This is a genomic window from Hymenobacter jeongseonensis (assembly GCF_015694725.1).
GTDB classification, from domain to species: Bacteria; Bacteroidota; Bacteroidia; order Cytophagales; family Hymenobacteraceae; genus Hymenobacter; species Hymenobacter jeongseonensis.
Genome location: NZ_JADQDQ010000014.1, coordinates 1 through 57,671, shown reverse-complemented (window position 1 = coordinate 57,671; position 57,671 = coordinate 1). Strand labels below are relative to the sequence as shown.

The following is a 57,671-nucleotide window of genomic DNA, read 5'->3' as shown; positions in this document are numbered from 1 at the left end:
TGGCAATGTTGCTGAGGCCGCGACGCTCGGCTTCTTGCTTCCACTCCTCGGAGTAGCCGTTGCCTTCGAACCGGATGGCTTTGGAGCTGATAACGTATTCGCGCAGCACTTCAACAATGGCTACTTCTTTCTTTTTGCCATTGTCAATCAGCGCGTCAACCGATTTTTTGAAATCAATCAGCTGGTCGGCCACAATGGTGTTGAGCACCGTCATCGACGAGGAGCAGTTGGCCGAAGAGCCCACGGCGCGGAATTCAAACTTGTTGCCGGTGAAGGCAAAAGGCGAAGTCCGGTTGCGGTCGGTATTGTCGAGCAAAATGGCGGGAATCTTGTCGATGCCCAGCTTCAGGTAAATGTTGTCGCCCTTGTCAAGCGGCAGCTTGGCCGTGCGCTCCAATTCGTCCAGGACCGAGTCCAGCATCGAGCCCACGAATACCGAAACGATGGCCGGCGGCGCTTCGTTGGCGCCCAAGCGGTGGTCGTTTGAGGCCGAAGCAATGCTGGAACGCAGCAAGTCGGCGTAGCGGTGCACGGCCTGAATCGTGGTGATAAAGAAGGCCAGGAATTGCAGGTTCTCTTTGGGGCGACGGCCCGGAGCGAGCAGGTTCACGCCCGTATCGGTGCTCATTGCCCAGTTGTTGTGCTTGCCGCTGCCGTTCACACCGGCGTAGGGCTTCTCGTGCAGCAGGACTTTGAAGTTGTGGCGCTCGGCTACGCGGTCCATCACATCCATCAACAGCTGGTTGTGGTCGATGGCCAGGTTGGCATCTTCAAACGTGGGCGCGCACTCAAACTGGTTGGGCGCAACCTCGTTGTGGCGGGTCCGCAGCGGAATGCCGAGCAAATTGGATTCTTCCTCAAACTCCAGCATGAAGCCGTGCACGCGGGCCGGAATCGAGCCGAAGTAGTGGTCATCGAGCTGCTGGCCTTTGGCCGGCGCGTGGCCGAACAAGGTACGGCCGGTCATCACCAGGTCAGGGCGGGCATCGTACAGCGCTTTGTCAACCAGGAAATATTCCTGCTCGATACCCAGCGTCGTGTTTACGCGGCTCACGTCCTTGTCGAAATACTGACAAACCTCCAAGGCTGCCTTTTCGAGTACGGCTAATGACTTCAGCAACGGGGCTTTGTAGTCGAGGGCTTCGCCGGTGTAGGCAACAAAAATCGTCGGAATGCACAGCGTCTTGGCGCCTACCGTTTCGATGATGAAAGCGGGCGAAGTGGGGTCCCAGGCGGTGTAGCCACGGGCTTCGAAGGTATTGCGAATGCCGCCGTTCGGGAACGACGACGCATCGGGCTCCTGCTGTACTAGGGCCGAACCTTTAAAATTCTCAATCGGCCGACCGTCGGAATTCAGGTCGAAGAAGGAGTCGTGCTTTTCGGCCGTGGAGCCGGTGAGGGGCTGAAACCAGTGGGTGTAGTGCGTAGCGCCCTTGGCCATGGCCCAGGTTTTCATGGCCGAGGCCACGGCATCGGCCACGTTGTGCTCAACGTTGGCACCCTGCTTGATGGCAGACTGCAGCTTCTTAAAGTAATCGCCGGGCATGGTAGCCCGCATGGCTTCCAAATTGAACACGTTTTGTCCAAAGCTGTCGGAGCGACGCGCGGCGGCAGGAACCACCGTAATGGGACGACGCTGATTGACGAGTTCTAAGGCTTTGAAGCGGAGAATTGCCATGTGGGAGTAACCGGTCGGGAAGTAAGTTGAACTAGTAGGTAGCTTTTGTACAAGCAAAGATAAAACACGAATCACTTTCTACTGTGTCCCACCCCAAAATATTAGGTAGTTTTTCGAAAAAACTTAACCTTTTGCCAACATACCCCTCCCAAAACACCCTGTTCCAAGCTTTAGCCAACTATATCAGTATTTTTAACTGTTTTGCTTACATCTGAGCCGATTTCGGCAGCAACGTATCTTTACGGGGTGAAAAACCGCTTCGCGTTCCAGCCGCGCTACTTTCTATTTTGGCTGCTGTTTTTTGAACTGTGCCGGGCCATCTTTTTGGCGTACCATCACGCTGCCACGGCAAATATATCGGGGAGCACCCTTTGGGGCACGTTCGGTTACGGGTTGCGCTTGGATGCCTCGGCAGCGGCTTACGTGTGCCTGGTTCCGTTCTTGCTTTTTATAATAGGGAGCATATTGCCCAGGTTTCCGCTTCAGCGGCTGACAAGCGCGTACTCTGTTTTCATTGGGATAGTACTGACCGGGTTGATAACCGCCGATTTGGAGCTTTACCGAACGTGGGGCTTTCGGCTCGATGATACTCCCTTTCAATACCTCAACTCGCCAAAAGAGATGGCGGCTTCGGCCGGCAGCGCGCCGCTGCTATTGCTAGCGGGAATATTTGTGGCGCTGCTGGCGAGTGGCTGGGGATTGTATAAGCTGGTAGTGGGGCCGCTGAAACCGCTGCCCTCGTGGTTTGGACGTCGGCGCGCGGCTTTGGCCAGTTTATTATACGTGGCCTTGCTGGTGGTGCCCCTGCGCGGCGGCATCCAACAGATTCCCGTGAATCAGAGCGATGTTTATTTTTCCCGGATGGCCTTTGCCAACCACGCGGCTGTGAACGCGCCCTGGAACCTGATGAGTGCTCTCATTCTGCGAAAAAGCGAGCAGCCCACGAAGCCATTTATGGCCGACCGCACGGCCCAGCAGTTGGTGGCCGCCATCTATCCTCTCGCAGTGGGTGCGCCCAACCGGCCCGATTCCACGGTTTCCTACCTTGCCGAAACCCGGCCCAACGTTCTATTCATCATCCTCGAAAGCTTCACGTCGAAGCTAGTGGGCAGCATGGGCGGCCAACGGGGCGTAACTCCTACGCTGGATAGCCTTGCGCGCACGGGAATCGCATTTACTAATATATACGCGGCGGGCGACCGCAGCCAGAAAGGACTCGTGTCGTTGCTGTCGGGCTATCCCAACCAGCCCACCACCAGCATTATTAAATTTCCCCGGAAAACCGAGAAATTGCCCCATTTGTCCCGGCAATTGGCCACCGCAGGCTATCGTTCGCGCTACTACTACGGGGGCGAACTGGCCTTTGCCAACATGGGCAGTTACCTGCAAACGGCCGGCTTCGAGCACATCATCGAGCGGTCTGATTTCTCCCTGGCCGAACAGAATTCCAAATGGGGCGCGCACGATGGTGCCCTTTTCGCCCGCGTCTTAACCGACCTGAAGCAGCAGCCGCAGCCTTTTTTCGTCACCGCTTTCACCCTGAGCAGCCACGAGCCATTTGAGGTTCCCATGACGCCCAAGTTCCCCGGCACCACCGAAAGCGACCTGTTTCGCAGCTCGGTTTACTATACCGACTATACCCTTGGCCGGTTTCTCAAAGAGGCGAAAAAGCAACCCTGGTACGCGCACACGCTGCTGGTGGTGGTGGCCGACCATGGCCATCACCTCCCCGGCAACTCCTCTAATCAGAGCCCAAACAAATTCAAGATTCCGTTTATTTTAGCTGGGGGCGCGCTGCGGCCGGAAGCCCGGGGCAAGGTGGTAAAGACCATTGGGTCCCAAACCGACGTGGCAGCTACCTTGCTGCGCCAGCTAAACTTACCGGCCAGCGATTTTCAGTGGAGCCGCGATTTGCTGGCCCGCAACCCGGTGCCGTTTGCTTTTTACTGCTTCAACAATGGCTTTGGGGCCGTGTCACCGGCCGGCGTGGTCACCTTTGATAATGTGAGCCGGCAAATAGATTCCGTGGGTGTGAAAGTTTCCGATGCCCAAATCCAACTGGGCAAAGCCATGCAGCAGGTATCGTTGGACGATTTTGCGCGGAAATAACCCCCCGGGTGCGCCGCCTCAATGCCTCGGAGAAATCGTGATTTGGCAAATTCATCGCGCCTATCGAGGCTTTCTTCCACATCAGCGCGCCCCATCGGCTGCATTCGTACCTTTGCGGTGCTATGCCTACCCCCCAATCCGTTGCCTTTTATACCCTCGGCTGCAAGCTGAATTTTTCCGAAACGTCGGCCATTGGCCGTCAGTTTGAGGAAAAAGGATTTGAGAAAATTCCTTTTGAAGCTGGCGCCGACCTGTACGTTATTAATACCTGCTCCGTAACGGACCATGCCGACCGCAAGTGCCGGAAGGTGGTTCAGCAGGCCCTGAAGCACAATCCCGAGGCGTTTGTGGCCATTGTGGGCTGCTATGCCCAGCTCAAGCCTCAGGAAATTGCAACAATACCGGGGGTAAGCGCCGTGCTGGGGGCGGCCGAGAAGTTTCAGCTGGTGGATATTCTGGCTGATTTTAAAAAGCCCGCCCCGGGCCAGCCGGGCCAGGTACACGCCTCGCCTATCTCCGACGCGACCGAATTTCACGCGGCGCATTCCTTTGGTGACCGCACGCGCACGTTTATGAAAGTGCAGGACGGCTGCGACTACTCCTGTTCTTTTTGCACCATTCCTTTGGCCCGGGGGGGCAGCCGCTCCGGCAGCATCGCCAGCGTAGTGGAGCGGGTAGAAAAGCTGGCGGAAACTGGCGTGAAGGAAATTGTGCTCACTGGCGTTAACCTGGGCGATTTTGGCCTGCAAGGCCCCGAACGGGAGCGGCGGGAGGATTTCACTCAGCTGGTAAAAGCGCTGGACGAAGTGAGCGGCATTCGCCGCTTCCGCATTAGCAGTTGCGAGCCCAACCTGCTCACCGACGAAATTCTGGAAACCGTGGCGGCGTCGGAACACTTTATGCCGCACTTCCACATCCCCCTCCAAAGCGGTTCAGATAAGATTCTGGGGTTGATGCGCCGCCGCTACCGTCGGAGCCTGTATGCCAGTCGCGTGGCCCGCATTAAGGAACTGATGCCGCACGCCTGCATTGGCGTCGACGTCATCGTGGGCTTTCCCGGGGAGACGGAGGCCGACTTTCTGGACACGTATAACTTCTTGAACGAGTTGCCCATCAGCTACCTGCACGTTTTCCCCTACTCGGAGCGGCCCGATACGCTGGCACCTACCCTGCCGGGCCGGGTGCAGGACCGGGTGCGGCACGAACGCACCACGCAGTTGCGCAGCTTATCGGAGAAGAAAAAACGGTATTTCTATGAACAGCACCTGGGCCTTGAAACCGACGTACTGTTTGAAGATGACGTGACCGACGGGCGCATGGAAGGTTTCACGCCCAACTACATTCGGGTAGCGGCCAAGTACGACCCGTTGCTGGTCGGCGAGATGAAACCCTTGCGCCTGACCGGCATCAATGCCTTTGGCCTCATGGATGCCGAAGAAATGGGCGTATTCGCGTAGGTTTAAACCATTGCCTGGCGGGCCATCGCGAGCATCTCGCGCAGCATCTGCTGTTGGTCGAGTAAGTGCTGGTTGCGCATTTCGGCCATCGCCAGTTGGTGCTGTAGGTGCTGGGCGTGGAGCGCGGCCGTCAGGTAGCTTTCGGGCGATGGGCCGGCGGCCGGGCTTGGCGCCGTGAGCAGAGGGCTGGCAACCGGCGTTTCGCGCGCAGCTGTTGGCACTGCTTCGGTGGTGGCAGGAGCTTGGGCAGGAGTTGGCGTTTGCGGCGCTGGTATTTCAGCAATCTGCGCCGGGACTGCAGCCGCAGGTGGAACGAATGCGTGCACAGTAGCCGGCTCGTTGGAACCCGACGGCATTGCAGCCCCGTCAACTGTCACTGGAACGGCAGTCTGAACGGGCTGATTGGCGGCAGCGGCTAATGCCAAGGTGGCTGCAATATCAGCGGGCTGGAGCCGGGTGCCCGCCACTCCCGGGCCGGTACGCCGTTGAATTGGTGGCACTTCTATCTCCTCAAAATCGAGGGGAGCCAACGGCAATACTGGGGCTGTGGGCAACGATGCAGGAGTCGATTTAGCGGCGATTTCGCCGCCTATCAGCATCGGCCCGCGACCAAGTAGCAGCCAGTCTCTTGAGACATTTGGGTATACCTCAAATACGCGGCACAATAAGTCGTACCCGGGTTTGTTGCGCCCGTCGATGAGGTGTTGAACCACACTCGCCGTCTTGCCCAATGATATCGCAAAGCTGTTTTTGGTGAGCCCAAACTGCTGAATGAGTTGAGCAAAGCGTTGGTCTATGGGTACGGAAACCGGGGCTGCCATGAGATTTGCACAAATGAGTAATGGGCAAATGTATAACGCAGCCGCGTATCTCCCGCACAAACGCCGGTTGAAGATTTGGACAGAAGCTCCTGCCTCCTAACAGAAGCTCCTGCCTCCTACTCGTAGCGCAGCGAATCGATGGGGTCCAGGGCGGCGGCTTTGCTGGCCGGGTAGTACCCGGAAGCCAGCCCAACGCCCACGCAGATGACTAAGCCGGCAATCATCCAAACCCACGGCACCAGAAACGAGCCAGCGCCCACAAGCTTGGCCACGCCATTGCCGCCCAACACCCCGAGCACAATGCCAAGCGTGCCCCCCAGAAGGCAGATGACAATGGCTTCAATGAGGAATTGCTGGCGAATTTGAACGGCCGTGGCGCCCAGGGCTTTTCGGATGCCGATTTCGCGGGTTCGCTCGGTCACCGATACCAGCATGATGTTCATGAGGGCAATGCTGGCGCCCAGCAGCGTGATGAAGGCCATGATGCTGCCGCCGACCCTCACTTTCCCCGAAATAGATTCAAGGTCAGAAGCCAGCGACTCACTGCTTTCCACCACGAAACTGTCTTCCTGGCCCAGCCTGTCGTGGCGCACGGCGCGCATCACGCCCGTGGCTTGCCCAATCAGGAAATTCAGGGTACCCTGCTTATCGGTGGCCGTTTTGATGTCGTAGGTGAGCGCACCCTGGCGGGGCAATTGGTTGCCGGTGACCAGCGGAATAAGGGCCAGTCGGTCGGCCCCGCCCCCACCCATGCTGCTGCCGCTTTTTTCGAGCAGGCCCACTATCAGAAAGCGCCGGCCCAAGGCGGACACATTTTTTCCTACCGGGCTTTGCTTGGGGAAAAGCTTGAGACGGATTTCTTCGCCCACAATCATCACGTTGGCGCCGCTGTTCAGCTCAGCCTGGGAAAAGGTGCGGCCATTGGCCAGGTTGTAGCCTTGAATTTTGAGGTAGTTCTCGTCACCGGCCACCACTTGCATGTTCGGGTTGGTTTTGATTCCGTTCGCCTTCATTTCGGCGGAGCCCGCAATCGAGGCCGACACTCCGACCTGCGCGTCTTCGCCCATTGCTTCCTTGTACTGCTTGGCTTGCAGGTAATTCACCGGGGTGTATTGCTTGGCTTGCCGGCCGCCGCGGCGCCCCCGGTTGTTGTAGCCCTTGGCATGAATGTCGAAGGAATTAGCCCCCAAGCTGGCGAAGGTTTCAGACAGGGAATTCTTCATCGCATCGATGCCCGTGAGGATGCCCACCAGTGCAAACAAGCCAATGCTGAGAATCAAAGCAGTTAGAATGGTGCGCAGCAAATTGGCGCGGATGGAGCGGAAAGCTTCGCGAACGTTTTCGAATGGACTCATGGTCAGTAGCGCCAACCGGGGGTTGGAAAATCGTTGAACGACAATTGCTGGAAACGCGCCAATGACACGCCAGCGCAAAGATGGTGTTGCATCCTAATGCGACCAAAGTTCGGCGGCCAAAGCTTAACTTGAACCACGGACGCCGCAACCCCGTTGCTTCGATGCGCTTCTTTCGATAAAAATTATGCTGCTAACGCGTTTTCTATACTTCGTGCTCTTGGTGGTGGCCTCGGTGGCCGCACCCCTGACCGCCCGTGCCAACAAGGTGTTCATTCCCATGGATGACACCCAAAAGGAATCCCTAAAGGCGTACGGCGTGGCCTTTTGGCTGCTCCAGCGCGACGTTCCGGTTGATTGGCTGTTGAACTACCGCGGCGGGTCCTTCGCCTTCGAAACCAGCGCCGGCGCCGAAAACGAATTGGCCGTGCGCGGCGTCACGTTTCAGGTTATCAGCGAGGCGCAGTACACCGGCATTTTGCAGGAAATATCCGACCCCAATGCTAACATGGACGTTATGAAGCTGGAAAAAGTGCCCAAAATTGCGGTGTATACCCCCAAAGGCAAGCAGCCCTGGGACGATGCCGTGACCATGGTGCTGGCCTACGCCGAAATCCCCTACACCCAGCTCTATGACGACGAAGTGCTGGCCGGCACGTTGCCCAAATACGACTGGCTGCACCTGCACCACGAGGATTTCACGGGCCAGTACGGCAAGTTTTACGCCACCTACCGCAACTACCCGTGGTACCAGCAGCAGGTGCGCGATGCCGAAGCGGCCGCCAAGCGCAACGGCTTTGGCAAAGTGAGCCAGATGAAAAGCACGGTGGCCGTTAAGATGCAGGAATTCATTGCCGGCGGTGGCTTTTTGTTTGCCATGTGCTCGGCTACCGACAGCTACGACATCGCGCTGGCAGGCTTGGGCATCGACATGGTGGAAAGCATGTACGACGGCGACCCCGCCGACCCGGCCGCGCAATCGAAGCTCAATTTCAACCGCTGCCTGGCTTTCCAAAACTTCCAGTTGGAGCGCAACGCGTTCCAATACGAATACTCCAACATCGACATGCAGCCCAACGAGCGGGGCCTAGGCGAGCAGAACGACTACTTTTCGCTCTTCACGTTCTCGGCCAAGTACGACCCGGTGCCCACGATGCTGTGCCAGAACCACGAAAAGACCATTCACGGCTTCATGGGCCAAACCACGGCCTTCCGCAAGCGCCTCATCAAGTCCGACGTGGTGGTGATGGGCGACACCAAGCAAACCGGCGAGGCGCGCTATGTGCACGGTACCCTTGGCAAAGGCACTTGGACCTTTTATGGCGGCCACGACCCGGAAGATTACCAGCACTTGGTGGGCGAAGAGCCAACGGATTTGGCCCTGCACCCCAATTCGCCGGGCTATCGGCTGATATTGAACAATATTCTCTTCCCCGCGGCCAAGAAGAAGAAACAGAAGACCTAAGCCGTCCATTCGCTTCCATTTATTTTAAAATCCCGGTTCAGGTGAACCGGGAATTTTTTTATGCCTGAAGCAGCCGGACATTTTGCCGGAAGCCCACAGCTGGTGGCTATGGTTTGGGAGTAAATGCGTATCTTCCACAACTCCACAATAGCCTGATGCTGTTTATGCTTGCGAAAAAGATTTCACTGGTTTTGGCTTGTTGGACTGGCAGCCTCGCGGTAGCCCAAGCGCAAGTGTACGTGCCGTTGTCACGCGCCGACTCGCTCACCATCGTGCAGCGCAAGCAGCAGTTCCGGAAGGCGGCCCTCCGTATTGCAATTCCGTCGGCGGTGTTTGGCTTGGCGGCAATGGCCAACAGCCCCCGTTTCAGCACTATTTTGTTTGAGGCCAGGGAAGAAATCCAGGAAGAGACGCAAGAAGCTTTTTCGTCGTTCGACGCGCGGGGCCTTGATGATTATTCCCGCCACGCGCCCCTGGCCGTGGCTTACGCCCTGATGGCCACCGGGCACCGCGGCGAACGCACCGCCGTTGGGTTTACGCTCACCTACCTGCTGGCGCGCGAGCTGGACGCTACCGTTGTGAGCAACCTGAAACGAGTGACGGCCCAAGCCCGCCCCAACGGCGACCCAAATTCTTTCCCCTCTTCGCACACATCACAGGCTTTTTTGACCGCCACGCTCCTCCACGAACAGTACGGCCGGCGCTACCCTTGGCTGAGCGTGAGCGGCTATGCCGTGGCCACGGCCACGGGCACTATGCGCGTGCTGGGCAATAAGCACTGGGCCAGTGACGTGCTGGCGGGCGCGGCCATTGGCTTTTTATCGGCCGAAACCATGTGGCACCTGTATCCGGCCCTGACCAAAGCCTTGCCCAGCCAAATGGCGCAGAGGCTGCTGTTGGTACCCACCTATGTCGCAGGTGGTGGGGCGGGGCTAGCAGTAGCGGTGCAGTTATAAGCTGGTAGATGAGTAGCAGATTACTTGGTGTCGGCACCGGTGCATCGTGGGTAGTTGAACAACATTTGGCAAGGTGGATTTAGCTTCTATTGCATCATTCTGGTGCTTCAGGCCGTTAGCAATGTTTTAGATTCGGCTTGCTCTGAAAGGCCGTAGCTCAACTTCTTCCGACTCCGCATGGACGACCTGAATTCTTCGAACTATTCGCTCTCTTTCAGCCACCCCGAGCAGGCGCTCACGACAGAAGTGGCCAATCCCCTGCCCCGGGCTGTGCTGCGCATGAACAACCACGAGCTACTCGATGGCCAATGGCACTTTGCCCACGACGATGCCGATGTGGGCTTAGCCGAAAACTGGGCGCAGGGCCATGCTTATGAGCACACGGCCCAGTGGCCCGGCTCGGTAGAAGAGCACCTGGCCCACGCGCGGGGGCACCAAGGGGTGAGCAAGTGGCACGACCAGGTAGTGGTGTGGTACGAGCGCGAATTCAACCTGCCCGAAGTGGCGGAGCCCCAGTCACAGTCCATGCTCCAGCTCACCTTTGGGGCCTGCGGCTACGAAACCCGCGTGTGGCTCAACGGCAAGCCACTGAAAACCATTGAGGGAGAAGAAATTCACTACGGCGAGTACACGTCCTTTACCTATGAGCTGAGCGAGGACAACCTGCAAGCCGTGAACCGCCTCACGGTGCGCATTGCCGACAACATGGACGCCGAGACGCCGCGCGGCAAGCAGGAATCTCACGTGTACAAGCGCGGGGGCATCTGGTACCAAACTTATACCGGGGCCGTGCGCAGCGTGTGGCTGGAAGTAGTGGAACGCAACCGGCTGCGGTCGCGGGTGGGCGTAGTCAGCATCGTCGAAGACCAGCTGGTGCGTTTCAATATGACGCTGCGTATTCACGATGCCGGGGATTACACCATTCGCCTCCAGATTTTTGACCCGCACACCACCAATCGGACCTCTCCGCTGGCGTCCTCGGACTTCCCGCTGCACCTCGAGCCGGGGCAGTGGCAGCAGCGGCTGGTGTTGGAAGTGCCCGGGGCGGAGTTATGGTCGCCGGAAGCCCCGCACCGCTACCGGCTGGTGGCCCAGCTCATCGACAGCCAAGGATACGCCGCCCAAATCGAAACCCTGTTTGGCTTGCGTAAAATTGAGGCCCGCGGCCGCTACGTGTACCTCAATAACGAAGCCACCTACCTCGACGGCATTCTGTACCAGCCCGGGCAGGCCACCTTCGAAGAGATGCAGCGCCACATGCACGCCATGAAAGAGTTGGGCTGCAACCTCGTGCGGGTGCACATTGCCGGCATCGACCCGCGCATCTATAACCTGGCCGACGAGTTGGGACTGTTGCTGTGGGTGGAAGTGCCGAGTCCACACAGTTCGACGCCCCGCAGCCGTGAAAACCACCGCGCCGAACTGCTGCGCCTGGTAACGCTCAGCGAAACCCATCCCTCCATCATCATCTGGAGCCTCTACAACGAGGATTGGGGCGCCCAAGACATTGCCACCAATCCCGAAACCCGCCAATACATCATGGACACCTACCACTTCATGCAAATTGCCTACCCGCAATTTCTGGTAGTGGACAACGACGGCTGGCACCACATTTCCTACACCGGCCGCTTGAAGTCCGACTTGCTCACCGCCCACCTCTACACCCCCGACCTCACACGGTGGAAAGAGCTGCTTGACCGCTTGGTAGGAGGCGAAATGACGGGCACCGCAGCCTTTCCCCTAGTGGTAGGCGACCCGTTTTTTTATCGGCGCCAAGTTCCGCTCATCGTGAGCGAATGGGGTGGCTTTGGCTTCCCGGACTACGGTGGGCCGCAGGACGCCGAATCCCGCACCAACAGCATCCTGGCCTTCAAACAAGAGCTACGCCGCCGGCCCATTGCGGGCGACGTGTACACGCAGGCCACGAACATTGAGGACGAACGCAACGGCCTGATTGACCCGCAAACCGGCGAGCTGAGCGTACCCAAAGGGCTACTTGCCTCCCGCCAAATGCAGCATTTGGCGTAGCCCAACGGCTGATGACGGACTTAAAAACCGGATAGCTGGCGAGGTGGCTGCGGCACGGCCAAGGTGGCCGTGATGCACCAGGCAGCCCCCAGGGCCGTATTGTTGGCGCGGAGCTGGGTCAGGATTTTGCCCGGCACAGTGCTGGTGACGGAGCCCTGACGCAGCACCATTTTGGCTACTTCCAGGGGCTGGCGGGGCGCCGGCACTTTGGCCGCCACCGGCACTACCAACTCAAAAATAACCAGTTGCTCCACTTCTTCTTCGGTGCAGTGAGGTAGACAGCTCACTTCGACAGTGCTAGCATGCGTTGTTGGGTCGCTGTTTGGCATAGAGAAGGTATGAAAGCGTTAAATAATCAGGGCTAAAAATGGGCTGGTAAATATGGTTAGCATTTGCCGAATTATTGCTACTGAACACCTTACTTAATTAAAAAGCAATAGACCACGTGCCGAACCTGCCCGCCGCTTCTGGGGTTATCTTTGCACCGCGCCATCTCCCGGCGCTTTCCCTGCCCTATGACCATTACCAAAGAAGCTGTTCTTAAAGCACTGAGCTACGTGGAGGAGCCCGACCTGGGCCAGGACCTCGTGACGCTCAACATGATTGAGAACGTTGAGATTGACGGCCTTACCGTGGCCTTTACAGTGGTGCTTACCACCCCCGCGTGCCCGCTCAAGCAGCTCATTCACGATGCCTGTGAGCGCGCCATTCACACGATGGTGGACAAGGATGCCAACGTGGTGATTACCATGACCTCGCGCGTGACCACCCTGCGCAACAACCGCGGCGACCTGCTCCCTGGAGTGAAAAACATCATTGCCATTGCCTCGGGCAAAGGCGGGGTGGGCAAAAGCACCGTCACGGCCAACTTGGCGGTGGCCCTGGCCGCCACGGGTGCCAAAGTAGGCTTGGTCGATGCCGACATTTCGGGCCCAAGCATGCCCACCATGTTTGGGGTAGAAAACGAGGCGCCGCACGTGTTTCAGGGCCCGAATGGCAAAAACCTCATCCAGCCGATTGAGAAATACGGCGTCAAGCTGATGAGCATTGGTTTCCTGGCGCCGGCCGAATCGGCCATTGTGTGGCGCGGCCCCATGGCTTCGTCGGCGCTGAAGCAGTTTATCACCGAAGTGGATTGGGGCGAGCTGGATTACCTGTTGCTCGACCTCCCGCCCGGCACTTCCGACATTCACCTGACGCTGGTGCAAACCGTGCCCGTGACCGGTGCCGTTATTGTGACCACGCCGCAAAAAGTGGCGCTGGCCGACGCTCAGAAAGGCTTGCAGATGTTCCGACAGCCCCAAATCAACGTGCCCGTGCTGGGCGTAGTGGAGAACATGGCGTGGTTCACCCCGGCCGAGCTGCCTAACAACAAATACTTCATTTTCGGCGAAAACGGCGGCCAGCGGTTGGCGGCGCAGCACGATGTTCCGTTGCTGGGCCAACTGCCGCTGGTGCAAAGCATTCGCGAAAATGGCGACCAGGGCCAGCCCGCCGTTCTCGACCCCGAATCGGTGGTGGGCCGGCTGTTTGCCGACCTGGCCGAAGCCGTAGCCCGGCAAGTCAGTATTCGCAACAACGTGGCCCCCAAAACGGCCGTCGTGCAAATGAATCCTTAACGCTCGTGGAAAGCCCAACTACTGCCCCTGTTTTCGACCATCCGCTCATGCCTCGCATTGAGGCCGCGCTGGATACGCTGCGCCCCTACCTGGCCACCGACGGTGGCAACGTGCGGGTGGCCAACATCACCCCCGAAGGCATCCTTCAACTGGAATGGGAAGGCGCGTGCGGGGCCTGCCCCATGTCGACCATGACGCGGGCGGGCCTGGAGGACACGGTAAAAAAAGCCGTGCCCGAAATCACCGCTGTGGAGGCAAGATAAGCCCTCCACCATCCGTGCAAGCAGTTGCTGCTGCATAGCTGATGCCGTTTGAAGGCAGGCCCAATGATATTGGGTCTGCCTTCAAACGGCATCAGGATTTACTGGTATCGCAGTAGCAGTTTAGGATGGAATCCATTGCAGCTTTTCCGGCTGCTACGGCCAGAATTTTGGCGCGGTGCGCAGGCGCCAGCAGGTGCAGCAACGGCTGTTTCAGCTTGTTAAAATCCGCGAAGGCCTCAAGCAGTTGAGCGTCCCACTCGCGGTGGAAATTCAGGAGGTCATCGGGCAATACCTGGGTTCGGTTACTGCCGGGCTCGGGTACGCAGTCAAACGGTTCCGTCGGGTTTAAATAGCCGTAGTCGTCGGTTAGCTCTTCGTCGGGATGGATGTCGCGCACAGCCAACTCGCAGTCATAGGCGGTGCTCATGCAGCTGGACCGGAAGCTGTGGTTAACAAACCGCGCATGGTCGCCGCACAGCACGTAGTTGCCCTGTGGGTCGCGGTAGCAGTATTTATCTAAAAACGTCTTTTGCAGCGGGTCCAACTTTTCAAAACCCTCGGGCCTGATAATCTGGTCGAGCGAATCGAACACCCAGGTGATGGTGCCTTTGGGAATAAGTTTGGTAGCCACCACCCCAAAGCCGATTTCGGGGCTGATGAAACGTAATTCCGTATCGGGGTGAATCATGGAAGGGGCATGAAAAGGAGACCGTAATGTTAGAAAAAACAGGCTTCTAATCAAGCTCAACAACGCAATAGGAAGCCCCGGCCCTACTTTTGCCGGCGTACCCCTCCCCATTGTTCATGGCTACCTCGCCCAATTCGCCCACCCTGCGCTCCTGGATTGATATTCCGCCAACCAGCGACTTTCCCATCCAAAACCTGCCCTTTGGGGTATTCGAAACCGATGAGCGGGGGCCGCACCTGGCGGTGGCCATCGGGGGCTACGTGCTCGACCTGTATGCTGCCAGCCAGCACGGCTACTTCGAGGATTTGGTTGAGTTAGGCGATGCCCAGCCCAAGGTCTTTCGCCGCCGCTCCCTCAATGCCTTTCTACGGTTGGGCCGGCCGGCGTGGCGGGCTGTGCGGCAGCGCGTAAGTGAGATGTTGCGCCACGACGCGCCGGAGCTGCGCGACAACGAAGAAGCCGTGCGCCAGTGCCTGCTGCGCCAAACCGAAGTGCGCCTGCTACGCCCCATTAAACCGGCCAACTACACCGATTTCTACAGCAGCATCGAACACGCCACCAACGTCGGCACCATGTTCCGGGACCCGGCCAATGCGCTGCTGCCCAACTGGCGCCACTTGCCCATCGGCTACCACGGCCGCACCAGCAGCATCGTGGTGTCAGGCACCGATATCAAGCGGCCCAACGGCCAGCGCAAAGCGCCCGATGAAGACTTGCCAACTTTTGGACCCAGCCGCCAGCTCGATTTCGAGCTGGAAATGGGCTTCGTGGTCGGCACCGGCACCGCTTTGGGCACCACCGTTCCCATCGCCGAAGCCGAAGACCACATCTTCGGCCTCTGCCTGTTCAACGACTGGAGCGCCCGCGACCTGCAAAGCTGGGAATACGTGCCGCTGGGGCCGTTTCTGGGCAAAAATTTTGGCAGTAGCATGGCGCCGTGGGTGGTTACGCTCGATGCGCTGGAGCCTTTCCGCATTGCGGGGCCGGTGCAGGAGCCCGCACCCCTGCCCTACCTTGCCCAAAGTGGCGAGCACAACTTCAACATCAACCTGGAAGTGGCCCTCACTCCTGCCGGAGGACCCGAAACGACCCTCAGCCGGACCAATTTCGGTCTGATGTACTGGAGCATGGCCCAGCAACTGACCCACCACGCATCCAACGGTTGCAACCTCGAAGCCGGCGACCTGTATGCTTCGGGCACAATCAGCGGCCCAACCCCCGACTCCCTCGGCTCCATGTTGGAACTGGCGTGGCGCGGCACCCGGCCCGTACCGCTGGCCGATGGCACCGAGCGCAAATTCCTGCTTGATGGCGACACGGTGACGATGCGCGGCTACGCCGAGAAAGAAGGAATCCGAATTGGCTTTGGCGAAGTTACGGGCACCGTCCTACCCTCCGAATAACGCAAAGTATCCGCAACACAAGAAGAGGGTGCACAAGGTCTGATTGAACATCGACCTTGCGCACCCTCTTCTTGCTTTGCGATACCCCAAGCTTAGTGAATTCGGTCGTCGCGAACGGGTAAATTAGTCACGATTTCCCCCTCGATTTTCAATAGTTCCTGCAACCGCTCTTCAACTAATTTCGGGTCGCAATATTCCTTCGCTAATTCGACGTAGCTAACAAAATGCGCGGCTTCGGAAACCATTAATTCGTAATAGAATTTGCTGAGTTCTTGGTCGGCTATATTTTGCCAGAGCAACTTAAACCGCTCGCAGCTGCGCGCTTCTATTAGGGCGGAAACCAGGAGCTGGTCCATGAGTTGACGCTCGCGGGCACCGCCTTTGCGCACGTGCGCCAGCAGCTGCACCACGTACTCGTCGCGGCGCGGCCGGCCCAGCTGAAAACCCCGTTTGCGCAGCTCCAGCAGCACTCTTTCGAAGTGGCTCCACTCCTCGGCCACCAAATCGGTGAGCTCGTCGACGAGGCGCGTTTTCTCGGGATAATGGATAATCATGCTGATGCCGGTGCTGGCGGCTTTTTGCTCGCACCAAGCGTGGTCAACCAAAATATCTTCGATGTTTTTACCAGCAATATCTACCCAGCGCGGGTCCGTATTCAGCTTTAGCTTAAGAATGGTTTTTTCTTTCATCTGCCACTTATTAATTAAAGAAATCCCACCTCAATCCTAATTGAAAACGCCGCGGATACCCCGTGTAATACGGGGTGGTGAAATAGCCATCGCCCATAATTCCCTGGTTGACGTACGCGGCTTTCAGGAATACGGTCACTGATTTGATATCAGCCGAAAAGAAAACATTTACCACCGGGTAGTTGCGGATGGTGAAGGTATTCTGCTGGTAAAATTGCTGCGTGCTCGGGCTGTAATCGAAGGCGCGAAAGCGCGATTGGTAGTACAGCTCCGCGCCTACCTGGCTGAGCAGCGCTTTTCGGAAAATGTAACTTTCGTAGTAAACCCGCGAGTTAGTCACCAGCGCCGGAATTCTCAGGCCGTCCACGTCGCCGCCTTTGGTGTAGGTGGCTTGGTTGTCGAAATTTACCCGGCCCACGCCCACCTTGTGCCGGGCCGTGACGATGAGCAGGTTGCGCGCCACGTCGATTTGCTCGGGCACTCCGGCGGTGTTGTAGTACACCAAATCCACGATGTTGACGCCGCTGACGCTGGCTTCAAAACGCTGCCCGGTCAGCCGGCCCAGGTCAGGAATTTTCAGGCGAATGCGGCCAGTCAGCTGAGTGGTGCCGGTGTTGCGAAACTCGCTGCTGCTGCCGGGCAGATGGTGCCATTCGTAGTGATTGCCAACGAATTCCTGCTGCGTCAGCGTAGGCGAAGCGGAGCTACGCATGGCCTCGGCCGACAGTGGGCCGGTGCGCACCACGGCCTTCAGCCAGTATTCCGGGTAGTTGGTGTAAGGGCTGCCCAAGGAAAAAGCATGCAGTTCCCCGGCCGCTTCCACAGCGTAAATAGTGCGGTAGTTGAAGGCCGCCGTCCCCCCAAAGAAAACCTCGTTGAAATTGCGCGTGGGCGCTCCGGTGATGAGCGGCAATCCGCTGACCTGCGACGTAGAATCGAGCCGCCGGCTGCTGAGCGAAGCCAGCCGGTCGCGGGCGTAGAGGCGGTATTCCACGGCATTGGTACGGCCCAGCAGGCCCACGGTATTTTCGACTTGGCGGTACTCGGCTCGGTCGATGGTAGCCCGGGTATTGCGCACAAGATTGGCGGGGTAAAACCGGAAATTGCCGGTGCCGTCGGCGTTTAGCTCCAGGTCCGAATAGCTGTTGTACTGGCGCTTGGCATCGAAGGTGTGGTAGACAGTGAGGCCGCGACCGAGCAAACGGTACGTCTGCGTGAAGTACAGCTCGTCGCGGTCTTCTTTGTTGGCCGCCTGGGTGAGGTACACTCGCTCCCGGCCGTAGTTGAACAGGTCGTCGGGCCGGGTTTGGCCACCGAGGCTATCGAGGTTGCTGGGCAGGCGCGTGGTGGTAATCACGGGCCAAATGCCGCCCTGCTCGATGGCCCGATGCCGCACGTTGCTGAAATTGAAAAGCAAATGGTACCGCTCGTCCTCGGTTTGGTAGCGGCTAAAGAACAACAGGTTGGAATGCTCCACCAAGCCGTCGCGGGGAGACCTGGAAGCCAGAATTTTATTCGACGCAATTCGTTCGTAGGCCACGCCCACGCTGAAGTTTTTCTTCAGGCTGCGGCTGTAGCTGATTTCGAAAACCTGCTCACCAGAACCGGATTGAACCAGCCGAAAAAAGGAGTACGGCGACCGGGAATCGTAATACGGGACCTTGGTGGCGTCGCGGGCGTACCGGTCGAAAACGTTGCGGCCAAACCGCGCCCCCAGTTGCAGGCTGGGCTGGTAGAGCAACGGCCGCGACGCGGTGCCCACGGCGCCCAAGTCCTGCTGAAAAGTGGTGTCGTAGAGCCAGAACCGGGCCTGTGGCCAGCGCGTGAGCGTGGTATCGAGCGGGGTGCCCGATGTGGAATCGCGCAGGACATCGGCCTCGTAAATAATCCGCGTGGTTTTGGGGCCGTAAATTACCCGGGTCGAATCGTCGAGCACCTGCGCCTGGGCATAGCGCCCCCCGCCAGCCAGCAGCAGGAATAGTCCCACTAAGCACCACCGCAGCGGCCATGCTTCCAAAAATTCTCGTTGCTTCGCCTTCAAACAGGTACCGAATACGCCGGAATTCACAAATGAAATCCAACTAAGTCAAAAGTTAAAATCAGTTTCTTCTGGCCGCCAGCACCCCGGACAGCAGCTGGCGCAGCACCGCGTCATCGCCGCCCCGAAACGCCACCCGCACCGGAATGGTATAGAACGGCAACCCGGCCAGCGCCGCCGCGAGCACGGGGGCAAGCAGGCGAGTTGCATCCTTCTCGGTGGTAAAAATAGGCCACCCCGGCTGCCAATGCGCCCGCAAGGCTGTTAAATCAGCGGGCTGGAATACATGATGGTCCGGCAAAACGGCATGATACTGAATGAAATAGCCCTGGCTTTCGAGGTAATCGCGCAGCGGGCCCGGCTGCGCAATCCCCGTGAGCAGCACGGCCGGACGGGCCGGTGGCTTGGCCAGCGTATCGCTTGGGAGTAGCGGCGAAACGCCTTCGGCAACGTGAGGCAACGGCTGGGGCGCCCCGTATTCATAGGACGAAAAAAGTACTGGCACGGCAGGCCGGCAGTAGGCCCTAATGCGCTGCTCAACAGCGGCTTTGGCTTCCACCGACAGGTCGAGCGGGCACTTGGTCACGATGATGACATCGGCACGGCGGGCGCCGCTCCGGCGCTCGCGCAGACGCCCCGCGGGCAGCACATGGTCTTGATAGAACGGGCGCGCCAGCTCCGTGAGCAGCACATTGAGCGTGGGCCGAACGGCGCGGTGCTGGTACGCATCGTCGAGCACGATGACGGATACTTCCGGATGGGTTTGCTGCAACAACCGCACGCCAAGCCCGCGCTTCTCGGCCACGGCCACGGGCACGCGGTGCGCCGAAAAGTGCTGGTAGTATTGCCACGGCTCGTCGCCCACCGTGGCGGCCGAGTCGGCGGCGGTGGCCAGGCGCGGGCCGGTGGTGCGGCGGCCGTAGCCCCGGCTCAAGACGGCTGGCCGATGCCCCTGGCGCAGCAGCTCTTCGAGGAGCCACGTTACGTGGGGCGTCTTGCCGGTGCCGCCCACGCGCAGGTTGCCCACGTTTATCAGCGGCACGGCAAAGGTTTCCGATTTCCGCCAGCCCGCGTCGTACAGCCAGTTGCGAACGGCCATGACGGCCGCGTAAAGCCAGGAAAAAGGCAACAACAGAAAAGCCAAAACGGACTGCATACGCGAGCTAGGCACCAAACCAGAGCCGTAAAAGTACGGCCCCCGGCGGGCCAGCTACACAAAGCGGCCACGAAGCGGTTGCTTGCCACCGTCATCACCGTTACCCCGCTGCTCCCATGCGCTTGCTGTTCTTGCTTATTTGCCTGCTCGGTATGTTCAACCACCCGCGCGCATTGGCCCAAACCGTCGTCGATTCGTTGTCACAAGCCGTTCCGCTGGTTGCCACGCCCTTGGCAACGTTTAATGCGGAGCGCACTCGCCTCGACCAACGCGGCATGGCCGTTTTGGGTAGTTGGGCCGTGACCAATTTGCTGGTCAGCGGCATCGCCACCGGGCAAACGGATGGGTCAGCCCGTTATTTCCATCAAATGAATAGTGGCTGGGGGGCCATCAACCTTGCTCTGGCGGGGGCGAGCTACCTCGCGGCCCGGCGAGCCAAGCGCTTGCCCGTCACCGACCGGACCGGCACCGTGCGCCACCAGCTCCGCACCGAGAATTTGTACCTCTTCAACGCGGGACTGGATGTGGCTTACCTCACCACCGGGCTTTATCTGCTGGAAAAAAGCCGCAACCCAACCGCCTCCGGTTCTACGGACCGCTGGCGTGGGTACGGCCAGTCGCTGCTGCTGCAAGGCAGTGTACTCTTGCTTTTCGATGCCTTTCAGTTCGCCGCACACCACCGGCACGGCCGCGGGTTGTTTCCCTTATTAGGCCGAATCAACCTGGGACCAGGCAGCTTTGCCGTCTCGATTCCGTTGAATGAACGGACACGTTCGGACCATTCCACACGTGTTAGTAGCGAATAAATATCGTTTTATCGAAGGCGTTTTCAACGTCTGTTCGCGGTTTACCTATGTCTGATTTCGCTGCCCGCCTGTTTCGGTTCCTCACTGAATTTCCCCTGCCCAAGCACTTGCCAAAGGAGGTGGTGGCGCACAGCCCGTTTCGTGAGGTGGAAGTGCAGGAATTATTCCGGCAATTTGGCCATCGATTCTACGCCGATAACCGGCCGCGGGTGGCCGTGTTGGGCATCAACCCCGGCCGCCTGGGAATGGGCCGCACCGGAGTCGCTTTTACCGACCCCGCGGCTTTGCGCGCCTGGTGCGGCATCAACCATGAATTGCCCCCGCAGCGGCCAGAGCTTTCGACCCAATTTGTTTACCAAGTAATTGCGGCCCTTGGGGGAGCCGAGGAATTTTACCAGCATTTTTACCTGGGTTCGATATATCCGTTGGTCTTGCTGCGTGCCGGCTTGAACTACAATTATTACGACTCTCCGGCCCTCACCGAGGCCCTTTGGCCAGACATGCGCCTTTCGTTGCGCCAACAGGTGCAGGAATTGGGACTGCGAACGGATGTAGCCGTGAGCCTGGGCAAGCGCAACGGCACCTTCCTGCACCGCCTTAATGAGGAACTGGGCTTATTCGACTACGTTGTCGTTCTCGACCATCCCCGCTACCTCATGCAGTACCGCCGTCGCGAATTAGAAGCCAATGTGGCCCACTATGTAGCCGAGCTTGGCTCGCTTATTATCCAGTAATAATAGGCGGCCCAACCATTCCACAGGCATGTTCGTGCCGGAAGCCGGTTATTTGCCCCTTGATATTCATTAGTGCCTATGCCCACCGTTCAAGACCTTTCGCGCCTGCTGGAGGCCGCCGCCCCCCTCGCCTACCAGGAAAGCTACGACAATGCAGGCCTGCAATGCGGCGACCCCACAGCTGAAATAACAGGCGTTCTTATTGCGCTCGATTGCACCCCGGCCGTGGTGGCCGAGGCGCTGAAGCGCGGTTGCAACGTGGTGGTGTGCCATCATCCGGTCATTTTTCGGCCCCTCAAGCGCCTCACCGGAGCCAATGAAGTGGAGCAAACCATCATTGCGGCGCTGAAAAATGACGTGGCCATTTACGCGGCCCACACCAACCTCGACAATGTTCGCGGCGGCGTGAACGACAAGCTCGCCCAGAAGCTCGGCCTCACGAAAACCCGGATTTTAGCGCCCCAAAGCGGAACGTTGGCCCGCCTTATCACCTACGTGCCGCACCGGCCCGAAGACCAGCAGACTGACCTGGCGGGCCACGTGTTGCGCGCCCTGTATGCCGCCGGAGCCGGCCAGGTGGGCCAGTATGCAGACTGCAGCTTTCAGGTGGCCGGCACTGGTACATTTACGCCCGGCACTGGCACGGCGCCCCACATTGGCACCCCGCAGCAGCCCACGTCCCTGCCCGAATTGCGCTTGGAAGTACTGCTGCCTCTGCATCGCCAAGCGGCCGTGCTGCGGGCCCTGCGGGAAGCGCACCCTTATGAGGAAGTGGCCTATGAGCTGATTAAGCTCGAAAATACGCAAACGGATATAGGTGCCGGCATGGTGGGCGAGCTGCCGACGGCAATGGCCCCGGCCGCTTTCCGCGCCATGCTCAAAGCGCAGCTGCTGGTGCCGGTGGTGCGCCACACGCCTTTCGACAAGCCAATCCGCACGGTGGCCATTTGCGGCGGGGCGGGTGCCTTTCTCATTGGCGCGGCGCGAGCGGCCGGAGCCGATGCCTACGTCACGGGCGACGTGAAATACCACGAGTTTTTTGGCGCCGAAGGCCGCTTGATGCTGTGCGACGTGGGTCATTTCGAGAGCGAACAGTTCACCGGCGAGGTATTCAGAGATTTGCTAACGGCCGGATTTGGACGTACTTTTGCGGTCTTAATCGCTGAAACCCCTACGAACCCCGTTCAATATGACTGCTAAAAGTGCCGCCGTCGCTCCTGCCGACGTTCCCGTAGCCGCCAAGCTCGAAGCCCTGCTCACCCTGCAGCAGCTTGACTCGCAGCTCGATGAAATCCGGCGCGTGCGCGGCGATTTGCCCGAAGAAGTCCGGGATTTGGAAGACGAAATTGCTGGCTACGAAGTGCGGGTAAAGAAATTTGACGAAGAAATTCAGGGCCTGAACGACTTCATCAAGAGCCGCAAGCAGGCCAGCAAAGACGCCGAGTCGCTCATCAAAAAGTACGACGAGCAGCAGCAGAACGTCCGCAACAACCGCGAGTTCGAAGCCATTGCCAAGGAAATTGAATTGCAGCGTTTGGAAATCCAGATTGCCGACAAGAAAATCAAAGAGTCGCAGTACCAGATTGACGTAAAAAACGCTGAAATCAGCGGTACGAAGTCGAAATTGGAGGAGCGTCGCAAAGACCTCGACAACAAGAAAGGCGAGTTGGAAACCATCGTTTCCGAAAATGAAGAAGAAGAGCGCGCCATCATGATACAGCGCGAGGAAGCCACCAAGCCGGTGGAAGACCGCCTGCTGACGGCCTACACCCGCATCCGCGGCAACGTGCGCAACGGCTTGGCCGTGGTGCTGGTGCGGCGCGATGCCTGCGGCGGCTGCTTCAACACGGTACCCCCGCAGCGCCAGGCCGACATCATTTCCCACAAGAAAATCATCGTGTGCGAGCACTGCGGCCGGATTCTGGCCGACGTGGAAGCCCGCGCCGTGTAAGCAGAGCTTGTAGCCAATCTCAAAAGCTGGCTTGCTGATTAAAATCGTAAAAAAGGAACGGCCGGGTGTCGTTCCTTTTTTTGTTAAGTGCCTAATGACGTCGCTGGCGACCCTTTTTCTCGATTTATACAATAAAGTGCGCACCCAGCCGGCTAGGCTAGGGCACCCTGCCCTGCTGTGGGTGGCTATGGCACTGCTAGTCTCCGCGTTTTCAGCACCACTTTCGGCACCGCCAGCCAGTGCTGCGCAACAGCCGCCGCTAACCGGTGTCGCACCTCCCGCGCCGCAGCTGACACCAAATAGTCGCCGCGCTTACGCCGAGGTGTTTAAGCTTCGGTTGGAGCCGGCGCGGGAACTGTTGCGCCAGGAGTTGCTTGCTACGCCCTCGGCTCCGGCGCCCCTGCTGGTGGCCAACTGCGCCGATTTTGTGGAACTCATCGTAACCCAGGATGCCAGTCGGTACGAGTCCCTCGTGAGTTCCCAGGAGACGCATCTGGAGGTCTTGGAGCGGGCCCCGGCAAGTGCAATGCGCGACTACGCCCGGGCCGAAATCACCCTTCACCTGGGCCTGAGTCAACTCCTGTTCAAGCATCTGGTGGCAGGCGGGTACCACTTGCGGAGCGGCTATCATCAGATGCAGGAGGTAGTGAAACGTTACCCTGCGTTTGCACCGGCTCGCAAAACCTTGGGCGTTTGCGAGTTTGCCGTGGGTTCTTTGCCGGCGGGTTACCACTGGCTTTTGCGCCTGCTGGGCTTGTCGGCCAACGTGGATGCGGGGTTGAGAAACCTGGCCTGGGCCGCGGCCCGGCCGAGCGAATTTCAAACCGAAAGCCAGATTTACCTGACGCTGATTCGGGAAGGCTATTACAAAAAACCCGAAGAAGGGTTGCGCCTGATGGAGCGGCTAGCCGCTGAGCAGCCCAGTAATTTGCTCTTTGCCTATCTGCTCATGAGCGTGAACAAGCGCCAGCACTTGGGCGAAGAGGCGCTGGCGGCCTATCGCGGCCGCCCCACGGGCACGGGCTACCTGGCGGTGCCGTATTTGCACCATATGGCCGCGGACTTGCTGCTCTACCGGGGCGACTATGCTGCGTCGGAGCGCGAGAACCTGACTTTTCTGCGGGAATACAAAGGCCTGCACTATCGCAAAGACGCTGCCTTTAAGCTTTACCTGGCGGCGTGGCTGGGCGGGCAGCCCGCCGCAACGGTAGCGCGCTACCGGGAGCACATCAATCGACCCGGCCCGACCGATGTGGAGGAAGACAACTACGCCCAGCACTACTACCACGAGGCCCAGGCGCTGCATCCGGTGCTCACCAAGGCCCGGCTGCAAATCGACGGCGGCTACAACCGGCAGGCCCTAACCACGCTCCGCCGCTTCCACCCCACGCCCGGCACGCTGTGGCGCGACCTGATTGAGGAACCGTACCGCCGCGCCCGGGCCTTCCAAGGGCTGGGGCAGCTCGATTCGGCGTGGTTTTATTTTGAGCGGACGCTCACCGTGGCGGGCCCTAGAGCTCCTTATTACTATGCGCCGCAGGCTGCCTTGCAGCAAGGCTACTTGGCCCAGCAGGCTGGAAATAAAGCGCAGGCGCGCATCTATTTTCAGAAAGCCCTGAACTACCCGTGGCACGAGTACAAAAATAGCACCGACGCCAAGGCCGCGCTGGCGCTGCGGGAGCTGAAATAAGAACCTCGCGGCGCTATTTTGTTAGTAGTGCGCGTTTTCGAGCCAAGTTCTTTCAATGGTATCTACCTCCTCCCATTCCCTTCCCAGCTCATCGGTTCTGTTGGCGGACCTGCCCGCCGATTTTCGGGCGCGGGCGCTAAGCTGGGCGGCCAATTTCCCGCACTGCGCCTACTTCGAACCCAACGGGCTGGAGTATCCCAACGGCCCCTTCACCCGCATTTTGGCGGTGGCAGCGGCAGGGGCTTTGGCCAGCAATTCGCTGGCTGAGCTGCGCGAATCGGACAATGTAGATTTGACGGCTCCGCGCTGCGGGTTCGTTACGTATGACCTCAAAAATGAGATAGAGGCGCTTTCGAGCGAAAATTTCGATGGCTTTCGCTGGCCTCAGCTGCATTTTTTCACTCCCCAAACCTGGCTTTGCTGGCGCGCGGACGTGGTAGAAATTCACGGGCAAACCGACGATGTGCTCGCTCAGATTCTGCAACAGCCGCTACCTGCCCTGCCCGCCCCACAGCTGCCCGCCCTGCGCCCGCGCCTGCCCAAAGTCGAGTATCTGGCCGCCGTGACGGCTATTCGCGAAGACATTCTCAACGGGGAAGTGTACGAGTTGAATCTGTGCCAGGAATTCTACGCCGAAAACGTTGCGCTGGCCCCGGTTGATGTGTTTTGGCGGCTAATGGAAGCCTCGCCCGCTCCCTTCGCGGGCTTCATTCGCTGGCACGACCATTTCTTGCTGTGCGCTTCCCCGGAGCGGTTCCTGTCGCACCAGGGCAGCGAGCTACTTTCGCAGCCCATCAAAGGCACCATTCGTCGGGGCACGGACCCGGCCGACGACGAGCGCCAGCGCCACACCTTGCTCCACGACGAAAAAGAACGCGCCGAGAACCTGATGATTGTGGACCTGGTGCGCAACGACCTCGCCCGCGTAGCCCAAACAGGCACCGTGCGCGTCCCCGAACTCTTTGGCCTCTACCCGTTTCGCCACCTCTGGCAAATGATTTCGACCGTTTCCGCCAAGCTGCGCCCCGGTGCGGATTTGACGGATATCCTGCACGCTACCTTTCCGATGGGCTCGATGACCGGGGCGCCAAAAATCCGGGCCATGCAGCTCATCGAGCACTACGAGGCTACCCGGCGTGGGCTCTACAGCGGCAGCATTGGTTATATCTGGCCTAATGGCGAGTTTGATTTTAACGTCGTCATTCGCTCACTTCAGTACCGGCAGGACACCGGCTACCTCAGCTTCGAGGTGGGCTCCGCAATCACCTTCGATTCAGACCCTGAGCGAGAATACGACGAATGCTTGCTGAAAGCCAAAGCCTTGCTGGAAGTGCTTGGTACTCTTGTCGGTGAGTAGAAGACCAAGCGCGTCATGCTGAACGCAGTCGAAGCATAACATTGCTTTTGCTCGTTAAATCAACTCTGCCATTCTGTCATTTTACCCTTGACCGCTGTATCTTTGCATTCCGCCGAAACGCGCTATAATTATGTCCCAAGCTCTGTTAACCCTAGATTTTTTAGATAAAGAAGCGCCGGCTGCCGAGGCTACGCCCAGCGGCGAAGTGCGCGTAACGGCCGCTACCCGCACGGGCCGGCAGCGCAAGCTCTACATCGAGAGCTACGGCTGCCAGATGAATTTCTCGGACTCGGAAATCGTGTCGAGCATCCTGTTCGACGAAGGGTTTGATACCACCGACGACCTCGCCAGCGCCGACTTGGTGCTGCTCAATACCTGCTCCATCCGCGAGAAGGCTGAGCAAACTGTGCGCATGCGCCTGTCGCAAATTAACTCGCACAAAAAACGCAACCCCGGCCTGCTGGTGGGCGTGCTCGGCTGCATGGCCGAGCGCCTGAAAAGCAAGTTTCTGGAGGAAGAGAAAATTGTAGACCTCGTAGTGGGTCCCGATGCCTACCGGGATTTGCCCCAGCTAATCAGCCAGGTTGATGGCGGCCAGAAAGGCGTGAACGTGCTACTGAGCCGCGAAGAAACCTACGCCGACATCACGCCGGTGCGCCTGAATTCCAACGGCGTTTCGGCCTTCATCAGCATCATGCGCGGCTGCGACAACATGTGCTCGTTCTGCGTGGTGCCCTTCACCCGCGGCCGTGAGCGCAGCCGCGATGCCCACAGCATCGAGCGCGAAGCCCGCGACCTGGTGGCCGCCGGCTACAAGGAAGTGACCCTGCTGGGCCAGAACGTGGACTCCTACAAGTGGGCCAGCGCCGACGGCACCGAGCACGTCAACTTCGCCCAACTGCTGGAGCGCGTGGCCCTCATCAGCCCCGAGCTGCGCGTGCGCTTCTCCACTTCGCACCCCAAGGACATCACCGACGAGGTGCTGCACACCATGGCGCGCCACGAAAACATCTGCAAATTCATCCACCTGCCCGCTCAGAGCGGCAACTCGCGCGTGCTGGCCCTCATGAACCGCACCTACGACCGGCCTTGGTACGAGGAGCGGGTGCAGGCCATCCGCCGCATTCTGGGCGACGATTGCGCCATCAGCTCCGACATGATATCGGGCTTCTGCTCCGAGACCGAGGAGGAGCACCAGGACACCATGAGCCTGATGAACTACGTGCGCTACGACATGGCCTACATGTTCTTTTACTCGGAGCGCCCCGGCACGCTGGCCGCCCGCAAGCTAACCGACGACATTCCACTGGAAACCAAAAAGCGCCGCCTGCAGGAAATAATCGATTTGCAGCAAATTCACAGCGCCGAGCGCAACCAGCGCGGCGTAGGCCGCGTGCACCGGGTACTGGCCGAGAATTTCTCCAAACGCTCAAAAGAGCACTTGAGCGGGCGCAACAGCCAAAACCAAGTTGTCATCTTCCCAAAGCAAAACTTCAAGAAAGGCGACTACGTGGATGTCTTAGTGCACAGCGCTTCGGCTAGCACGATGCTGGGCGAGGCGATTTAAAGCGCTAGTTCAGCTATCCATCTTCTTTCTCCTTCTCCACGAACTGCCTGTAGCCTTGACCACTCAAGAAATTCAATCCATCAAGCTCCGGTTCGGCATCATCGGCAACGCGCCGGCGCTGAACTACGCCATTCAGGTGGCCGCGCAAGTCGCGCCGACTGACATGACGGTGCTCATCACCGGCGAGAGCGGGTCGGGCAAGGAATCCTTTTCCAAGATTATCCACGCCTTGTCGCCGCGCAAGCACGGGCAATTCATTGCCATCAACTGCGGCGCCATTCCCGAAGGCACGATTGATTCGGAATTGTTTGGCCACGAGAAAGGCTCTTTCACTGGGGCCAATGAAGCGCGCAAGGGCTACTTCGAGGTAACCAACGGCGGCACCATTTTCCTGGACGAAATCGGCGAGATGCCGCTCGGCACCCAGGCCCGCCTGCTGCGCGTGCTGGAAAATGGCGAGTTTATTCGCGTAGGGTCTTCGAAAGTGCAGAAGACCGATGTGCGCGTGGTGGCCGCCACCAACGTGAACCTGCTCGACCGTGTGCAGGCCGGAACCTTCCGCGAAGACTTGTATTACCGGCTGAACACGGTGCCCATCACGGTGCCGCCGCTGCGCGAGCGCGGCGAGGATATTTACTTGTTGTTCCGCAAGTTTGCTTCTGATTCGGCGGAGCGCTACCGCAGCCGCCCCATTACCCTGCTGCCCGATGCGGTGCAGGCGCTTACGCGGTTCCGCTTTCCCGGCAACATCCGCCAGCTCAAGAACATCGCCGAACAGATATCCGTGCTGGAAACCGAACGGGAACTCGACGCCCGGCGGCTGGCTCCTTACCTGCCGCAGGACCAAGCCAACCGCCTGCCCATGCTGCTGGGGCAGGGTGCTTCCGACGGCGCCACGGCCGGCTATTCGGAGCGGGACCTGCTCTACAAAATCCTGTTCGACATGCGCCGCGACATGACGGACCTCAAGAAAATGGTGCTGGAGCTTGCCACCGGCCAACGGCCCCACGAGGCACAGGAGCTATTACGTCAAAACAGCCACCTCTTCAACAATACCGCGCCGGCCGGTCCGTTTGAAGCCGGACAATCTTCCGAATACTTCCTGCCGGCGGCGCCCAAGTCGTACAACAACGAGCCCGAAACGGACTATGACGAAGAAACGCCCGTGGAAGACATTCCGCACGAAACCGAAGAGGAAACCCTTTCCCTGGACGTGAAAGAGCGGGAAATGATTCTCAAGGCGTTGAAAAAACACAACAACAAGCGCAAGTACGCCGCCCACGATTTGGGAATTTCGGAACGCACGCTGTACCGTAAACTGAAGCAGTATGACCTGGAGCAAGTGTAAACGAGCCATCCGCTTTCAGCTGCTTGCCATTGGTTTGCTGGCGGGGCTTAGCGGCTGCGGCATCTACTCGTTCAGCGGCACCAACATCGACCCGGCGGTGCGCACCATTTCCATCGCCACCATCCAAAACAACACGCCCCAGGGGCCGGCTTACCTCACTCAGCGCTTCACTGAAGACCTGAAAGATTATTTTCAGCAAAACACTAACCTGCAGATTGTGCCGCGCGATGGCGACCTGCAGTTTGACGGCAACATCGTGGCGTTTGACTTTGCCCCCGCTTCCATTCAGCAAGTGGACGGGGTAGACCAGGCGGGTTCCAACCGCCTCACCATTCAGGTCCGCATCCGGTTCACCAATACCAAAGACGACAAGCAAAGCTTCGAGCAGGTATTTCAGAATTTCGATGACTTTCCGGCCAGCCGGAATATTGCCACCATCAACAGCGACCCCAACGCCGTGCGTACCACCACCACCAAAATCATCACCGATATTTTTAATAAATCGGTGGCTAACTGGTAAATCCCGAAGCCGTTGGGCGAGGCCAAGACGAGCTTCGACCGAAATTGAATCGAAAGCCGGGGCAAACTCAACGGCGCGAGCGTGGGCGTTTGGATAAATTAGCGTAATGTTGCGCCCCCGTTAAACTGTTTGCACCGCTGGTTTTAGGAATTACCCACAAAACTTGCGCTGCTTTAAAGCCGCACTTTACTCCGTGACCCGCGCCACGCTTTTGCACGTTCTTGACCACACTTCGGCCCTTGGTCCGGCCGAAGTGCGCGAACTCGAACAACTCGCTCAAGCCTTCCCGTACTGCCAGACGGCGCACCTGCTGCTTGCCAAAGCGGCCCACGACCAAGGCACCATGCTGGCCGGCCAGCGCCTGCGCCGCGCCGCCACCTACGCCGCCGACCGCACGCTGCTGCGCCGGCTTATCGAGCAAGAAGCGCCCGCGCCGGAAGTTGCGTCCCTTTCAACGGAAGACCTGGCTTTGGCCGTTGTGCAAGAAGCCCAAGCGGCCCCGCAACCGCTAGCACCGGAACCACCGGTTAGCACTGTTTTCGTTGATGTTGAATACGAAGCACCTACGCCACCGATAACGACGGCATCAGAAGCTCCAAGCGCTGCTCCCGAGCCCGAAATTATGGCGGTAGCTCCCACGCCCGTGGCAGAGGTTGTTCCCATTGCTCCCGAGCCTACGCCGGTGGTCGAGCAATCAATTGAGGAAGTTCTGGAAGCCGCAGAAGCTCCATCTTCCCCGCCTGCTCCGGTGGAGAGCGTGCCGCAAATCGAGGAACTAGCAAAACAAGAAGTACCCCCAACGCCCACGGAAACCGAACAGGTCCTGCTGCTCGATGTGGAAGGAGTAGATATTCCCGCTACCGAAATCATTGCGGAGCATTTTCCAGAACCGGAACTTGATGCGGAGGATATTTTGCCCGCGCAGGCGCCGGCCATTCGCCCGTCGGTTGAAGTCGGAGAAGCCCGCTTCGAGTTTGGTTTGGCCGACGTTCCTCCACCCGCCGTGCCCGCCTATGAACTCCCTGGCCTGGTAGATGAATGGGCCGCCTCGGCCGTAACCCGCAGCCTGGGCAGCGTGGAGTTGCTTCCCGAAATAATTGACGTAGCCGGCTCTGCTACCGACCTCACGCCTGCTTTCACACCCGCCGCTTTTACTGGCGATTCTGCAGTTGGCTACGGCTTTGGAGAAAGCAGCCGCCTAGGCTTTTCCCTACAGTTGCTGAATCTATTAGCTGACAAAGCCGAGGCAGAATTTGCTTCAACTGAAATTGCGTCGGCCCAGCCAGCGGCTACGTTGATGCCGCCTGCCGGGGCTTTTTTCGAGCCCGACCCGCTGCTGCTCGACCATTGGGCCACGCACTGCCCGCCGCCCCCGGTGCTGCCTTCGTCGCTCGACCTTATCAACAACTTCCTGCGCCGCCAGCCCCGCCTCACACGGCCCGCCATGCTGCCGCCGCCTTCTGGCGCGCAGGCTGATTTGAGCGTGCGCAGCACCCGCGCCGAACCCGACTTGGTGTCCGAAAGTCTGGCACGTATCCTCGTCCGGCAGGGCAAAACGGCCCGAGCCATTGAGATTTATGAGAAGCTCATGGTGAAACAGCCGGAAAAAATGGCGTACTTTGCGGCCCAAATCCAACAATTGCAACCCTCGGCGTAATTCGCCTTTTCAGTTTTTTTGCTCCTCATGTTTTACACGGCCATCATCGTACTAATTCTTATCGTGTGCTTCTTGCTGGCCCTGGTGGTGCTGGCCCAAAACCCTAAGGGCGGCGGACTATCAAGCCAGTTCAGCGCCGGTGGCGCTGCCAGCATGATGGGCGTGAAGCGCACCGGCGACCTGCTGGAGAAACTCACTTGGGGTTTTGCCATCGGCTTGGTGGTATTGTCGCTCAGCACCCACATGCTCACCGCTGACTCTGCTGGTCCTACTCGCAGCGTGAACCAGCAGCGTGCTTTGGAAACCCGCCTGCCTGCTTCGGCCCCTTCTCCTAGCGCTCCGGCTCCGGCAGCTGCTCCCGGTGGCGCAACCGCTCCAGCAGGTACTAGCACGGCACCGGCTTCGGCTCCTGCTACCACCACAACGCCTGACGCAACCACTCCGGCAACGACGCCTCAATAACTAATTCTGGCGCTTTTTGCGCTGCCAATCTCGAAAAGGCCGGTGGTTCCTCATGGAGCCACCGGCCTTTTTTTGTGGCTTACCCGATGGCTGGGCTGGTTGAGTTGTCAACTGCCATCCGCCAACTTTGCCACCTTTCAGTTCCCGAATATGCCCATTTTGTCAGGTTTGCGGGGCTGGCACGGGAAGTGTCACTGGGGCGTACACCCTGAATTTTCGTTCAACTCAACCCAAACACACACAGAATGGCACTTAGCATGAAACCGCTGGCCGACCGCGTCATTGTCCGCGCTGCCGCCGCCGAGGAGAAAACCAAATCCGGTATCATCATCCCTGACACGGCCAAGGAGAAGCCCCAGCGCGGCGAAGTGGTAGCCGTAGGCGAAGGCAAAACCGCTGACAGCGGCTCGCTCATCAAGCCCCAGGTGCACGTAGGCGACCAGGTGTTGTACGGCAAGTACGCCGGCACCGAAATCACCGTCGACGGCGAGGACCTGCTCATCATGCGCGAGTCGGACATTTTCGCGGTGTTGTAAGCCTTAGGCTTTGCTGCGAAAATCCCAAAACACCCCATCATCTAATTACTTCATCACCCAGAAATGGCTAAGAACATCCAATTCGATACCGAAGGCCGCGCCCGTCTCCAAGCCGGCGTGAACAAACTGGCCAACGCCGTAAAAGTGACCCTCGGTCCGAAAGGCCGCAACGTCATCATCGACAAGAAATTTGGCGCTCCGTCCATCACCAAGGACGGTGTGACGGTTGCGAAAGAAATTGAGTTGCGCGACCCAATCGAGAACATGGGCGCCCAGCTCGTGAAAGAAGTGGCTTCGAAAACGGCCGACCAGGCCGGCGACGGTACTACGACGGCTACGGTTTTGGCCCAGGCCATCTACACGGCTGGCTCGAAGAACGTGGCCGCCGGTGCCAACCCAATGGACCTGAAGCGCGGCATCGACAAAGCGGTTATCGCCGTTGTTGCCAACCTGAAGTCGCAGTCGAAGAAGATTGAAAACTCGGCAGAAATTGCCCAGGTAGGTACTATTTCGGCCAACAACGACGCCGAAATCGGCCAGATGATTGCCGATGCCATGGAGAAAGTGGGCAAAGAAGGCGTTATCACCGTGGAAGAAGCGCGTGGCACCGAAACCGAAGTTAAAACAGTGGAAGGCATGCAGTTTGACCGCGGCTACCTCTCCCCTTACTTCGTGACCAACCCCGAGAAAATGGAGGTTGAGTTCGACTCTCCTTACGTTCTCATCTACGATAAGAAGGTGAGCACCATGAAGGAGTTGCTGCCCGTGTTGGAGCAGGTGCTCCAGACTGGCAAGCCCCTGGTTATCATCTCCGAGGATGTGGACGGCGAAGCTCTTGCTACCCTGGTGGTGAACAAGCTGCGCGGCTCGCTGAAAATTGCTGCTGTTAAGGCTCCTGGCTTCGGCGACCGCCGCAAGGCCATGCTGGAAGACATTGCTACCCTCACGGGCGGTACCGTTATCAGCGAAGAGCAGGGCTACAAGCTCGAAAACGCGACGTTGGAGTACCTCGGCACGGCTGAGAAAATCATCATCGACAAGGACAACACGACCATCGTGAACGGCAAGGGCTCGAAAGAGAACATCACCGGCCGCATCAGCCAGATTAAGGCGCAGATGGAAACCACGACGTCGGACTACGACAAGGAGAAACTGCAGGAGCGCCTCGCTAAGTTGAGCGGCGGTGTGGCTATTCTCTACATCGGTGCGTCGACCGAAGTGGAAATGAAAGAGAAGAAAGACCGGGTGGACGATGCCCTGCACGCTACCCGCGCCGCCGTTGAGGAAGGCGTGGTACCCGGCGGTGGCGTGGCCCTGGTGCGTGCCATTGAGGCTTTGGCCGCAGTGGACACCCACAATGCTGACGAGCGCACCGGTGTGAACATCATCCGGACGGCCCTTGAGTCGCCCCTGCGCTGCATCGTGCAAAACGCCGGTGGCGAAGGCTCGGTGGTAGTGCAGAAGGTGCGCGAAGGCAGCGGTGACTTCGGTTACAACGCCCGCGAGGACCGGTACGAAAACCTGGTGGCCGCTGGTATCATCGACCCCACCAAGGTGACCCGTTTGGCCCTCGAAAACGCTGCTTCTATCGCCGGCTTGCTGCTGACGACGGAGGCCGTGATTTCGGACGAGCCCGAGCCTAAGGACGCTGGCCATGGCCACGGCGGCGATGGTGGCATGGGCGGTATGGGTGGCATGGGCGGCATGATGTAAGTCAAGTCGCTAGCAGCCCAACCGCTGTTGGTTAAAATTGAAAAAGCCCCGCTGGTAGTACCAGCGGGGCTTTTTTATTGGCAATGATTTTCCGGGCTACTATGTCGAATACCAAGAATTACTCTCAATCCCTGTCATGCTGAGCAGAGCGAAGCATCCTCTCATGTTCGAACGACTCCTGCCGCAATGAGAAGATGCTTCGCTTCGCTCAGCATGACAGACGATTAGAGAGACGGTCAATATGTTCAATGGCAATTGTAATGGCAGGTTGGAGATATAAAAGTGAGGACTGCACGATTGTACAGACACAAAAAAGGCCCGTTCACAATGCGAACGGGCCTTTTTTGTGTCTGATTTCGGCTACTTAAGCCTGGGTAGTTGGCGCTGGGTAGTTGCGAGCGTCCATCATCTTGGCCAGTTTGCCGCTGATGAGGAACAACAAGCCGGCGGCGACGGCGGCCGAAACCACGAAGACCATGAAGAAGTCGTAGAGGCTGGTGATTTGGTAGCCCAGTATCTGCGGCGCGGGGCCGGTGGATTTGGGGTCCGGGTAGAGGCTGCTCATGTAACCAGCCAGGTAGTTGGCCGCCGCGTTGGCTAGGAACCACACGGCCATGAGCAGGGAGGCAAACTTCACCGGGGCCAGTTTATTCACCAGCGAGAGGCCGATGGGCGACAGGCACAGCTCGCCCACGGAGTGCAGGAAATAAAGGGCCACGAGGAAGAACATGCTCACCTTCACGCCGGGCTGCAGGTTGGTCACGCCGAAGCACATCACCAGGTAGCCGGCGGCCAATAGACCGAGGCCAATGGCCATCTTGAGGGGGGACGGTGGCTCGGCGCCGCGGCGGCCCAGGGCCGTCCAGACCATGGCCATGAGCGGGGCGCCCACCACCACGAAAATGGCATTGAGGTTCTGGAAAATACTGGCCGGCAGGGTGTAGCCGAAGATGGTCCGGTCCATTTGCTCGTCGGCGAAGAACGTGAGCGAAGCCGGGGCCTGCTCGAACGCCGCCCAGAAGAACACCACGAAGAACGACACGATGAAAATCACCATGATGCCTTTGATGTCGGCGCCGCTCAGCGACTTATCGCTGAAAATCATGAAGGCGATGCCGATGACGGCCACGCCCAGCAGCGGCGCGATGGTCGGGAACATGGCCGAATCGAGCCACAGAATGCCCAAAATGATGGCCAGCAGCACGGGCAGCAGGGCGTAAATGCCCATCACGCCGCCCGATTGCGCGGGCGTGAGGCCCACGGGCTCGCCGGTGGGCGTGTGCAGGTGCTTGTCTTTGCCCCAGTTGAAAACGACGACGCTCAGCAGCATGGCAATGCCGCAGGCCAGGAACGCCCAACGAAACGCCTCGGGGTGGCCTTCTTTGTCGCCGATGAGGCTGGTGATGGTGTTGCCCAGGAACGAACCCAGGTTGATGCCCATGTAGAAAATGGTGTAGGCGGCGTCCTTGCGCTTGTCGGTGGCCGAATAGAGCGAGCCCACCATCGAGGAAATATTGGGCTTAAAAAAGCCGTTGCCCACAATCATCACGCCCAGGCCCAGGTACAGCAGCCAGTGGCTGAGGGCGTGGGTTTCGGCGGGGCCGTAGTTGGAAGCCGAGAAGAACAGCGTGAACTGGCCCAGTGCCATCAGCAAGCCGCCCGTCATGATGGAGCGCCGGTTGCCCCAGTAGCGGTCCGAGATGTAGCCGCCGATAAGCGGCGTGAGGTACACCAGGCTGGTGTAGCCGCCGTAGAATTTGGACGCGAAGGCCTTGTCCATCATCATGGCCTTGGTGAGGAACAGCACCAGCACGGCCCGCATGCCATAGTAGCTGAACCGCTCCCACATTTCGGTGGCGAACAGCAGGTATAGCCCGCGGGGGTGGCTCGTGGAATCCGCGGAGAGCGGTTGCCCGGTCTGGGCAGGAATTGTTTGCATGAGCGAAACTAGAGTGAGGAATGAGTAGGCAAGAAATGGGAAATGAGGCCCTGGGCGCAAACCAGTGCAGTATGGGCACGGTAAATCTAGGAAAGAATCGGCACGTAGCGTAGACTTTGTAATCCGTGCCTTCGAGCTGTTTGGCGTAATTCAACTGGCGCGGGAACGCGGACTACAAAGTCCGCGCTATATCTTTTGCGCCTCCTTCGCTCCGATAAGCCTTGGCCCGGTAGGCACCGGGCGACAGGCCGGTTTGCTTGCGGAAGAACCGGGTGAAATAGCCGGGGTCGACAAATTGCAGCTCGTAAGCAATTTCGGCCACCGACAGCGAGGTATAGAGCAAGTAGTTGTGGGCCTTGCGAATGGTGTGGGCCTGCACAATTTGCTGGGCCGTTTTGCCCTTCACGGCCTGGCAAATGCGGTTGAGATGAACTTGGGTAATCTTGAGTTCCTGGGCAAACTGCGAGATTTTCTTCTCGAACGGCGCCGTGCGCTCGATGGCTTTTTGGAACTCGCGGAAGTAGTGCAGCGCGCGGTTGGGGCTTTCCTCCTTGCGGCGGTTGTGGTGCAGCAGGCGGAAAATCTTCACGAAGAGCAACTTAAAATAGCCATTCAGGGCGAGTTGCTTGCCGGGCAGCTCAGAGTAGATTTCCTCGTGGATTTGCTGCTCCAGGGCCTGCAAATCCGCAAACGTGACCTCGGAATTGAAGTCGGACAGAATGTGCACGCTGTTTAATTCGACCAGCACGCCGGGCGTGGCCTGCAAAATGGTGTCGAGCAGGGCCTCGGAGAGCGTGAGGGTGCGGCCCTTCACCTGCGGGCTGAAGGTGAAGCCGTGCACGGTGTTAGCTGGGATGATAACCAAGCACGGCGTGACCAACTCGATTACCTCCGACGCTTCAAACGCGGCGCGCCCGGCTTCGAGGAAAAACAACTGAAACAGGTTTTCGTGCAGGTGCGGCTTGAGGCCCCAGTCGGTGGTGCGGTGGCGCGGCACAATGAGCTGGCTCTGGAGGTAGTCGTGCGAAATCTGCGCCTTGCTATCCCCGTATATGCCGTTGTAGCTGGCGATGTTGGAAGCCATCGGATTAGAAATTGGGTAGGGACAAAGCAAACCTAAATAACGCGCCGAGTGTAACAGCTGACGCTCTGACGGGCTTATTGCGCCACCCCCAGGTCCCAAAAATAGCTCACATATCAAGCAAGGTTTAATTTGTCCCGTTAAAGAAACGAATTGTTTCACTCCCAACGAGCCGAATAATTCTACCTTTGTACCCTCACTCACGGGAATTCCCACCCAACACCACTACTGCCATGCAAGAACCTTCCACCCTTGCCGCCAACTCCCCCAATCGTTTGCAGCCGCTGGGCTTCCACGAAACGGCCACCATTCACCTCAATTTAACGCCTGCGGAGCTCATTGAGCACGCTTTGCGGAACGGCGAGGGCCACCTCACCGACACCGGCGCCTTGATGGCCGACACCGGCAAATTCACGGGCCGCTCGCCCAAGGACCGGTTCGTGGTGCGCGACGCCAACACCGAAGACAGCGTGTGGTGGGGCGACATCAACATCCCCTTCGACGCCGACAAGTTTGACAAGCTCCACCAGAAAATGGTGGCTTACCTGGCCGACAAGGAGCTGTACGTGCGCGAAGCCTACGCCGGCGCCAACCCCGACTACCAGCTCAAGCTGCGCATCGTGAACGAGCAGGCCTGGCACAACCTGTTTTGCTACAATATGTTCCTACGGCCTGAAGCCGGCGCCGACACTTCCTGGCTGCCCGATTTCAGCATCATCTGCGCCCCCGGCTTTGAAGCCGACCCAGCCGTTGACGGCACCCGCCAGCCCAACTTCGCCATTCTCAACTTCACCAAGAAGATGATTCTGATTGGCGGCACGGGCTACGCTGGCGAAATGAAGAAAGGTATTTTCGGGGTGCTGAACTACATTTTGCCCCACGAGCGCAACACGCTGCCCATGCACTGCTCGGCAAATGTGGGCGAAGCCGGTGACACAGCCATCTTCTTTGGCCTCTCCGGCACCGGTAAAACCACCCTCTCGGCCGACCCAAACCGCGGCCTCATCGGCGATGACGAGCACGGCTGGACGCCCGATGCCGGCATCTTCAACTTTGAAGGCGGCTGCTACGCCAAGGTGATTGACCTGAGCAAGGAAAAGGAGCCCCAAATTTGGGACGCCATCCGCTTTGGCTCCATTGTGGAGAACACCCGCTTCATCCCCGGCACCCACACCGTGGATTACGCCAACAAGTCGGTAACGGAAAACACCCGCACCGCCTACCCCATCAATTTCATCGACAACGCCATCGAGCCCTCGGTGGCCGATGCGCCGAAAAACATTTTCTTCCTCACCGCCGATGCATTCGGCGTGCTGCCTCCCATCAGCAAGCTTGACAAGAGCCACGCCATGTACCTATTTATGTCCGGCTACACCGCCAAGGTTGCGGGCACGGAAATGGGCGTGGTTGAGCCCCAGACGACGTTTTCGGCTTGCTTCGGCGCGGTGTTCCTGCCGTTGCATCCTACCAAATACGCGGAGATGCTGGGCAAGAAGATGGATGAGAACCCCGACATTAACGTGTGGCTCATCAACACGGGCTGGACTGGCGGCGCTTTTGGCACCGGCCACCGCATGAAACTGGCCTACACCCGCACCATGATAACGGCGGCCCTCAACGGCCAGCTCGACCAGGTCAAGTTCACCAAGCATTCCATTTTCGGGGTATCAGTACCCGGTGCAGTGCCCGGCGTCCCTTCCGAAATCCTCGACCCGCGAAACACATGGGCCGACAAAGCTGCCTACGACAAAACGGCGGCTGATTTGGCCGAAAAATTTGTTGAGAATTTCAAAAAATACGCAGAGTTTGCGAACGATGAAATTCTCGCCGGTGCGCCCAAGGTAGCGGTAGAAGCCACCTTAGTCTAGGTTTTGACAGATGCGTAAGCAAAAAGGCCCGCTGACCAATTGGTCAGCGGGCCTTTTTGCTTACGCATCTGTCCAGGGGCTTGCTCGAAGCTAAGCGGCTACGGGTATTTGCTTGGCGTGCTGGCTCAACCATTGTTCAAAAGTTTGCAGCTTGGGGTTTAGCTGGCGGGAAAACGACACGTCGCGGGCTTTGAGACACACCGGGGCAAAATCCCGGTCGAACTGAAACATATTGCCCAAGTCTTCGGCTCCCGGAAAGCCAAAGCTCCGGTACACTTCGGGCGGCACTTCGTTGTAGACCACCTCACGCCCCAGGGCCTGCGTGAGGGCCCGCGCCATTTCGGTGCCAGTCAGGTGGGCACCGGCAATTCCTACCGTTTTGCCAATCATCTCGCGTCCCTTCTTAAAGATGCCGTATGCGCACTTGCCGATGTCTTCGGCCGCGATGGTCGCCAGTTTCTCTTGGCCCATGGGCAGCGTGATGGCGAGTTTGCCGTCGGGGTTGGGCTTGGGGCCCATGCCGAAATAAATAAAGTTCTCCCAATAGAACGAGGTGAGCAGGAACGTAGTGGGCACGCCCAGGTCGGAGAAGTAGTGGTTGGCCGCGCCTTTGGCGTCGGTGTGCGGCACTTTGTAGTGCCCGTGCAGCGTGGGCATGCGGTTATCGTCGAGCGGAATCCATTGCCGGGTATCTTCCAATGTCGACCAGATGACGTGTTGCAGACCGGCATCTTTGGCCGCTTCCGCCATTTGGCGAGCTTCCGCATCTTCCCGCTCGGGCGAGAAATGCTCCCAGAAAAAGGTAACGCAGAAGGCACCGTAAGCGCCTTGCATGGCCTGCCGGATAGCGTTGGGGTCATCGATATCGGCCCGGAAAATCTCCGCGCCCAGCTGCTCGAGAGCCCGGGCTTTCTCCGAATCCGGATGGCGGGTAACGGCACGAACGGCGAATTCACTTTGCGGGTCTTCCAGAATGGCCCGCACCAAGCCCCCGCCTTGCGCGCCAGTGGCTCCGAAAACGGTAATGAGTTTTTTATCCGGCATAACTACGGTTGCGCTAGGCGCTTAACGATGAATAATTCATTTCTTTTCTAACCATATCTAATATAAAAATGCCTCTAATTATTTACAAGGTCCACAGCAGAAATGAGGCTGTGAGGCAGCTCAGCACCAAACCTATTGGTGGTGAAAAAACAGACCAAACAAAATTCGCCGTGCCGCGACTGCACCGAAGCACAGCCGAAGCACGGCGAATTTTCACTCAGCTAAAAGCTAGGCCGATTGCCCGTTTTGCTTTTTCGTTGCCGTGGCCGAACGGTTCATCCACGCGGCCAGGCCTACGCCGGCTCCGGCCAGCACCGCGGCGGCAACCAGCGGGTGCGTAGTGGCGGTAGTATAAATGCTGGTTTCGTGCGCGTGGCCGGGGTAGTTGCCGCGCTCCTTGAGGCGGGCGTTGGCGTGGTCGAGGCCATTGTCGGAGCGGGGGCGGGCTGGGCGGTTGGACTTGGTCTGTTTAGAAAACACCTTTTCCATGAACTTATCGGTCAGGCTGGGCGCGTAATGGCTCATGGCGTTTATCATTTTGCCGCCGCCGCCCACGGTCACTTCGCGCTGCCCGTTTTCGGCGCAGTGCAGAATGGCTTCGGCTACGAGGTCGGGGGCGTAGGCAGGGGGCGCGTGCTGGGGCTCGCGGTCCATGTAGTTCTTGGCGTTGAGCGTGTAAGGCGTGTCGATGGCCGCCGGCTTCACCAGCGACACGGCTACGGGGGCACCGTCCATTTCCAACTCCATGCGCAGGCCGTCGGTGAAGCCTTTCACCGCGTGCTTGCTGGCGCTGTAAATGGTCTGCAGAATGGCGGTGGTTTCCGACAAGATGCTGCCAATGTTGACAATGGCACCGCCGCGCATTTTGAGGTGTTTCGCGGCTTCCAATGAGCCATAAATCAAGCCCCACACGTTGGTATCAAAGAGCTTGCGCATATCGTCGATGGGCATGTCTTCCACCTTGCCATAAATGGAGACGCCGGCGTCGTTCACCCAGGTATCGAAGCCCCCGAACCGCTCAATAGCCGCACGGGAAATGCGCTGTACGTCGGCTTGCTGGCTTACATCGGCCACCACGTAGATGGCCTGTCCGCCGGCCTGATTGATTTCATCGGCGAGCTGGCGCAGGGCATCCTCCGTGCGCGCGGCCAGCACAAGGCGGGCCCCTTCCCTGGCCGCCATGCGGGCGGTGACCAGGCCAATGCCCGACGAGGCACCCGTAATAACCATGATTTGGTCTTGCAAATTCTTGAGGGTAGGTTTCATAGGTAAGTTGAAAAGGAAGTGAAACAATCGGCATACGCTGCGCCTGACAAGTACTTACGAGGCGCTGGAAAGCCTGGTTATTCCCGCGCTTACCCGGCCGCGCGCCCCGCCCGGCAGCTGCTTTTTCATTCAGTGCCGTTCTTTGCCCCATGCATACTTTTTACGCGCCCGACCTCACCGGCCCCACCTACACGCTGCCCGAAGACGAAAGCAAGCACGCCGTGCGGGTGCTGCGCCTCGGCACCGGCGACGTAGTGGAGCTGCTGGACGGCCGCGGCAGCCGCTACGACGCGGCAGTGGCCGACGCCAACCCCAAGCGCTGCCAACTCCGCATCACGCAGCACGAAAGTATGCCGCCCCGCTCCTACTTCACCCACGTGGCCGTGGCGCCCACTAAAAACCTTGACCGCATGGAGTGGTTCGTGGAGAAAGCCGTGGAAATTGGCGTGGAGCGCATCACGTTCCTACGCTGCGCCCGTTCCGAGCGCCGCGAGCTCAAGCTGGACCGGCTGGAGAAAATTGCCATCAGCGCGATGAAGCAATCGGGCCAGGCATGGCTGCCGCAACTGGACGAAATGACGGATTACGCAGCTTTCGTGGGCGCAGCAGCTTCCGAAACCACCTTCATTGCCCACTTGGAAGAAGGTGAACGCACCGCTTTAACCCAAGTGGCGGCAACGGGCAACGGCTGTTGCGTGCTCATTGGGCCGGAAGGCGATTTCACCCCCGCTGAGATTGAGCTGGCCCTCAGCCGGGGAATTCGGCCGGTCACGCTGGGCAGCTCGCGCTTGCGTACAGAAACTGCGGCCCTGGCAGCGGTGTTCACGGTGCATCTGGTGCGCGAATAGGCTGGCCCTACCCGACGCGAACCCAATTGCGGGGCGTGGTTACTTCACGGTCACCTGCACCAGCGCCCGGCCCGCCGCCGCATAGCCCCTGGTAGCGCTGTAAAAGCTGGTATAGCGAACTGCGCCAATATTGCGCAGTTCCAATTGGTGCCAGCCCGCACCGCCGTTGGTCGTTTGCATCACGGCGCCATCGTAAGTCCCAAAGTCTCCTCCACTGTAGCGGCCAGCCCCGAAAACCAGAACGCTGGTTGCCGTCAGCGGATTGACTACAAATGCACTCACTCCGGCCTGGGGAAGCTCGACCCAGTTCTGACCGTTGTCTGTGGTTTTATAAACCAGGGAGTTATTTGAAATACAGTAACCGCTGCTGGTCAAGAATTTCAAATCGTTGAAATAGTTAGAAGTAAGCGTTGGTAGGGCATTCCACGTCGTTCCGTTGTCGAGGCTGCCGATAATCTTTCCGTTGGCACCGGCGCAGTAGCCAAAGGTGTTGTCGAAGGCAATTTCTGCTAACGGAAAGGCAAACTCAGCGACGGGGGCCCAGGTGGTGCCCGCGTTGCTGCTTTTCAGGAGTTGGGTGTTTGGGCCTTTGGAAATGGCAAACAGCTCGCCGCGGCTATTTGCCGCAATGGCCACAATTTCGACGCGGGCAGCCTGGTAAACGCTTGCCCAAGTGGCGCCGCCATCCACGGTTTTCAATATTAGCCCGCCCGCAGGCGTGCAGTTCGCCCCACTGCAGGCCCGGGAGCCGCCCACGGCATACCCCACAAGCAGGCTGGTAAATTCAAGGCGCTGTAGGGGCTGGTCGGCCGTTGCATTGCTATGCTGTAATGTCCACTTTTTTCCACTGTCAGTGGTCCGGTAGATGCTGCCGGTATAAGTGATAGCAAGGCCCACCGAGGCATCCGCAAAATGAATGTCGGTTACCCAATCAGGCAACGAAGTCGTGACCACCTCCAGTTTGAGCGAAGCGTCCTCAAAAGGCAAAGAGACAACGCTTTGGCTAAGTACAGGGGCCTCAGCCTCCTTCTCGCAGCTGGCCAGCGCCAAGCAGGCCAACAACATACCGTGGATTATTTTCATTGAGCACATGACCGGCGCATTCGGCCAAAGGTTGTCCGGGCGGTCCGATTTATTTGACGGCAGTTCTGCCAGGGTGCAGGCTTTGCTCGCCGCCGGAAATAGGAAATGCCGCTTCAGTAGCTAGTGTTCAGAATGGCCTCGTCCGTTTTCACTGCTGTAGCGGTTGTTTGCGGAAGCATTTGGGGTGAGCGGGAGCCGAATGGTAAATTCGGTAAAATCGCCCGGCACCGACTTAACCGTCAGAGAGCCGCCGTGGCCTTGGGTTACTATTTCGTGGCTCAACGAGAGGCCCAGGCCGGTCCCTTCGCCGGGCGGCTTGGTGGTGAAAAAGGGGTGGAAAATGCTGTCGATGATGTTGGGCGGAATACCGATGCCGTTGTCGCGCACCCGCAGGTACACGCCCTGCGCGCTGCGCTGCGAGCTCACCGATACCGTGGGCGTGTACGAAGCCCCCGCCGGTAGCTCTTGGGCCCGCTTGCTCACGCCATAAAACGCGTTGTTGTATAGGTTGAGCAGCACGCGGCCCATGTCCTCCACCACCAGGGGCACCAAGCCCAGGCGCAAACTAAAATCGGTGGTGAGGGTGGCGTTGAAAGATTTGTCCTTGGCCCGCCAGCCGTGGTAGGCCAGGCGCAGGTACTCGTCGGCCAGCCGGTTGAGGTCGGTGGGTTGCCGCTCGCCGGTGCTGGTGCGCGAGTGCTGCAGCATGTTTTTCACGATGCGGCCGGCGCGGTCGGCGTGCTCGTTCACCTTTTGCTGGCTTTGGACCAAATCATCCAGCAAGTGCCCAAGGGCCTGCTTGCCCTGCTCCGACACGGTTTCGTGTTCCAGCACGTCCCGCAGCTCCGCCACGAGCTCCACGCTCACCTCCGAAAAGTTATCGACGAAGTTGAGCGGGTTCTGGATTTCGTGGGCAATGCCCGCCGTCAGGGCGCCCAGCGAGGCCAGCTTTTCCTGCTGCACCAACTGTGCCTGGGTGTTTTGCAGGTGCTCCAGCGACTGTGCTAGGGTGTCGTTTTTCTGCAAAAGCAGCCATTCCTGACGGAAGTTTTCTTCCCGAAAATAATACACCACCACAAACAGCGCGACGAAGCACAAGAACAGGTTGGTATTGTAGAAATACACACTATCTTCCACATACAGAAACGGTTCGACAAACGCCATGGCCTGGCGCACCAGGAAAAACGCCGCTACATTGAGCGCAAACAGGACGGATATTTTCCAGAAGTTGCGGAAGAACAGCATGGGCACAATGCTGTTGGAAAGCAGATAGTATTCCACCCCGTCGTACTTCCGGGCAATGGCAATGAACGAGCACAGGCCCATCACGCTCAGCACGCTGTAGTAAGCGGCGGCGTCGTAGCGGTGGTGATAATTAAAAAGCAGCGGCGGCAGGTTGAGCAGGACGCCGCTCAGGCAAATGCGAAAAATCAGAAAATCGGGGGAATTGAAGAAGACCGTGGCGTAGCCGGCATAAATGGCAATGGTGACGCAGCTAATGCCATTGAGTAGGCGCACGCGCTTCCATTGCCAATTGGTGAGGTTGGGCTGCACGCCGATATTGATGAGGATTTGCCACAGCTTCGCTACCGGCGAAAATATTTTCTGGCCGAGGTTGGTAGCGGCATTATCGGAGTCGGTAAGGCGCGGCATAAGCACAACAGAAACGGCGGGCGCAACAATTTTCAGCAATAATGTTAAAGTTATTCCAATTATGTTGATATTATATTTAGCATGCTGGCTAGCGGCACCTCTCGTTTGAGTCGACCAACGCAAAGCCCAAAGACTAATTGCGTAACTCACTAATCATCAGATGTATGCCAAATAGCATCATCCCATTATTCAACCTGACTTAGCCAACCCTACCGGGAATTTTCTGGCACCGCACCGTCCACACTATGCATTTCCACCTACCGATAAAAGGGCTGCTTTGGGTATTCCTGGTTTGCTGGGCGTCGCTTGTTTGTGCGCAGCCCGCACCGCGGGTAGTACTCACCCTCAACAGTTTGCCACCCGATGGCATGGTGCTGGACAGCGGCTGGACCTATCAGCCCGGCGACAATCCCGCCTGGGCTGAGCCCACTGCCGATGACCGCCAGTGGCAGCCCATCAATCCAACGCAATGTCTGCAACGATTGCCGCAGGTGCAGCAGGCCAGCGTGGGGTGGCTGCGGCTGCGGTTCCGGGTGGGCCCAGGCCTCCAGAATCGCACCCTCACACTGGGCGTCTATCAGTATGCGGCATCGGAAATCTACTTCAACGGCCGGTTGCTGCGCCGCTACGGCACCGTCAGTTCTGCCCCCGCCCAGGTGCGCCCCATCTGGCCTGATGGGGAACCCCTTGAACTCCCGCTCGGCAGCGGAGGCGAGCAAGTACTGGCGGTGCGGATTTCGCCCTGGACGCCGGCCCTGAACTTTAACCACTTCTTGGTGCCCGTTTTTTTTCAGGCGCGCATCAATAGCCTGCCTCAGGTTTTGAAAGCTTTTCAGTACGAAGCTACCTACAAAACCGCGGACATGCTGCTGGTTGGCGCATTTCTGCTCATCAGTTTGCTGCATTTCGGGTTTTATATCTACAATTCGGCCCAGCGCGCCAATATTTACTTTGCCCTGTATACCCTGTTAGCGGCAAGCAGTTTCTGCTGCACTGGCTTCCTCGACGAAATACACCGCCTGGACCTGCGCGTCTGGGCCGACATACTTTCCTACGTCACGCTGCAAACCGGCAGCTTGCTGGCCTTGCGTGCCCTCTACAGCCTCTTCAATGTGCAGGTGGGCCGCATATACTTCGGGCTTTGGATTATCAATGTCCTGAGCCTGCTGCTGCTCACCTTTGGGCACGAACTGGGCCACCGCATCAGCTGGTACCCAACAGTCATTTTTATGGTGCTGGTATCCGCCGAGCAGCTTCGCCTGACGCTGGGGGCGCTGCGCAAAACCAAGCGGGCGGCGGGCATCATCGCCGCGGGTTTTGGCGTGGCCTTGGCCATGCTGGTGGCCTTTGCCTATATGGCAACGTACCAATCGCACCTACTGATGAAGGAGGTGTTGGGCATTCCGGTGCACACGTTGCTCACGTTCCCGGCCTTTCTGAGTCCGGTGCTGGCCATTTCGCTTTTCCTCACCCGTCGTTTTGCCCTCGATAGCCGCCTGCTGGCCGTGAAGCTGGTGCAAGTGCGGCGCCTTTCGTCCCAGATGCTGGACCAACAACGGGAAAAGCAGCAATTATTGGCGCAGCAAAATGAAACCCTCGAACGGCAGGTGCAGCAACGCACGGCCGCCCTGCAGCAAACCGTCAGCAACCTGCAAACCACGCAATACCAGCTGGTTCAGCGCGAAAAAATGGCTTCGCTGGGGGAGCTCACGGCCGGCATTGCCCACGAAATCCAGAACCCACTCAACTTCATCAACAATTTCGCCGATGTGGCCGTGGAATTATTGGCCGAACTCAAAGAAGGCCCCTTAGCCGGCTTAGCTGGCGAAGATAAATCCAGCGCTGACGGCTTGTTGACCGAGCTGACCCAGGACCTGGAAAAAATCACCTACCACGGGCACCGGGCCGATAGCATTGTGAAAAACATGCTGGAACACTCCCGCGCCAAAGCCGGCGAGCGGCAACCCACCAACCTCAACCAACTGGCCGACGAGTACCTGCGCCTGGCTTACCACGGCTTACGGGCCAAGGACAAATCTTTCAACGCCACCCTCACCACCAATTTCGACGATACCCTTGGGCCCATTGAGGCGATATCCCAAGACATTGGGCGCGTGCTGCTCAACCTGTTCACCAATGCCTTCTACGCCGTGCAGCAACGCCAGAAACTAGGGCAGCCCGGCTACCAGCCCGAGGTGAGCGTGACCACCAGCCGCTGCGCTCAGGGCCACGTGGCCGTGCGCGTGCGCGACAACGGCATGGGAATCCCCCGAACGGTGCGCGAGAAAATATTTCAGCCTTTTTTTACCACCAAGCCGCCCGGCGAAGGCACCGGCTTGGGCCTCTCGCTGAGCTACGACATTGTGACCAAAGGCCACAACGGCACCATCACCTTTGATTCCACCGAAGGCGAGTTCACGGAATTTACCATTTGCTTGCCGGCAAACGAGGAAAAAAACCCGCCACTAACGTACGCTGTGTAATGAAAATCCTGGTTGTTGACGATGAAATGGACGTCAAGCTGCTGTTTGAGCAGCGGTTCCGGCGCGAAATCCGCGAAGGCTTGTTTTCGTTTGTGTTTGCCTTTTCGGGCGAAGAGGCCCTCAACTACCTCTTGGAAGAAGAGCATTATTCCGAAGTTGTGCTCATTCTTTCGGACATCAACATGCCCGGCATGAGCGGCCTGGAACTGCTGCGCCGCATCAAGCAAGACCACCCCAACCCCCCGCCTACCATCATGATTATCACCGCCTACGGCGACAAAGAGAGCCACGCCAAAGCCCTGCAGCTTGGCGCCAGCGACTTTTTGGTCAAACCCATTGACTTTGGCCTGCTGAAGCAAAAGCTTGTTCCGCTCAACACCTAAAACGCCACCGCTCGCCGCCGCCGCAAAGGGGCGGCTCAACGCGGCCTGGCCCCTGAACTTTCCGCCCCAGCCCTTACTTTGTAGGGAAGGCGGGCTTGGGCTGCCACTAAATGCTATGCTGAAACACCTGCTCTTGACGTTTCTGTGCCTGCTGTCGCTCACGGCCGCGGGCCCCAGCTACAGCTTCAAAATTGCCAAACTGCACTACGGCGGCGGCGGCGACTGGTACGCCAACAAGACCTCGCTGCCCAACCTCATTCAGTTCTGCAACCAGACGCTGAAAACCAACATTGCGCCCGAGGAAGCCACCGTGGAGTTGGACGCCCCGGAGCTCCTCACCTACCCGTTCGTGCACATGACCGGGCACGGCAACGTCACCTTCACCGCTGCCGAGGCCAAAAACCTGCGCCGCTACCTCACCGGCGGCGGCTTCTTGCACATCGACGACAACTACGGGCTCGATAAATTCATCCGGCCCGAAATGAAAAAGGTCTTCCCCGAACTGGAGTTTGTGGAATTGCCCTTCTCCCACCCCGTTTATCACCAGAAATTCTCGTTTCCGGGCGGACTGCCCAAAGTGCACGAGCACGACGGCAAACGCGCCCAAGGCTTTGGCCTGCTCTACAAGGGCCGCTTGGTGTGCTTCTACAGCTACGAATGCGACCTCGGCAACGGCTGGGAAGACCTAGGCACCTACCCCGAAGACACCCCCGCCGCCCACGATGCCGCCCTGCGCATGGGCGCCAACCTCGTGGCCTACGCCCTCACGCAGGATTAGCCCCCTCGGTAACGCCCAATCTGTCTAGTACCTGCGCTGGAAAATTTCGCTGAGCACAAACGCCGCTCGTACCGTGGCCGGTTGGCTAAGCATCTGGCGCACGGTCGCGTTTAGGGCCGTGGTGCGGGGCGCATCCGTGGGCTGTGCACTCCGCACCAAAGGCGTTTCGTGCGAGGCCCGGGGCAGGCTCGATGAGCGACGCACCAGCGGGCCCAAATGGGTATGCGGACGGCCCGCAGCGGGCGCTTCCAACGATGTTTGGCGCACCCGGGTACGCTCCTGGGTACGGGCCGGGCGGGCAATTTCTCGGGGCAGCAGGCGGCCGCCAAGCGTGCGCTTTCCCACCGGCTGCGAAGGGGCTTCGGCCGACCGAGACATAGGCCCCTGGGCCTCGGTGCTGGTTTCGCCCGCATTCTTGGCTTGCATCTGCCGGAGCAACTCCTGAAACGTGGCAGTAGGCAGCTCTGGCACGGCGCTACCGGGTTTGCGGGGCCGCTCCTGGCTTTCCTGCACGTTGGTGTCGCGCATCTTCACAATCATGCGGAACACGAAAACCCCGATGGCAAAAAGTATCCAAAGCAGGGTGAAGATTTTTTCCATGGCAGTAAGATAAGAAAGCGCGCCAATCCGGCCGTTCGGCTAGCGAATGCCTTTCTCAGGGAAACGCCCGGTTTTGGTGCGGTAAAACGCTTTGATTTTGGCTTCATCAGCTTCATAATCGCCCGTGGGGTACACGGCTTCGCCAATGCCGGCCTCTTTGTTTTTGTAATCGAGATACCCCAGTCGGATGGGAACACCCGCCCCCAAAGCCGCAAAATAGTAGCCCTTGCGCCAGCGCGGCTGGTAGGCCCGCGTGCCCTCCGGCGTGATGAGAATCACCAACTCATCGTGTTGGTCAAAGAGCTTTATCATGCCGTCTACTAGGCTGTTGTTCTTGCTGCGGTCTACGGCCAGGGCGCCCACTGCCCGCACCATGCCCCCCAGCAGCCAGTGTTCGGTCCATTCTTTTTTCACGGTAAAGCGCACGTCCACGTCCATCAGGTAGAAAGCGGCCCGGGCCATGATGAGGTCCCAATTGCTGGTGTGCGGGGCCGCAATCATCATGCTTTTCTTGATTTCCGGATTGCAGATTTGCCCCAGCTTCCAGCCGGAAACCCAAAACACAAATTTTGCGATGTAATACCAGAATGTAGACGTTTTGCGGGCGGGCATCAGTTGCGGTGGTGAATTATTGATGGGAGAGCGGGGCATTGGCAGCAAGCCAACCCTTATTCAGGCTACAAAGATGGCCCACCAGCGCCAAGCTAGCGCTTTTCTGGTGAAAGCAGGGCCTGAAGCGACTCAGCTTTATCCAGCGTGTACCGATAGCCAATATCGAAAAGCTCGGCCCCCTGCTTGTAGCTCAACGGCCGGTAATGGCGCAGCTCGGGGGGCTCCAACAGCAAGTGGCACTGCGTTTTGCGCGAGTTCGTATTGGCATTGATGGCCAGATGGAGCGTGCGCTCAATCAGACGCCGGAAGTTGGGAATGTGGGCTTCCGAGTTGATGGGATTGCAGTTCACGCCCACCACCCGAATATCTTCCTGGCCCAGCAACGGCTCGATGGGGAGGTTGTTGAGCAGGCCACCGTCAACCAGTTGCCGGCCCTGGTACTCCACCGGCCGGTACACAATGGGCACCGCCGACGACGCCAAAAGCGGCTGCAGCACCGGCCCCGAACTAAAATACACCGATTCGCCGGCCATCAAGTCGGTGGCGACCAGCGTGAGGGGCCGGTTCAAATCTTCGAAGTTTATTTTTGCCCCCAATTGCCGGGCAATCAATTCCGCCACGGCGTCTAGGTGCAGCAGCCCAAAACGGCTGAATGCCGGCCGCGTGAGCCGAAACAGATTCGTACTCAGCAGCATTTTGAGAATTTCGCGGGGCGCAAACCCGGCCGCGTAAAACACGGCGGCAATGGCGCCGGAACTCACACCGGCCAGCTGCCCAACGGGCAGCTGAAGTTCATCAAGCGCCGCCAACACGCCCAAATGGGCAATTCCGCGCGCTCCGCCCCCCGATAATGCCAACCCCAGCTGGGCCATGGTGCTGTTCGTTTTTGGTACATCCGCGCCGCGCGCCCGTGCCACCACGGCACCGGCGTAGCCGCTACTGCGCGATACGCAAAATCAGCCCCTAACAACCAACTATCCCCCTATAAATCTGCCAGCCGCAGGGTATCGGCCAAGCGCACGCCTTTGTCGGTGTGCTGCACGGTGCAGGCTTCGTTGATGGGGTCGTGCTCCAGTAAGAGTATCCAATTTTCATCGGCCGCCCGGCGCAGCACGGCTTCTTTCTCCGTCATGGTCACGAGCGGGCGCATGTCGTAACTCATCACATAAGGCAGCGGAATATGGCCGGTGCTGGGCAGCAAATCAGCCATAAACGCCACCGTGCGGCCTTTGTATTCCATCACGGGCACCATCATTTTCTCGGTGTGCCCATCGGCCATGATGATTTCGCGAAACGACGCCAAGCGGGCAGGCACCCCCGCCTGCACGTCTACAAATTGCAAGTGGCCGCTTTCCTGAATTGGCAGAATGTTCTCCTTTAGAAAGCTTGCTTTTTCGCGGGGGTTGGGGGTCACGGCCCAGTCCCAGTGCGCCTCGTTGCTCCAGTACGTCGCGTTGGGAAATGCCAGTTGCAAAACGCCGTCGGGCCGACGCTGCACCGAGCCGCCACAGTGGTCGAAGTGCAGATGAGTCAGGAAAACATCGGTAATGTCGGTACTGGTGAAGCCCAGCTTGCGCAGAGACTTTTCCAGGGTATCGTCGCCGTGCAGGTAAAAATGCCCCCGAAATTTCTCATCCTGCTTGTCGCCAATGCCATTATCGATGAGCAGCAGCTGGTTGCCATTTTCAATCAGCAGGCAACGCATGGCCCAGGTGCACATGTTGTTGGCATCGGGCGGGTTGAGCTTTTGCCACATGCTCTTGGGCACGACGCCAAACATGGCGCCGCCGTCGAGCTTAAAAAGGCCAGTGTCGATGGTATGAATTTTCATTTTTGTCATCCTGAACGCAGCGAAGGACCTTATCACGCCCGCAACGCATCGATTAGAGAACCTGAAAAAGCGCAGCCGTGATAAGATGCTTCGCTTCTCAGCATGACAAACGCCTTATTCCACCACCACGCCCATGGCCGAAAATTTGTCGATGCGCTGGCTGATTCGGTCGGCGGGCGCTATTGCCCCCAATTCCTTCAGCGTTTTGAGCAGCGTGTTTTTCAGAGTTTCAATCATCTGCTCGGGTGCGGTATGGGCACCACCCAGGGGTTCCTTCACGATGCCATCAACGAGACCCGCCTTGTGCATGTCGATGGCCGTTAGCTTGAGGGCCTCGGCAGCTTGCTCTTTATAATCCCAGGTGCGCCACAAAATGCTGCTGCAGGATTCCGGGGAGATAACCGAATACCAGGTATTCTCCAGCATCAGCACCCGGTCGCCAATGGCGATACCCAACGCGCCGCCCGAAGCTCCCTCGCCGATAATGATGCAGATAACCGGCACCTTCAGCATGAACATTTCCTTCAGATTGCGGGCAATGGCTTCGCCCTGCCCCCGCTCTTCGGCTTCCAGGCCCGGAAAAGCTCCCATGGTATCAATCAAGGTGACGATGGGGACGTTGAACTTCTCCGCCAGCTTCATCAAGCGCAGGGCCTTGCGGTAGCCCTCGGGGTTGGCCATGCCAAAGTTCCGATACTGGCGCTCCTTCGTGTTGTGCCCTTTCTGCTGCCCAATAAACATGACGGTGTGCCCGTCGAGCTCGCCCAGGCCGCCTACCATGGCCTTGTCGTCACCCACGGTGCGGTCGCCGTGCAGCTCAACAAACTTGTCGACCATGCCCCCGATGTAATCCAGCATTTGGGGCCGCTCGGGGTGTCGCGAAAGCTGCACCCGCTGCCAGCGGGTAAGGTTGGCGTAGGTTTCCTTTTTAAGCGCTTTGATTTTGGCTTGCAAAGCCGTCACCGCTTCGCTCACGTCAACGTCGCTCTCGTCGGCCAGCTTTTGCATTTCGAGGAGCTTGCCTTCCAGCGCGGCGATGGGTTGTTCAAAATCAAGTAGCATGGACAAAGGAATGTTTCGGATGGAAAGACAGAAGAAGAACACCGCAGAAAGCCGTTGTGGAGGAAAAAGAACATCCCTCGGTCGCAAAAGCCGTTCGTCAGGCGGATGGCAAAGGTAAAACATCCATCGCAGCAGCGACCCACAAAAATTAATGAGCCTGAAAAACAACCTACAACCTCTCACAAGTCCTCCATTTTAGAAAAACTTTGGCCCTGTGCTTGCAGGACGCAGTTTTCCTGCCCTACCTTTGTATCACCAAAACGGAAAAGCACACGGCTTCTCCACCAAGGCAAACGGTTTGGTAGTTCAGTTGGTTAGAATGCCGCCCTGTCACGGCGGAGGTCGCGGGTTCGAGTCCCGTCCAGACCGCCAGTTTGCATAGAAAAGGCCATTTCCACTGCGGAAATGGCCTTTTTCTTTTTACTGTGGCAAATACTGTGGCACGCCTACCGGATTCCGGTGCTGTTTCGGACGGCTTCCCGCTCGCCTAATCGCTCCTCCACGTTCTCGGTATCCTCGTCCTCCCAGGCAATGCGTAGCCTGGTGGGCAGGGCCCGAATCGCGTCCCGGGTTTCGCGGGCCACCTGCAGCTGCTCGGCGTTGCCGGCTACGGTACCGCCACTCGGCAGATTGCCCCCTAGGGTGCCCCCATCCTCGTAATAACTTCCACGTGGGCGCACCGGTGCCCCGCCCCGGTGCAGGCTCGTGTCGAGCAAGTCATCAATCAGCGGCTTGTTGTTGGCGTAGGTGTCGCGGCTCAGAATCATGTAGGGCTCGCCCCGCTCCCACTCGCCCAGCTGCTGGCCGGTGGCCCCGTCAATCATCTGAATGCCGCCGCTGCCGTGCAGCTGGCCGGTGTTGGCCACGCCGGCCACGGCGTTGATGCCGCCACTAGCAAAGCGGCGCACCTTTTCCCGCCACGTGGGATTGGGGGCCCCGGTGATACCGCCCTTGGCAAACTCCGGAATCGGGGTGGCAATGATTTTGGCGACGCCCGCCGCCGCCGCGATGCCGGTGGCAATCTGGAGCGGCACGTTCGGGGAGGCCTCAATCACGGCCAGCACGCCGGCAATGATGGCCTGCGCGATTTTGTACTCCTTCTCCTTTTCGGCGGCCTGCTTTTTAATCGAGCGGGTTTTGGCGTCGTAGTTGGCCTCGATGCTGGATTTCTGGGCCTCGTACTGCTCCTTGCTCAGCATGCCGGCTTTGTACTCCTGGTCAAGCTTGAGCAGGCGGGCCTTCTTGTCCTTTTCCAGCTTGGCCAGCTGCTTATCCGAGTCGATTTTCTGAAAGTCGCCCACAATCTGGATGCCGGTTTGCACCTGCTGGAGCGCAAACTGGCTCTTTTCCCGCTCGGTAAAATCCGCAAACGCCCGGCGTTCCTGCTCCAGCACCGCCACGTCGGCGTGAAACTGGCGGATGATGGCCAGCCGCTCGTTGACCGTCAGCTGCTCGTTGGCCAGGTCCGCCTCGAGCTGGCTCTGAAGCAGCCCTTTTTTGATGTCAAACTCCTGCTCGTTGGCCTGCTCGCGGGCCTCGCTGAACAAGCCGGCCGTGTCGCGGGCCTGTTGCACCCGGCGCAGGGCAATATCGGCGTCCGACTGCTCGATGCGCCGGTCGATGGCGGCCTGCTTGGTGACCCGGTCCTCCTCGAGCGCAAGTAGGTCCAGTTGCAGCTTTTCCTGAATCAAGCGGCGCTGCTCAGCCACCTGGGCGTCGTTGCCTTTCAGCTTCACCGATTCGGCTTCGGCCGCGGCGCGAAGCTCGGCCGCCCGGCGCACGTACTCGTCCCGCTCCAGCGCGGCCTGGCGCTTGAGGATGGCGGCCGCTGCTTCGGCTTCCTCCAGGGCCTGTTTTTCGGTCAATTTCCGGTCTTCCTCGGCTTGCTTGGCTTTGTCGGCTGCCTGCTTTTTGTGGAAATCCGCGTTGAGCTTGTCCAAGGCCAGCTGGGCCTGGCCCTGAATCAGCACCCGCTCGTTGGCCGTTTTCTTGGCATCCGACAACTCAATGTCGCGCGCCACGAGCACCAGCTGCTTTTTGAGCTTTAGCTCCTGCTCGCTGCCTTCCTGCACCGCAATTAATTCCCGTTGCAGGGCCAGCTCGCGCAGCTTCAGGTTCTGCACGGCCTGGGCCTGGGCGGCGTCGGCCAGCGCGGCGGCGGTGGCGGCGGCGGCTTTTTTCTCGCGCTCCAGCCTGTCCGCCGCCGCTTTGTTTTCCTTGTTTTTGTGGTCGTCCTGCCGCTTTTGCTCGTTCGAGGCCTGGGCGGCTTTTTCCTTGGCTTCCTGCTCCGCGTAGCCTTTGTGGTAGGCGGCGGCGACTTCTTTGCCGGACTTGTTAAACGAATCGCCCAGGCCCGTCAGCCCCTTTTTGATGCGTTCGGGGTCGAAGGTGAAGATGCCGGCCAGCAAATCGCCCACGCTGCGCAGCTGGGTGAGCACCGTGTCCTTCATCGTGGCGAACACCTGCGTGGCCACCGCCCCGAGCCCGGCGATGGTTTTGCGCACGCCCTCGCTGCGCTCGTAGAGCGTGATAAAGCCGCCGATGAGCAGCGCGACGCCGGCAATAAAGAGCCCCAGTGGGTTAGCACTCATGGCCACCCCCAACAACCGAAACGCAATGGCGCTGGCCCGGGCCGCTACGGCCCGGGCCTTTTCCAGCGTGATGCTATAGAGCACCTGGCCATTCAAAATGATTTGTTCGGCGTTCAGGGCCAGTAGGGCCAGGGCCAGGCCTTTGAGCACGGCGCTGTTTTCGCGCACGAAGGCCGGGATGCCGCGCAGCATGTCGAGGAACAGGCCCGAGTACTGGAGCGCGGCGATGTAAATCGGAATCAGCTGCTCGCCCAGCTCGCGCCGGTACTGCGCAAAGCTTTTCTCGGCCTTGGCAATCTCGGCCGCCGCGTTGGTGTTTTTCTTGTTGAACTCTTCCGTCAGGCTGGTGCCCTTGGCCATTTCGGCGCTGGCCAGGGCCTGCTTCTGCCGCACAAGGTCCGTCTGGGTGGCCAGCAGGGAAACCACTTTGGTCGCTTCCTGCGACTCGACGCCTAAGGCTTCCAGCGTAGAAATGATTTCGGTGTTGCTGGCGCCCTTCAGGCTTTCGGCCAGCTGCAAAATCACCTCGTTTGGGTCGGAGTTGAGCAGGCCAATAAATTCTTTCTGCGTCAAGCCCAGCTGCTTGGCAAACCCGGCCGTGTCCTTCGAGGCGGTCAGCAGCACGTTGGTCAGGCCCCCCGACGAAATCTCGGCCGACAAGCCCAATTCCTGAAAGGCCGCGCCCAGGCCCAATGTCTGGGAGATTTCCGGCGCCAGGTCGCCTAGCTGGCCGATGCGGGCCGCAAACTCGGCCACCACCGGGGCAGTTGCCGAGCCATCCGCGCCCAGGGCGTTGAGGGCCGAGCCGATTTTGGTAATGGCCTGGTCCGGCTTCAGGTCGGCCGTGTCCTTGAACAGCTTTTGCAGGCCCCCAATGGACTTGGTGACGTCCTCTACGCCACCCGTAAACTCATCGCCCAGCGCCACCACGGCTTGGTCCACCGACACGGTGAACTCGTCCACGTCGGCCGCCGCCACGCCCAGCTGCCCGCCGGCGATGGCGATGCCTTCCAAGTCTTCCTGTGCGGTGCGGGTGTCGATGCCCTCCAGCTGGGTGCGCAGCGCTTTGGCCCCGGCCGTGGTCACGTTCAGGCTCTTTTCCATGTCCGCGATGGAATCGCTGCCCTCAGCGGCCGCCGTGATGCTCTCGCTGCCCAACTGCTTGAGGCTGCTCACCACGCCCTCGACGCCCAGCTGAATGCCGGCAAACGCGGCCGACTTTTTCACGAACGACAAAAAGCCGTTACCGCTATCCTCCAGCTGGTCTTTCACGCCCTTGGCTTCGGCGCGGACCTTGGCCAGCTGGTTGTCCACTTCGCCCAATTCCTTGGCCTTGTCCAAAAAAGACTGCGTATTGGGCGTGAGCAACGCCAGTTCGCGGTTCAACTGCCGCGAGAGGGCGGTGAGCTGCGCGGAATTGAGCGAGGTGAGGCCGATTTCCTTCTGCAACTCGCCCATGCGGGTGGTCACGGTGGCCAGCTCCTTGCCCTTGTCCACGTACTCCTGGGTGCCCTTTTTGAGCCCCTTCAACTCCTCCTGCAGCAGCTTGGATTTGCGGCTCAGGTTGTCGAGTTCGGTGCGCGACTGCGACCCGTCAATCTCCAGTTTTATCTGGACGTTGTCTTGCCTTACGTTAGCCATGAGTTAAGTGCGGAGGGTGCTGGCGATGTGCTGGCCGGTCTGGGCGGCGTAGCGGGTGGTGACCGCGTCGATGAAGCGGTTGATGCTGGAGTAAAAGGTTTTAGCGAACCAGGCCTTGGGCTTGACCTGACTGTTATCGCGCAGCTTGGCGCGGGCAATGCCCCAGGCGATGCGGTTGATGGCCACGGCCTGGCTCAGCGGCGCCTGGCCGAAGCGGTAGCCGGGGATGTAGGTGAAGTTGCCCACGCCGACCTTTTTCACGAAGGCCTCGATTTGCTCGATGGGCGGAGCCTGGGTGCGGTTGAGGCCCTTCATGTCCCGGATGCGGCCGTACTGCTCGAAAGCCACGCCCATGCTGGCCACGTGCTGGGCGCTGGCCGCGACCACCTCCGTGCGCAGGGACTTGAGCAGGTCTTCGGTAAGCACCAGGCCTTTTTTCTGAATCGCGGCCGTGAGCAAGCCCAGCGCCCGGGCGGCGTAGTTGCCTACTTCCTCGTCGAGGATGCGTTGGAAATCGGCAGTGAAATCACTCATGCCCCCAAGATGCGGGCGCGAGGAAGCGGGGCATAGGACGCAAAAAGCCCCGCCGGAGGGGCGGGGCTTGTACTGTTTTTGGAAGGAGGAATTAGTTTATTGAACAGTTCACGAAACTCATCTCACTTTTGCGTTTCGTGAACTTTGAAAGGTGAACGAGTTTTTTAAACTCATTCTGGACTGTAGGGCCACTTTGTTGGGCCAGTAGGCACCCATGGGCAGCAGTTCACGCAAAGGAGGGTATTCTGTTTGTGCTTATAATTGCTAACATGACCAAGCACTATGTCTTCGTGGCCGCCCGCTTCCTGCTG

The 57,671-nt window shown here is 58.9% G+C and carries 47 protein-coding genes and 1 tRNA gene (1 of these 48 running past the window's edge); 27 read left to right on the top strand and 21 right to left on the bottom strand.

From position 1 onward, the window contains the following. Positions 1-1,678: the 5' portion of a glutamine synthetase III family protein gene (locus I2I05_RS19540; protein WP_196283944.1), read on the bottom strand. The gene continues 512 nt to the left of window position 1, outside the view; only the first 1,678 of its 2,190 coding nucleotides appear in the window; the start codon lies at positions 1,676-1,678; the stop codon falls past the left edge of the window. Positions 1,679-2,227: 549 nt separating this feature from the next. Here I2I05_RS19540 and I2I05_RS19535 point away from each other — a divergent pair. Together I2I05_RS19535 and mtaB are read left to right on the top strand one after the other, a co-directional pair. Further along, complete coding sequence (locus tag I2I05_RS19535) at positions 2,228-3,787, top strand: LTA synthase family protein (RefSeq protein ID WP_196283943.1); 1,560 nt, start codon at positions 2,228-2,230, stop codon at positions 3,785-3,787. A gap of 122 nt (positions 3,788-3,909) precedes the next feature. Beyond that, complete coding sequence (gene mtaB / locus I2I05_RS19530) at positions 3,910-5,244, top strand: tRNA (N(6)-L-threonylcarbamoyladenosine(37)-C(2))-methylthiotransferase MtaB (RefSeq protein WP_196283942.1); 1,335 nt, start codon at positions 3,910-3,912, stop codon at positions 5,242-5,244. A gap of 2 nt (positions 5,245-5,246) precedes the next feature. Here mtaB and I2I05_RS19525 read toward each other — a convergent pair whose 3' ends face one another. Beyond that, on the bottom strand, positions 5,247-6,065 hold the full coding sequence (locus I2I05_RS19525; RefSeq protein WP_196283941.1) for a hypothetical protein: 819 nt from the start codon (positions 6,063-6,065) through the stop codon (positions 5,247-5,249). A 116-nt stretch (positions 6,066-6,181) separates the two neighbouring features. Beyond that, positions 6,182-7,420, bottom strand: a complete 1,239-nt coding sequence (locus I2I05_RS19520; protein WP_196283940.1) for an ABC transporter permease — start codon at positions 7,418-7,420, stop codon at positions 6,182-6,184. 184 nt (positions 7,421-7,604) lie between these two features. Here I2I05_RS19520 and I2I05_RS19515 point away from each other — a divergent pair, with 184 nt between their 5' ends. The 3 genes from I2I05_RS19515 to I2I05_RS19505 all read left to right on the top strand — a co-directional run bounded on the left by I2I05_RS19515 (position 7,605) and on the right by I2I05_RS19505 (position 11,866). Continuing rightward, a complete protein-coding gene (locus I2I05_RS19515; protein WP_196283939.1) occupies positions 7,605-8,882 on the top strand; it encodes an asparagine synthetase B in 1,278 nt (425 codons plus the stop codon). Positions 8,883-9,073: 191 nt separating this feature from the next. After that, complete coding sequence (locus I2I05_RS19510; RefSeq protein ID WP_196283938.1) at positions 9,074-9,838, top strand: phosphatase PAP2 family protein; 765 nt, start codon at positions 9,074-9,076, stop codon at positions 9,836-9,838. A 177-nt stretch (positions 9,839-10,015) separates the two neighbouring features. Then, complete coding sequence (locus I2I05_RS19505) at positions 10,016-11,866, top strand: glycoside hydrolase family 2 protein (protein WP_196283937.1); 1,851 nt, start codon at positions 10,016-10,018, stop codon at positions 11,864-11,866. A gap of 20 nt (positions 11,867-11,886) precedes the next feature. Here the strand turns inward: I2I05_RS19505 and I2I05_RS19500 are convergent, their stop codons facing one another. After that, complete coding sequence (locus I2I05_RS19500; protein ID WP_196283936.1) at positions 11,887-12,153, bottom strand: hypothetical protein; 267 nt, start codon at positions 12,151-12,153, stop codon at positions 11,887-11,889. A gap of 228 nt (positions 12,154-12,381) precedes the next feature. On the opposite strand from I2I05_RS19500, the gene I2I05_RS19495 reads away from it, so the two are divergent. Together I2I05_RS19495 and I2I05_RS19490 are read left to right on the top strand one after the other, a co-directional pair. Next, positions 12,382-13,485 (top strand): Mrp/NBP35 family ATP-binding protein, encoded by a 1,104-nt coding sequence (locus I2I05_RS19495; protein WP_196283935.1) that lies wholly within the window; start codon positions 12,382-12,384, stop codon positions 13,483-13,485. A gap of 47 nt (positions 13,486-13,532) precedes the next feature. Then, the gene (locus I2I05_RS19490; protein WP_196283934.1) at positions 13,533-13,748 is read left to right on the top strand and encodes a NifU family protein; all 216 of its coding nucleotides are present in this window, start codon (positions 13,533-13,535) and stop codon (positions 13,746-13,748) included. 91 nt (positions 13,749-13,839) lie between these two features. On the opposite strand, the gene I2I05_RS19485 is transcribed toward I2I05_RS19490, so the two are convergent. After that, positions 13,840-14,436 (bottom strand): SET domain-containing protein, encoded by a 597-nt coding sequence (locus tag I2I05_RS19485; RefSeq protein WP_196283933.1) that lies wholly within the window; start codon positions 14,434-14,436, stop codon positions 13,840-13,842. A gap of 116 nt (positions 14,437-14,552) precedes the next feature. On the opposite strand from I2I05_RS19485, the gene fahA reads away from it, so the two are divergent. After that, positions 14,553-15,839: a fumarylacetoacetase gene (gene fahA / locus I2I05_RS19480; RefSeq protein WP_196283932.1), complete on the top strand. Its 1,287-nt coding sequence runs from the start codon at positions 14,553-14,555 to the stop codon at positions 15,837-15,839. Between the two features lie 92 nt (positions 15,840-15,931). Here fahA and miaE read toward each other — a convergent pair whose 3' ends face one another. From miaE to lpxK, 3 genes are all read right to left on the bottom strand, one after another. Further along, on the bottom strand, positions 15,932-16,528 hold the full coding sequence (gene miaE / locus I2I05_RS19475; protein ID WP_196283931.1) for a tRNA-(ms[2]io[6]A)-hydroxylase: 597 nt from the start codon (positions 16,526-16,528) through the stop codon (positions 15,932-15,934). A gap of 10 nt (positions 16,529-16,538) precedes the next feature. Beyond that, positions 16,539-18,545 carry a putative porin gene (locus tag I2I05_RS19470; RefSeq protein ID WP_196283930.1) on the bottom strand — a complete coding sequence of 669 codons (2,007 nt, stop codon included), beginning with the start codon at positions 18,543-18,545 and terminating at the stop codon, positions 16,539-16,541. 82 nt (positions 18,546-18,627) lie between these two features. Further along, positions 18,628-19,722 carry a tetraacyldisaccharide 4'-kinase gene (lpxK, locus tag I2I05_RS19465; protein ID WP_196283929.1) on the bottom strand — a complete coding sequence of 365 codons (1,095 nt, stop codon included), beginning with the start codon at positions 19,720-19,722 and terminating at the stop codon, positions 18,628-18,630. A 116-nt stretch (positions 19,723-19,838) separates the two neighbouring features. Here lpxK and I2I05_RS19460 point away from each other — a divergent pair, with 116 nt between their 5' ends. From I2I05_RS19460 to groL, 13 genes are all read left to right on the top strand, one after another. After that, entirely contained in the window at positions 19,839-20,528 is a 690-nt protein-coding gene (locus I2I05_RS19460) for a DUF6992 family protein (protein ID WP_196283928.1), read from the top strand. Between the two features lie 47 nt (positions 20,529-20,575). Continuing rightward, positions 20,576-21,262, top strand: a complete 687-nt coding sequence (locus I2I05_RS19455) for a uracil-DNA glycosylase family protein (protein ID WP_196283927.1) — start codon at positions 20,576-20,578, stop codon at positions 21,260-21,262. Between the two features lie 78 nt (positions 21,263-21,340). Further along, positions 21,341-22,462 carry a Nif3-like dinuclear metal center hexameric protein gene (locus I2I05_RS19450; RefSeq protein WP_196283926.1) on the top strand — a complete coding sequence of 374 codons (1,122 nt, stop codon included), beginning with the start codon at positions 21,341-21,343 and terminating at the stop codon, positions 22,460-22,462. Further along, positions 22,452-23,213, top strand: coding sequence for a zinc ribbon domain-containing protein (locus I2I05_RS19445; protein ID WP_196283925.1), 762 nt, complete (start codon positions 22,452-22,454; stop codon positions 23,211-23,213). The genes I2I05_RS19450 and I2I05_RS19445 overlap by 11 nt, the downstream gene beginning before the upstream one ends. A gap of 187 nt (positions 23,214-23,400) precedes the next feature. After that, on the top strand, positions 23,401-24,903 hold the full coding sequence (locus tag I2I05_RS19440; RefSeq protein WP_196283924.1) for a tetratricopeptide repeat protein: 1,503 nt from the start codon (positions 23,401-23,403) through the stop codon (positions 24,901-24,903). A gap of 55 nt (positions 24,904-24,958) precedes the next feature. Beyond that, on the top strand, positions 24,959-26,260 hold the full coding sequence (locus I2I05_RS19435) for an anthranilate synthase component I family protein (RefSeq protein ID WP_196283923.1): 1,302 nt from the start codon (positions 24,959-24,961) through the stop codon (positions 26,258-26,260). Between the two features lie 130 nt (positions 26,261-26,390). Continuing rightward, complete coding sequence (gene miaB / locus I2I05_RS19430; protein WP_196283922.1) at positions 26,391-27,827, top strand: tRNA (N6-isopentenyl adenosine(37)-C2)-methylthiotransferase MiaB; 1,437 nt, start codon at positions 26,391-26,393, stop codon at positions 27,825-27,827. Positions 27,828-27,882: 55 nt separating this feature from the next. Continuing rightward, positions 27,883-29,175 carry a sigma-54 interaction domain-containing protein gene (locus tag I2I05_RS19425; protein WP_196283921.1) on the top strand — a complete coding sequence of 431 codons (1,293 nt, stop codon included), beginning with the start codon at positions 27,883-27,885 and terminating at the stop codon, positions 29,173-29,175. Further along, positions 29,156-29,695 (top strand): LptE family protein, encoded by a 540-nt coding sequence (locus I2I05_RS19420; RefSeq protein WP_230688437.1) that lies wholly within the window; start codon positions 29,156-29,158, stop codon positions 29,693-29,695. The genes I2I05_RS19425 and I2I05_RS19420 overlap by 20 nt, the downstream gene beginning before the upstream one ends. 211 nt (positions 29,696-29,906) lie before the next feature. After that, positions 29,907-31,352, top strand: coding sequence for a hypothetical protein (locus I2I05_RS19415; protein WP_196283920.1), 1,446 nt, complete (start codon positions 29,907-29,909; stop codon positions 31,350-31,352). A 27-nt stretch (positions 31,353-31,379) separates the two neighbouring features. Next, the gene (secG, locus tag I2I05_RS19410; RefSeq protein WP_196283919.1) at positions 31,380-31,814 is read left to right on the top strand and encodes a preprotein translocase subunit SecG; all 435 of its coding nucleotides are present in this window, start codon (positions 31,380-31,382) and stop codon (positions 31,812-31,814) included. A 245-nt stretch (positions 31,815-32,059) separates the two neighbouring features. Further along, a complete protein-coding gene (gene groES / locus I2I05_RS19405) occupies positions 32,060-32,350 on the top strand; it encodes a co-chaperone GroES (RefSeq protein WP_196283918.1) in 291 nt (96 codons plus the stop codon). Positions 32,351-32,413: 63 nt separating this feature from the next. Beyond that, positions 32,414-34,063, top strand: coding sequence for a chaperonin GroEL (gene groL, locus I2I05_RS19400; protein ID WP_196283917.1), 1,650 nt, complete (start codon positions 32,414-32,416; stop codon positions 34,061-34,063). A gap of 364 nt (positions 34,064-34,427) precedes the next feature. Here groL and I2I05_RS19395 read toward each other — a convergent pair whose 3' ends face one another. Continuing rightward, positions 34,428-36,002, bottom strand: a complete 1,575-nt coding sequence (locus I2I05_RS19395; RefSeq protein ID WP_196283916.1) for a peptide MFS transporter — start codon at positions 36,000-36,002, stop codon at positions 34,428-34,430. A gap of 172 nt (positions 36,003-36,174) precedes the next feature. Further along, positions 36,175-37,086 (bottom strand): helix-turn-helix domain-containing protein, encoded by a 912-nt coding sequence (locus tag I2I05_RS19390; RefSeq protein WP_196283915.1) that lies wholly within the window; start codon positions 37,084-37,086, stop codon positions 36,175-36,177. Positions 37,087-37,316: 230 nt separating this feature from the next. Here I2I05_RS19390 and pckA point away from each other — a divergent pair, with 230 nt between their 5' ends. After that, positions 37,317-38,951: a phosphoenolpyruvate carboxykinase (ATP) gene (gene pckA, locus I2I05_RS19385; RefSeq protein ID WP_196283914.1), complete on the top strand. Its 1,635-nt coding sequence runs from the start codon at positions 37,317-37,319 to the stop codon at positions 38,949-38,951. A 90-nt stretch (positions 38,952-39,041) separates the two neighbouring features. Here the strand turns inward: pckA and I2I05_RS19380 are convergent, their stop codons facing one another. Together I2I05_RS19380 and I2I05_RS19375 are read right to left on the bottom strand one after the other, a co-directional pair. Continuing rightward, positions 39,042-39,995, bottom strand: coding sequence for an NmrA/HSCARG family protein (locus I2I05_RS19380; protein ID WP_196283913.1), 954 nt, complete (start codon positions 39,993-39,995; stop codon positions 39,042-39,044). A 228-nt stretch (positions 39,996-40,223) separates the two neighbouring features. After that, positions 40,224-41,261 carry an SDR family oxidoreductase gene (locus I2I05_RS19375; protein WP_196283912.1) on the bottom strand — a complete coding sequence of 346 codons (1,038 nt, stop codon included), beginning with the start codon at positions 41,259-41,261 and terminating at the stop codon, positions 40,224-40,226. A gap of 149 nt (positions 41,262-41,410) precedes the next feature. Here I2I05_RS19375 and I2I05_RS19370 point away from each other — a divergent pair, with 149 nt between their 5' ends. After that, positions 41,411-42,109, top strand: a complete 699-nt coding sequence (locus tag I2I05_RS19370) for a 16S rRNA (uracil(1498)-N(3))-methyltransferase (protein ID WP_196283911.1) — start codon at positions 41,411-41,413, stop codon at positions 42,107-42,109. Between the two features lie 39 nt (positions 42,110-42,148). Here the strand turns inward: I2I05_RS19370 and I2I05_RS19365 are convergent, their stop codons facing one another. Then, positions 42,149-43,192 carry a WD40/YVTN/BNR-like repeat-containing protein gene (locus I2I05_RS19365; protein ID WP_196283910.1) on the bottom strand — a complete coding sequence of 348 codons (1,044 nt, stop codon included), beginning with the start codon at positions 43,190-43,192 and terminating at the stop codon, positions 42,149-42,151. 120 nt (positions 43,193-43,312) lie between these two features. After that, a complete protein-coding gene (locus tag I2I05_RS19360) occupies positions 43,313-44,845 on the bottom strand; it encodes a sensor histidine kinase (RefSeq protein WP_196283909.1) in 1,533 nt (510 codons plus the stop codon). A 245-nt stretch (positions 44,846-45,090) separates the two neighbouring features. On the opposite strand from I2I05_RS19360, the gene I2I05_RS19355 reads away from it, so the two are divergent. The 3 genes from I2I05_RS19355 (at position 45,091) to I2I05_RS19345 (ending at position 48,489) form a co-directional block, all read left to right on the top strand. Next, positions 45,091-47,328 carry an ATP-binding protein gene (locus I2I05_RS19355; protein WP_230688436.1) on the top strand — a complete coding sequence of 746 codons (2,238 nt, stop codon included), beginning with the start codon at positions 45,091-45,093 and terminating at the stop codon, positions 47,326-47,328. After that, a complete protein-coding gene (locus I2I05_RS19350; RefSeq protein WP_196283908.1) occupies positions 47,328-47,711 on the top strand; it encodes a response regulator in 384 nt (127 codons plus the stop codon). Before I2I05_RS19355 ends, I2I05_RS19350 begins: the two co-directional genes overlap by 1 nt. Positions 47,712-47,826: 115 nt before the next feature. Further along, entirely contained in the window at positions 47,827-48,489 is a 663-nt protein-coding gene (locus tag I2I05_RS19345) for a DUF4159 domain-containing protein (protein WP_196283907.1), read from the top strand. A 24-nt stretch (positions 48,490-48,513) separates the two neighbouring features. Here the strand turns inward: I2I05_RS19345 and I2I05_RS19340 are convergent, their stop codons facing one another. The 5 genes from I2I05_RS19340 to I2I05_RS19320 all read right to left on the bottom strand — a co-directional run bounded on the left by I2I05_RS19340 (position 48,514) and on the right by I2I05_RS19320 (position 52,594). Continuing rightward, on the bottom strand, positions 48,514-49,089 hold the full coding sequence (locus I2I05_RS19340; RefSeq protein WP_196283906.1) for a hypothetical protein: 576 nt from the start codon (positions 49,087-49,089) through the stop codon (positions 48,514-48,516). Between the two features lie 39 nt (positions 49,090-49,128). Further along, positions 49,129-49,701, bottom strand: a complete 573-nt coding sequence (locus I2I05_RS19335) for a 1-acyl-sn-glycerol-3-phosphate acyltransferase (RefSeq protein WP_196283905.1) — start codon at positions 49,699-49,701, stop codon at positions 49,129-49,131. Positions 49,702-49,793: 92 nt separating this feature from the next. Continuing rightward, entirely contained in the window at positions 49,794-50,573 is a 780-nt protein-coding gene (locus tag I2I05_RS19330) for a patatin-like phospholipase family protein (protein ID WP_196283904.1), read from the bottom strand. Between the two features lie 110 nt (positions 50,574-50,683). Continuing rightward, positions 50,684-51,532, bottom strand: coding sequence for an MBL fold metallo-hydrolase (locus I2I05_RS19325; protein WP_196283903.1), 849 nt, complete (start codon positions 51,530-51,532; stop codon positions 50,684-50,686). Positions 51,533-51,646: 114 nt separating this feature from the next. Further along, positions 51,647-52,594: an acetyl-CoA carboxylase carboxyltransferase subunit alpha gene (locus I2I05_RS19320; RefSeq protein ID WP_196283902.1), complete on the bottom strand. Its 948-nt coding sequence runs from the start codon at positions 52,592-52,594 to the stop codon at positions 51,647-51,649. A 295-nt stretch (positions 52,595-52,889) separates the two neighbouring features. On the opposite strand from I2I05_RS19320, the gene I2I05_RS19315 reads away from it, so the two are divergent. After that, positions 52,890-52,966 (top strand) — tRNA-Asp (locus I2I05_RS19315). 74 nt (positions 52,967-53,040) lie between these two features. Here I2I05_RS19315 and I2I05_RS19310 read toward each other — a convergent pair. Both I2I05_RS19310 and I2I05_RS19305 read right to left on the bottom strand, forming a co-directional pair. Continuing rightward, positions 53,041-56,826 (bottom strand): phage tail tape measure protein, encoded by a 3,786-nt coding sequence (locus tag I2I05_RS19310; RefSeq protein ID WP_196283901.1) that lies wholly within the window; start codon positions 56,824-56,826, stop codon positions 53,041-53,043. A 3-nt stretch (positions 56,827-56,829) separates the two neighbouring features. Beyond that, positions 56,830-57,360, bottom strand: a complete 531-nt coding sequence (locus I2I05_RS19305) for a hypothetical protein (RefSeq protein ID WP_196283900.1) — start codon at positions 57,358-57,360, stop codon at positions 56,830-56,832. Positions 57,361-57,671 lie beyond the last annotated feature (311 nt).

Coding starts and splice junctions, on each gene's coding strand:
- mtaB (WP_196283942.1), top strand. CDS start 3,910: ATGCCTACCCCCCAATCCGTTGCCTTTTATACCCTCGGCTGCAAGCTG.
- I2I05_RS19525 (WP_196283941.1), bottom strand. CDS start 6,065: ATGGCAGCCCCGGTTTCCGTACCCATAGACCAACGCTTTGCTCAACTC.
- I2I05_RS19520 (WP_196283940.1), bottom strand. CDS start 7,420: ATGAGTCCATTCGAAAACGTTCGCGAAGCTTTCCGCTCCATCCGCGCC.
- I2I05_RS19515 (WP_196283939.1), top strand. CDS start 7,605: ATGCTGCTAACGCGTTTTCTATACTTCGTGCTCTTGGTGGTGGCCTCG.
- I2I05_RS19505 (WP_196283937.1), top strand. CDS start 10,016: ATGGACGACCTGAATTCTTCGAACTATTCGCTCTCTTTCAGCCACCCC.
- I2I05_RS19495 (WP_196283935.1), top strand. CDS start 12,382: ATGACCATTACCAAAGAAGCTGTTCTTAAAGCACTGAGCTACGTGGAG.
- I2I05_RS19490 (WP_196283934.1), top strand. CDS start 13,533: ATGCCTCGCATTGAGGCCGCGCTGGATACGCTGCGCCCCTACCTGGCC.
- I2I05_RS19485 (WP_196283933.1), bottom strand. CDS start 14,436: ATGATTCACCCCGATACGGAATTACGTTTCATCAGCCCCGAAATCGGC.
- fahA (WP_196283932.1), top strand. CDS start 14,553: ATGGCTACCTCGCCCAATTCGCCCACCCTGCGCTCCTGGATTGATATT.
- miaE (WP_196283931.1), bottom strand. CDS start 16,528: ATGAAAGAAAAAACCATTCTTAAGCTAAAGCTGAATACGGACCCGCGC.
- lpxK (WP_196283929.1), bottom strand. CDS start 19,722: ATGCAGTCCGTTTTGGCTTTTCTGTTGTTGCCTTTTTCCTGGCTTTAC.
- I2I05_RS19460 (WP_196283928.1), top strand. CDS start 19,839: ATGCGCTTGCTGTTCTTGCTTATTTGCCTGCTCGGTATGTTCAACCAC.
- I2I05_RS19455 (WP_196283927.1), top strand. CDS start 20,576: ATGTCTGATTTCGCTGCCCGCCTGTTTCGGTTCCTCACTGAATTTCCC.
- I2I05_RS19450 (WP_196283926.1), top strand. CDS start 21,341: ATGCCCACCGTTCAAGACCTTTCGCGCCTGCTGGAGGCCGCCGCCCCC.
- I2I05_RS19445 (WP_196283925.1), top strand. CDS start 22,452: ATGACTGCTAAAAGTGCCGCCGTCGCTCCTGCCGACGTTCCCGTAGCC.
- I2I05_RS19440 (WP_196283924.1), top strand. CDS start 23,401: ATGGCACTGCTAGTCTCCGCGTTTTCAGCACCACTTTCGGCACCGCCA.
- I2I05_RS19435 (WP_196283923.1), top strand. CDS start 24,959: ATGGTATCTACCTCCTCCCATTCCCTTCCCAGCTCATCGGTTCTGTTG.
- miaB (WP_196283922.1), top strand. CDS start 26,391: ATGTCCCAAGCTCTGTTAACCCTAGATTTTTTAGATAAAGAAGCGCCG.
- I2I05_RS19420 (WP_230688437.1), top strand. CDS start 29,156: ATGACCTGGAGCAAGTGTAAACGAGCCATCCGCTTTCAGCTGCTTGCC.
- secG (WP_196283919.1), top strand. CDS start 31,380: ATGTTTTACACGGCCATCATCGTACTAATTCTTATCGTGTGCTTCTTG.
- groES (WP_196283918.1), top strand. CDS start 32,060: ATGGCACTTAGCATGAAACCGCTGGCCGACCGCGTCATTGTCCGCGCT.
- groL (WP_196283917.1), top strand. CDS start 32,414: ATGGCTAAGAACATCCAATTCGATACCGAAGGCCGCGCCCGTCTCCAA.
- I2I05_RS19395 (WP_196283916.1), bottom strand. CDS start 36,002: ATGCAAACAATTCCTGCCCAGACCGGGCAACCGCTCTCCGCGGATTCC.
- I2I05_RS19390 (WP_196283915.1), bottom strand. CDS start 37,086: ATGGCTTCCAACATCGCCAGCTACAACGGCATATACGGGGATAGCAAG.
- pckA (WP_196283914.1), top strand. CDS start 37,317: ATGCAAGAACCTTCCACCCTTGCCGCCAACTCCCCCAATCGTTTGCAG.
- I2I05_RS19380 (WP_196283913.1), bottom strand. CDS start 39,995: ATGCCGGATAAAAAACTCATTACCGTTTTCGGAGCCACTGGCGCGCAA.
- I2I05_RS19375 (WP_196283912.1), bottom strand. CDS start 41,261: ATGAAACCTACCCTCAAGAATTTGCAAGACCAAATCATGGTTATTACG.
- I2I05_RS19370 (WP_196283911.1), top strand. CDS start 41,411: ATGCATACTTTTTACGCGCCCGACCTCACCGGCCCCACCTACACGCTG.
- I2I05_RS19365 (WP_196283910.1), bottom strand. CDS start 43,192: ATGAAAATAATCCACGGTATGTTGTTGGCCTGCTTGGCGCTGGCCAGC.
- I2I05_RS19360 (WP_196283909.1), bottom strand. CDS start 44,845: ATGCCGCGCCTTACCGACTCCGATAATGCCGCTACCAACCTCGGCCAG.
- I2I05_RS19355 (WP_230688436.1), top strand. CDS start 45,091: ATGCATTTCCACCTACCGATAAAAGGGCTGCTTTGGGTATTCCTGGTT.
- I2I05_RS19350 (WP_196283908.1), top strand. CDS start 47,328: ATGAAAATCCTGGTTGTTGACGATGAAATGGACGTCAAGCTGCTGTTT.
- I2I05_RS19345 (WP_196283907.1), top strand. CDS start 47,827: ATGCTGAAACACCTGCTCTTGACGTTTCTGTGCCTGCTGTCGCTCACG.
- I2I05_RS19340 (WP_196283906.1), bottom strand. CDS start 49,089: ATGGAAAAAATCTTCACCCTGCTTTGGATACTTTTTGCCATCGGGGTT.
- I2I05_RS19335 (WP_196283905.1), bottom strand. CDS start 49,701: ATGCCCGCCCGCAAAACGTCTACATTCTGGTATTACATCGCAAAATTT.
- I2I05_RS19330 (WP_196283904.1), bottom strand. CDS start 50,573: ATGGCCCAGCTGGGGTTGGCATTATCGGGGGGCGGAGCGCGCGGAATT.
- I2I05_RS19325 (WP_196283903.1), bottom strand. CDS start 51,532: ATGAAAATTCATACCATCGACACTGGCCTTTTTAAGCTCGACGGCGGC.
- I2I05_RS19320 (WP_196283902.1), bottom strand. CDS start 52,594: ATGCTACTTGATTTTGAACAACCCATCGCCGCGCTGGAAGGCAAGCTC.
- I2I05_RS19310 (WP_196283901.1), bottom strand. CDS start 56,826: ATGGCTAACGTAAGGCAAGACAACGTCCAGATAAAACTGGAGATTGAC.
- I2I05_RS19305 (WP_196283900.1), bottom strand. CDS start 57,360: ATGAGTGATTTCACTGCCGATTTCCAACGCATCCTCGACGAGGAAGTA.